General features: G+C 63.7%; 58 protein-coding genes and 1 other RNA gene (2 of these 59 running past the window's edge). 19 read left to right on the plus strand and 40 right to left on the minus strand.

Annotation, left to right across the window (positions count from 1 at the left end; genetic code table 11):
* On the minus strand, window positions 1-365 hold the 5' portion of the coding sequence (locus DEM27_RS33590) for a hypothetical protein (protein ID WP_128755496.1). Its footprint begins 187 nt before the window's first position; the window shows 365 of its 552 coding nt (coding positions 1-365); it begins with the start codon at window positions 363-365; its stop codon lies beyond the left edge, outside the window.
* A gap of 201 nt (window positions 366-566) precedes the next feature.
* Window positions 567-752 carry a hypothetical protein gene (locus DEM27_RS12625; protein WP_128755497.1) on the minus strand — a complete coding sequence of 62 codons (186 nt, stop codon included), beginning with the start codon at window positions 750-752 and terminating at the stop codon, window positions 567-569.
* Window positions 753-1238: 486 nt separating this feature from the next.
* Between DEM27_RS12625 and budC the strand changes: the two genes are divergently transcribed.
* Window positions 1239-2000, plus strand: a complete 762-nt coding sequence (gene budC / locus DEM27_RS12630; RefSeq protein ID WP_109458579.1) for a meso-2,3-butanediol dehydrogenase — start codon at window positions 1239-1241, stop codon at window positions 1998-2000.
* A gap of 107 nt (window positions 2001-2107) precedes the next feature.
* On the opposite strand, the gene DEM27_RS12635 is transcribed toward budC, so the two are convergent.
* The gene (locus DEM27_RS12635; protein ID WP_109458580.1) at window positions 2108-2329 is read right to left on the minus strand and encodes a hypothetical protein; all 222 of its coding nucleotides are present in this window, start codon (window positions 2327-2329) and stop codon (window positions 2108-2110) included.
* A gap of 300 nt (window positions 2330-2629) precedes the next feature.
* Between DEM27_RS12635 and DEM27_RS12640 the strand changes: the two genes are divergently transcribed.
* The 3 genes from DEM27_RS12640 to DEM27_RS12650 all read left to right on the plus strand — a co-directional run bounded on the left by DEM27_RS12640 (window position 2630) and on the right by DEM27_RS12650 (window position 5594).
* The gene (locus DEM27_RS12640; RefSeq protein ID WP_109458581.1) at window positions 2630-3352 is read left to right on the plus strand and encodes a YoaK family protein; all 723 of its coding nucleotides are present in this window, start codon (window positions 2630-2632) and stop codon (window positions 3350-3352) included.
* 185 nt (window positions 3353-3537) lie between these two features.
* Entirely contained in the window at window positions 3538-4710 is a 1173-nt protein-coding gene (locus tag DEM27_RS12645; RefSeq protein WP_109458582.1) for a TMEM43 family protein, read from the plus strand.
* Window positions 4711-4808: 98 nt separating this feature from the next.
* Window positions 4809-5594: a YdcF family protein gene (locus DEM27_RS12650; protein ID WP_109458583.1), complete on the plus strand. Its 786-nt coding sequence runs from the start codon at window positions 4809-4811 to the stop codon at window positions 5592-5594.
* 3 nt (window positions 5595-5597) lie between these two features.
* On the opposite strand, the gene DEM27_RS12655 is transcribed toward DEM27_RS12650, so the two are convergent.
* The gene (locus DEM27_RS12655) at window positions 5598-6068 is read right to left on the minus strand and encodes a hypothetical protein (protein WP_109458584.1); all 471 of its coding nucleotides are present in this window, start codon (window positions 6066-6068) and stop codon (window positions 5598-5600) included.
* 157 nt (window positions 6069-6225) lie between these two features.
* Here DEM27_RS12655 and DEM27_RS12660 point away from each other — a divergent pair, with 157 nt between their 5' ends.
* Window positions 6226-6858 carry a trimeric intracellular cation channel family protein gene (locus DEM27_RS12660; protein ID WP_109458585.1) on the plus strand — a complete coding sequence of 211 codons (633 nt, stop codon included), beginning with the start codon at window positions 6226-6228 and terminating at the stop codon, window positions 6856-6858.
* A gap of 16 nt (window positions 6859-6874) precedes the next feature.
* Here the strand turns inward: DEM27_RS12660 and irrA are convergent, their stop codons facing one another.
* Window positions 6875-7294, minus strand: coding sequence for an iron response transcriptional regulator IrrA (gene irrA, locus DEM27_RS12665; protein ID WP_109458586.1), 420 nt, complete (start codon window positions 7292-7294; stop codon window positions 6875-6877).
* A 331-nt stretch (window positions 7295-7625) separates the two neighbouring features.
* Here irrA and fabA point away from each other — a divergent pair, with 331 nt between their 5' ends.
* Genes fabA through fabI form a run of 3 tightly spaced genes read left to right on the plus strand, consistent with a single transcriptional unit; the run spans window position 7626 to window position 10232 of the window.
* On the plus strand, window positions 7626-8141 hold the full coding sequence (gene fabA, locus DEM27_RS12670) for a 3-hydroxyacyl-[acyl-carrier-protein] dehydratase FabA (RefSeq protein WP_109458587.1): 516 nt from the start codon (window positions 7626-7628) through the stop codon (window positions 8139-8141).
* Window positions 8142-8198: 57 nt separating this feature from the next.
* Entirely contained in the window at window positions 8199-9419 is a 1221-nt protein-coding gene (gene fabB, locus DEM27_RS12675) for a beta-ketoacyl-ACP synthase I (protein WP_109458588.1), read from the plus strand.
* A 6-nt stretch (window positions 9420-9425) separates the two neighbouring features.
* Window positions 9426-10232, plus strand: a complete 807-nt coding sequence (gene fabI / locus DEM27_RS12680) for an enoyl-ACP reductase FabI (protein WP_109458589.1) — start codon at window positions 9426-9428, stop codon at window positions 10230-10232.
* A 58-nt stretch (window positions 10233-10290) separates the two neighbouring features.
* On the opposite strand, the gene DEM27_RS12685 is transcribed toward fabI, so the two are convergent.
* The 12 genes from DEM27_RS12685 to recR all read right to left on the minus strand — a co-directional run bounded on the left by DEM27_RS12685 (window position 10291) and on the right by recR (window position 24391).
* A complete protein-coding gene (locus tag DEM27_RS12685; protein WP_109458590.1) occupies window positions 10291-11307 on the minus strand; it encodes a class I SAM-dependent methyltransferase in 1017 nt (338 codons plus the stop codon).
* 75 nt (window positions 11308-11382) lie between these two features.
* Window positions 11383-13536: a polyribonucleotide nucleotidyltransferase gene (pnp, locus tag DEM27_RS12690; RefSeq protein ID WP_109458591.1), complete on the minus strand. Its 2154-nt coding sequence runs from the start codon at window positions 13534-13536 to the stop codon at window positions 11383-11385.
* Between the two features lie 397 nt (window positions 13537-13933).
* Complete coding sequence (gene rpsO / locus DEM27_RS12695) at window positions 13934-14203, minus strand: 30S ribosomal protein S15 (protein ID WP_109458592.1); 270 nt, start codon at window positions 14201-14203, stop codon at window positions 13934-13936.
* 171 nt (window positions 14204-14374) lie between these two features.
* Window positions 14375-15307 (minus strand): tRNA pseudouridine(55) synthase TruB, encoded by a 933-nt coding sequence (gene truB, locus DEM27_RS12700; RefSeq protein ID WP_109458593.1) that lies wholly within the window; start codon window positions 15305-15307, stop codon window positions 14375-14377.
* A 10-nt stretch (window positions 15308-15317) separates the two neighbouring features.
* Window positions 15318-15725 (minus strand): 30S ribosome-binding factor RbfA, encoded by a 408-nt coding sequence (gene rbfA / locus DEM27_RS12705; protein ID WP_109458594.1) that lies wholly within the window; start codon window positions 15723-15725, stop codon window positions 15318-15320.
* Window positions 15726-15878: 153 nt separating this feature from the next.
* Window positions 15879-16262: an IrmA family protein gene (locus DEM27_RS12710; protein WP_109458595.1), complete on the minus strand. Its 384-nt coding sequence runs from the start codon at window positions 16260-16262 to the stop codon at window positions 15879-15881.
* Between the two features lie 213 nt (window positions 16263-16475).
* Window positions 16476-19223, minus strand: a complete 2748-nt coding sequence (gene infB / locus DEM27_RS12720; protein WP_109458597.1) for a translation initiation factor IF-2 — start codon at window positions 19221-19223, stop codon at window positions 16476-16478.
* Window positions 19224-19324: 101 nt separating this feature from the next.
* Window positions 19325-20014, minus strand: coding sequence for an RNA-binding protein (locus DEM27_RS12725; RefSeq protein ID WP_109458598.1), 690 nt, complete (start codon window positions 20012-20014; stop codon window positions 19325-19327).
* Window positions 20014-21636: a transcription termination factor NusA gene (nusA, locus tag DEM27_RS12730; RefSeq protein WP_109458599.1), complete on the minus strand. Its 1623-nt coding sequence runs from the start codon at window positions 21634-21636 to the stop codon at window positions 20014-20016. Before nusA ends, DEM27_RS12725 begins: the two co-directional genes overlap by 1 nt.
* A 46-nt stretch (window positions 21637-21682) precedes the next feature.
* Entirely contained in the window at window positions 21683-22288 is a 606-nt protein-coding gene (gene rimP / locus DEM27_RS12735; RefSeq protein WP_109458674.1) for a ribosome maturation factor RimP, read from the minus strand.
* 246 nt (window positions 22289-22534) lie between these two features.
* On the minus strand, window positions 22535-23773 hold the full coding sequence (locus tag DEM27_RS12740) for a lytic murein transglycosylase (protein ID WP_109458600.1): 1239 nt from the start codon (window positions 23771-23773) through the stop codon (window positions 22535-22537).
* A gap of 12 nt (window positions 23774-23785) precedes the next feature.
* The gene (gene recR, locus DEM27_RS12745) at window positions 23786-24391 is read right to left on the minus strand and encodes a recombination mediator RecR (protein WP_109458601.1); all 606 of its coding nucleotides are present in this window, start codon (window positions 24389-24391) and stop codon (window positions 23786-23788) included.
* Between the two features lie 58 nt (window positions 24392-24449).
* On the opposite strand from recR, the gene DEM27_RS12750 reads away from it, so the two are divergent.
* Window positions 24450-25061 (plus strand): MOSC domain-containing protein, encoded by a 612-nt coding sequence (locus tag DEM27_RS12750; RefSeq protein WP_109458602.1) that lies wholly within the window; start codon window positions 24450-24452, stop codon window positions 25059-25061.
* Here the strand turns inward: DEM27_RS12750 and DEM27_RS12755 are convergent, their stop codons facing one another.
* The 4 genes from DEM27_RS12755 to ffs form a co-directional block, all read right to left on the minus strand.
* Window positions 25062-25673, minus strand: coding sequence for a LysE family translocator (locus tag DEM27_RS12755; protein ID WP_109458603.1), 612 nt, complete (start codon window positions 25671-25673; stop codon window positions 25062-25064).
* A 57-nt stretch (window positions 25674-25730) separates the two neighbouring features.
* The gene (locus tag DEM27_RS12760) at window positions 25731-26054 is read right to left on the minus strand and encodes a YbaB/EbfC family nucleoid-associated protein (protein WP_109458604.1); all 324 of its coding nucleotides are present in this window, start codon (window positions 26052-26054) and stop codon (window positions 25731-25733) included.
* Window positions 26055-26075: 21 nt separating this feature from the next.
* A complete protein-coding gene (locus DEM27_RS12765) occupies window positions 26076-27953 on the minus strand; it encodes a DNA polymerase III subunit gamma/tau (RefSeq protein WP_109458605.1) in 1878 nt (625 codons plus the stop codon).
* 79 nt (window positions 27954-28032) lie between these two features.
* An RNA gene (ffs, locus tag DEM27_RS12770) (signal recognition particle sRNA small type) lies at window positions 28033-28129 on the minus strand.
* Window positions 28130-28219: 90 nt separating this feature from the next.
* Here ffs and DEM27_RS12775 point away from each other — a divergent pair.
* The 4 genes from DEM27_RS12775 to DEM27_RS12790 all read left to right on the plus strand — a co-directional run bounded on the left by DEM27_RS12775 (window position 28220) and on the right by DEM27_RS12790 (window position 30723).
* The gene (locus DEM27_RS12775; RefSeq protein ID WP_109458606.1) at window positions 28220-28624 is read left to right on the plus strand and encodes an HIT domain-containing protein; all 405 of its coding nucleotides are present in this window, start codon (window positions 28220-28222) and stop codon (window positions 28622-28624) included.
* Between the two features lie 2 nt (window positions 28625-28626).
* Complete coding sequence (nudC, locus tag DEM27_RS12780) at window positions 28627-29586, plus strand: NAD(+) diphosphatase (RefSeq protein ID WP_109458607.1); 960 nt, start codon at window positions 28627-28629, stop codon at window positions 29584-29586.
* A 4-nt stretch (window positions 29587-29590) separates the two neighbouring features.
* Window positions 29591-30286 (plus strand): helix-turn-helix transcriptional regulator, encoded by a 696-nt coding sequence (locus tag DEM27_RS12785; protein WP_109458608.1) that lies wholly within the window; start codon window positions 29591-29593, stop codon window positions 30284-30286.
* A 68-nt stretch (window positions 30287-30354) separates the two neighbouring features.
* A complete protein-coding gene (locus tag DEM27_RS12790; RefSeq protein WP_109458609.1) occupies window positions 30355-30723 on the plus strand; it encodes a VOC family protein in 369 nt (122 codons plus the stop codon).
* 77 nt (window positions 30724-30800) lie between these two features.
* Here the strand turns inward: DEM27_RS12790 and DEM27_RS12795 are convergent, their stop codons facing one another.
* Genes DEM27_RS12795 through DEM27_RS12805 form a run of 3 tightly spaced genes read right to left on the minus strand, consistent with a single transcriptional unit; the run spans window position 30801 to window position 32833 of the window.
* The gene (locus tag DEM27_RS12795; protein WP_245445809.1) at window positions 30801-31175 is read right to left on the minus strand and encodes a nuclear transport factor 2 family protein; all 375 of its coding nucleotides are present in this window, start codon (window positions 31173-31175) and stop codon (window positions 30801-30803) included.
* Window positions 31176-31211: 36 nt separating this feature from the next.
* Window positions 31212-32066 (minus strand): prephenate dehydratase, encoded by an 855-nt coding sequence (locus tag DEM27_RS12800; protein ID WP_109458611.1) that lies wholly within the window; start codon window positions 32064-32066, stop codon window positions 31212-31214.
* An 11-nt stretch (window positions 32067-32077) separates the two neighbouring features.
* On the minus strand, window positions 32078-32833 hold the full coding sequence (locus tag DEM27_RS12805) for a 3-deoxy-manno-octulosonate cytidylyltransferase (RefSeq protein WP_109458612.1): 756 nt from the start codon (window positions 32831-32833) through the stop codon (window positions 32078-32080).
* 156 nt (window positions 32834-32989) lie between these two features.
* On the opposite strand from DEM27_RS12805, the gene DEM27_RS12810 reads away from it, so the two are divergent.
* Entirely contained in the window at window positions 32990-33571 is a 582-nt protein-coding gene (locus DEM27_RS12810; protein ID WP_109458613.1) for a c-type cytochrome, read from the plus strand.
* Window positions 33572-33637: 66 nt separating this feature from the next.
* Here DEM27_RS12810 and DEM27_RS12815 read toward each other — a convergent pair whose 3' ends face one another.
* On the minus strand, window positions 33638-34585 hold the full coding sequence (locus DEM27_RS12815) for an AEC family transporter (protein WP_109458675.1): 948 nt from the start codon (window positions 34583-34585) through the stop codon (window positions 33638-33640).
* Window positions 34586-35027: 442 nt separating this feature from the next.
* On the opposite strand from DEM27_RS12815, the gene DEM27_RS12820 reads away from it, so the two are divergent.
* Window positions 35028-36020 (plus strand): adenosine kinase, encoded by a 993-nt coding sequence (locus DEM27_RS12820; RefSeq protein WP_109458614.1) that lies wholly within the window; start codon window positions 35028-35030, stop codon window positions 36018-36020.
* Here the strand turns inward: DEM27_RS12820 and DEM27_RS12825 are convergent.
* Window positions 36013-36555 carry an SH3 domain-containing protein gene (locus tag DEM27_RS12825; protein ID WP_109458615.1) on the minus strand — a complete coding sequence of 181 codons (543 nt, stop codon included), beginning with the start codon at window positions 36553-36555 and terminating at the stop codon, window positions 36013-36015. The two genes, DEM27_RS12820 and DEM27_RS12825, sit on opposite strands and share 8 nt — an antisense overlap.
* A 199-nt stretch (window positions 36556-36754) precedes the next feature.
* Here DEM27_RS12825 and DEM27_RS12830 point away from each other — a divergent pair, with 199 nt between their 5' ends.
* Window positions 36755-37756 carry a 2-hydroxyacid dehydrogenase gene (locus DEM27_RS12830; protein WP_109458616.1) on the plus strand — a complete coding sequence of 334 codons (1002 nt, stop codon included), beginning with the start codon at window positions 36755-36757 and terminating at the stop codon, window positions 37754-37756.
* A gap of 98 nt (window positions 37757-37854) precedes the next feature.
* On the opposite strand, the gene DEM27_RS12835 is transcribed toward DEM27_RS12830, so the two are convergent.
* The 3 genes from DEM27_RS12835 to DEM27_RS12845 all read right to left on the minus strand — a co-directional run bounded on the left by DEM27_RS12835 (window position 37855) and on the right by DEM27_RS12845 (window position 41435).
* On the minus strand, window positions 37855-38622 hold the full coding sequence (locus tag DEM27_RS12835; RefSeq protein WP_109458617.1) for a molybdopterin-synthase adenylyltransferase MoeB: 768 nt from the start codon (window positions 38620-38622) through the stop codon (window positions 37855-37857).
* Between the two features lie 45 nt (window positions 38623-38667).
* Window positions 38668-39792, minus strand: a complete 1125-nt coding sequence (recF, locus tag DEM27_RS12840) for a DNA replication/repair protein RecF (RefSeq protein ID WP_109458618.1) — start codon at window positions 39790-39792, stop codon at window positions 38668-38670.
* A gap of 74 nt (window positions 39793-39866) precedes the next feature.
* Window positions 39867-41435 carry a phytoene desaturase family protein gene (locus DEM27_RS12845; protein ID WP_109458619.1) on the minus strand — a complete coding sequence of 523 codons (1569 nt, stop codon included), beginning with the start codon at window positions 41433-41435 and terminating at the stop codon, window positions 39867-39869.
* Window positions 41436-41801: 366 nt separating this feature from the next.
* On the opposite strand from DEM27_RS12845, the gene DEM27_RS12850 reads away from it, so the two are divergent.
* From DEM27_RS12850 to DEM27_RS12860, 3 genes are all read left to right on the plus strand, one after another.
* Complete coding sequence (locus DEM27_RS12850; protein ID WP_109458676.1) at window positions 41802-42590, plus strand: cyclase family protein; 789 nt, start codon at window positions 41802-41804, stop codon at window positions 42588-42590.
* Between the two features lie 239 nt (window positions 42591-42829).
* Window positions 42830-44416: a phytoene desaturase family protein gene (locus tag DEM27_RS12855; protein ID WP_109458620.1), complete on the plus strand. Its 1587-nt coding sequence runs from the start codon at window positions 42830-42832 to the stop codon at window positions 44414-44416.
* Window positions 44417-44440: 24 nt separating this feature from the next.
* Entirely contained in the window at window positions 44441-44947 is a 507-nt protein-coding gene (locus tag DEM27_RS12860) for a MarR family winged helix-turn-helix transcriptional regulator (RefSeq protein WP_109458621.1), read from the plus strand.
* A gap of 8 nt (window positions 44948-44955) precedes the next feature.
* Here the strand turns inward: DEM27_RS12860 and DEM27_RS12865 are convergent, their stop codons facing one another.
* From DEM27_RS12865 to DEM27_RS12915, 11 genes are all read right to left on the minus strand, one after another.
* Window positions 44956-45768, minus strand: coding sequence for an endonuclease/exonuclease/phosphatase family protein (locus tag DEM27_RS12865; RefSeq protein ID WP_109458622.1), 813 nt, complete (start codon window positions 45766-45768; stop codon window positions 44956-44958).
* Window positions 45769-45784: 16 nt separating this feature from the next.
* Entirely contained in the window at window positions 45785-47245 is a 1461-nt protein-coding gene (locus tag DEM27_RS12870) for a phospholipase D-like domain-containing protein (RefSeq protein ID WP_109458623.1), read from the minus strand.
* Between the two features lie 180 nt (window positions 47246-47425).
* Window positions 47426-49429 carry a 3-hydroxyacyl-CoA dehydrogenase NAD-binding domain-containing protein gene (locus tag DEM27_RS12875; protein WP_420028815.1) on the minus strand — a complete coding sequence of 668 codons (2004 nt, stop codon included), beginning with the start codon at window positions 49427-49429 and terminating at the stop codon, window positions 47426-47428.
* A 13-nt stretch (window positions 49430-49442) separates the two neighbouring features.
* Window positions 49443-49838, minus strand: a complete 396-nt coding sequence (locus DEM27_RS12880; protein WP_109458624.1) for a RidA family protein — start codon at window positions 49836-49838, stop codon at window positions 49443-49445.
* On the minus strand, window positions 49816-50244 hold the full coding sequence (locus tag DEM27_RS12885) for an acyl-CoA thioesterase (protein ID WP_109458625.1): 429 nt from the start codon (window positions 50242-50244) through the stop codon (window positions 49816-49818). Before DEM27_RS12885 ends, DEM27_RS12880 begins: the two co-directional genes overlap by 23 nt.
* A 13-nt stretch (window positions 50245-50257) precedes the next feature.
* Window positions 50258-51442, minus strand: a complete 1185-nt coding sequence (locus tag DEM27_RS12890) for an acyl-CoA dehydrogenase (protein WP_109458626.1) — start codon at window positions 51440-51442, stop codon at window positions 50258-50260.
* 16 nt (window positions 51443-51458) lie between these two features.
* Complete coding sequence (locus DEM27_RS12895) at window positions 51459-52634, minus strand: acyl-CoA dehydrogenase family protein (protein ID WP_109458627.1); 1176 nt, start codon at window positions 52632-52634, stop codon at window positions 51459-51461.
* Window positions 52635-52638: 4 nt separating this feature from the next.
* Window positions 52639-53481: an enoyl-CoA hydratase family protein gene (locus tag DEM27_RS12900; protein WP_109458628.1), complete on the minus strand. Its 843-nt coding sequence runs from the start codon at window positions 53479-53481 to the stop codon at window positions 52639-52641.
* Between the two features lie 170 nt (window positions 53482-53651).
* Complete coding sequence (locus DEM27_RS12905; RefSeq protein ID WP_109458629.1) at window positions 53652-54098, minus strand: cupin domain-containing protein; 447 nt, start codon at window positions 54096-54098, stop codon at window positions 53652-53654.
* Between the two features lie 99 nt (window positions 54099-54197).
* Window positions 54198-54989 (minus strand): SDR family NAD(P)-dependent oxidoreductase, encoded by a 792-nt coding sequence (locus tag DEM27_RS12910; protein WP_109458630.1) that lies wholly within the window; start codon window positions 54987-54989, stop codon window positions 54198-54200.
* Between the two features lie 9 nt (window positions 54990-54998).
* Window positions 54999-55387, minus strand: the final stretch of a protein-coding gene (locus DEM27_RS12915; RefSeq protein WP_109458631.1) for a bifunctional salicylyl-CoA 5-hydroxylase/oxidoreductase. It continues 1933 nt past the right edge of the window; only the last 389 of its 2322 coding nucleotides appear in the window; its start codon lies beyond the right edge, outside the window; it ends in the stop codon at window positions 54999-55001.

The following is a 55387-nucleotide window of genomic DNA, read 5'->3' on the forward strand; positions in this document are numbered from 1 at the left end:
TCGAATGCGACGAGGGAGCTTTGGCTGTTCAGCGTCGCCTCGAACCAGAGAACGACGCTGCAATCGGAGCCGCGGGTATGGGCGAGTTGTACAAGGGTAGCGGCAATCGCCTCCCCTTCGTCAGGCAGCCTGGTGTCTGCAACGACCGAGCCGCCCCAATTCGGCAACATCGTCTCAACGGCGCGGCTGGTCGCAGTTTCCGCTGCCGTATCCAATGTGTATGCGTAATTGGAGGCACGCTCGCGCAGAACGGCATGCAGCGGCTCCAGCATCCTCGACCGCTCCACCAAGACGGCGGCTGAGGCCTTGTCGCGCAGTTTCCGCTGCAGCGGGGTCAGATGCGTCATGTCTCGGCGATCGGACATCAAGCATCTCCGATTGGGAATGGGGCCATCCTAATGCATGCCGCGCAAAACTGCGCCACGGTTTGCGAGAACCACATGCCGAAGACCGTGACGGCAGAAAAGGACGGCACGTGAGGCCGAGGATGGATGCGTAATTTTGTCGTCTGTTAAGTCGGGCGGGAACCCGCGTCTTTTCAGGCGCAGGTCCTCTGCATGCTGCCGTTAGTTGCAGATGCGAACCCGCTCGTAATAGACATCGCCATACTCATCATACCGGCGAACCTTCTTCCACCAGCACTGTTCTTCCTGGTAATAGTTCTTCTTCCTGTAGTTCTTGCGGCGATGGCCGTAATAATGATCGACAGGAACGACATAATCATCCACCGCGAGGGAACGATGGGTACCCACGGCTAGATTTATCGGGGATGCATCCACCATAGGCGTGAATCCGGTGATAAAAAATACTGACATTGTTGCAGCGACGATGAATCTTCTCATTTTCCTTCTCCCAAATAGACATTATCAAGTGAAAAATTCACGTATTGCACTCTATACGTTTCTTTTCGCTCGTATATTTCATCTTCCAACATTTAAGCTACTGCGAAATTACACTGGCGCAAATTCTAGTCCTAGGCAATTGGAAATGTGATTCCGGATAATAGATTTTCAGCGTCCACCAGGATTCCCGTCACGGGAAGAACCAAGTTTGGCCTTGCATATGCTGGAACTGGAAAACCTGCCGCGGTTACGGGCATGTTGCGCAGGTCGAACCGGCCGCCGCGTCCCCCGCAAACTTTTGACTGCATGGGGCAATTCCAGCAAGGTGCGCAACGGCTTTGCCGGATTTTTCTGGCGGCGGCCAGGGAGAGGGTTGCCATTTCAAGGGAGGATTTTATGAAACGTTTCGAAGGCAAGGTGGTGATCGTCACCGGCGCCGGTGCCGGCATGGGCGAGGCGACCGCGCGGCGATTTTCGGCGGAGGGTGCCGCCGTCGTGCTGGTCGATGTCGAGGAAGGACGTCTGCAGGTGATCGCCAGGGAACTGGACCCCGCCCGTACGCTGGTGCGCACGGCCGATGTTTCGGTGTCGCAGTCGATCGAAGCCGTGGTGGCGGCGGCCGTGGAAACATTCGGACGGCTCGACGTCATGGTCAACAATGCCGGCGTACACGATGCCGGCCAGCCGGACGAGATCACCGACGAACGGTGGCGCCGGGTGATGAGCGTCGATGCCGACGGCGTGTTTTACGGTTGCCGTGCCGCCATTCCGCATCTGGAAAAGACGAAGGGCTGCATCGTCAACAATGCCTCCGTTTCCGGCACCGGCGGCGACTGGGGCATGAGCGCCTACAACGCCGCCAAGGGCGCCGTCGTGAACCTGACGCGGGCCCTGGCGCTCGATCTCGGCAAGCGCGGCATTCGCGTCAATTCCGTCTGCCCCAGCCTGACGCGCACGGCGATGACGGAGGAAATGCTGGAGAACAAGGCGCTGGTGGCAAAATTTCGCGAACGCATTCCGCTCGGCCGCGTCTGCGAGCCGGAAGAGGTGGCCGCGGTCATCGCTTTCCTGGCGAGCGACGACGCGAGTTTCGTCACCGGCACGAACATCGCCGTCGATGGCGGCGTTTCGGCATCGAACGGCCAGCCATCGGGCTGATTTGACACCGGCCGGCAACGGTCACCCTTGAAACGGCGCGACAGTCAACCGCCGGCCCGGAAGGTGCTTCTCTCACCCGCCGGGCCGGCGGTCTCCTGCAGGGAATTCTACTCGATTGCAGCAGGCGTCTCGGTTTCCGTGCCGGCTGCCCGCCCCGTCTTCAAAACGGTCCCGTCCTTCAAATCCGACTTTTCCGTCACGATGCTGGCAGTGGTCATCGTCCGGTCGATATCGGCCGAGGCTGTCGTCCTGGTGTGGCCGATGCAGTCGGCAAGCGCACCGGTCGCCGAAAGTCCAAGGACGGCGGCGACTACAAGCAATGTCTTCATCGTCTGTCTCCTTTTCGCTGTCGTTGCACCGCAAGGGTAATACCGGGGCGGCGTATCCCCTAATCACGATTTGGCGATGGGTCCGGCACGCCGGACCGGGCCTATGCATAAGACCGGCTTCCGGCGGCAGCGTCTCGTCGCAGACACCCCCCTTTCCCCGGAGCGAAAAAATGCTCCATCTTTTTGTTTTCGCGCCGTCCCGGATACAAAACCGCTTCGCACTTCTGCCGGAGTTGCTCTAAGCTGCGAAGAGGGGCTGGCCGTATCTTCTCCTCCGAAACCGACGGCAGCATGGATGGAATGACACGGCAGAGACGCAGGCGGATCATCGCGGCACGGCGCACCGGGACCGGGCTTGCCCTGGTGGCAGCCATTTCTTTCGTCGCCGGCATGACCGACGCGGTCGGCGTCATCATGTCGGGCGACTTCGTGTCCTTCATGACCGGCAATACGACCCGCGCCGCGATTGCGCTCGGCAACGGCAACCTGCACCATGCACTGGTGCTTTTCCTGGCGATCGCCACCTTCGTCGCCGGCAATGCGCTCGGCGTCGTCGTGGCGTATTCGGCGCCGCGGCCGATCTTTGCCGTGCTCGCCGGGGTCAGCATGGTGCTGGCGGTCGCCTCGACGGTGCGGGCGCCGGATCTGGCGCTTCTGCAGTTCCTGCTGATCGTGCTCGGCATGGGCATGGTCAATGCCACCGTCGAACAGGTCGGCGGCCTGCCGATCGGCCTGACCTATGTGACCGGGGCGCTGTCGCGGTTCGGGCGCGGCATCGGCCGGTTCCTGATGGGCGACAGGCGCCTCGACTGGACGATCCAGATCATCCCCTGGCTCGGCATGATCGCCGGCGCCATCGCCGGCGCGCTGCTCGGCGGCTGGCTGCAATCGGATGCCCTGTGGATCGTGGCCGTCGTGACGATGGCCGCCGCCCTTGTCTCGCGGCTGATCCCGCGCCGCCTGCAAACGCGCTTCGGGCACCAGGCCGCGCAACGGCCACAGCCGGTGCAGCAACGGCGCTGATGCGTCTCGCGCAAGTCCACGTGGCGGTTATCAAGCGCGGCTCACCGGCCGCAAAGGCCGGCTACATCCCAAAAATGCTCTGCCGGCCGGGAAGGATGGTCATTCCCCTTTAAGAAGAATCTGCTACCAGAAAGAAGAGGGCGAGCCCGCTCGGTTGCGAGCTTCGCAGTTTCGAGGGGCGGACCATGAGCTTTACGGAAACCACCACCACATCCTGGCTGTCGCGCATGAAAGGCGCCGTCGGCCGGATCTTCTTCGGCATCATCCTGGTGATCGCCACCACCGTCCTGCTGTTCTGGAACGAGGGCCGGGCGATCAAGACCTACCGCGCCCTGGTCGAGGGCGCCGGCCTGGTCGTTTCGGTCGACAGCGCCAGCGTCGACAGCGCCAATGACGGCAAGCTCGTGCACATTTCCGGCCTTGTGAAGCCGCTCGCCACCCCGCAGGACGATACCTACGGCATCGCCGCGGAAAACGCCCTGCGCGTCGTCCGCGAGGTCGAGATGTATCAGTGGGTGGAAAAGAGCGAATCGAAGACAGAAAAAAACGTCGGTGGCAGCGAACAGACGACCACGACCTATACCTACTCGAAGCAATGGCGGACCGACACGGTCGATTCCAGCGATTTCAAGCAGCCGGGCGGCCATGAAAATCCGTCGCGGCCGATCGACGGCGAAACCTTCACCGTCGAAAAGGCCGCTGTCGGCGCCTTCACCCTCGACGGCAGCGATGTGGCCGCTTTGGGCTCCTCCAAGCGTATTCCGCTGGGTCAAGAACAGGCGAACACCTTCCAGACCTCGCTCGGCATGAACGTCCGCCCGCAGAACGGCGAACTCTATGCCGGCAGCAACCCGAGTTCGCCGGCGATCGGCGACCTGCGCATCCGCTACGAGCGGGTCGATCTTTCCGAGGCAAGCTTCGTCGGCGGCCAGCACGGCGATAGGCTGAGCGGTTTCACCGTCAGCAATGGCCGCGAGATCTTCCTGAGTGCCGCCGGCAGGCAGAGTGCCGCGGAGATGTTTGAAACCGCGCAGACGGAAAACAACATCATCACCTGGATCGTGCGCGTCGCCGGCCTGCTCGGCATGTTCATCGGCTTTGCCTGCTTCCTCTCGATCTTCGGTGTCATCGGCGATGTCATCCCCTTCGTCGGCTCGATCGTCAGCTTCGGAACGACGCTGCTGGCAGCGGTCGCCACGCTGATCCTCGGACCGATCGTCATCGCCATCGGCTGGATCGCCTACCGGCCGATCCTGGCGATCTCCATCATCGTCGGCGGCCTCGTCATCGCCTTCCTGTTCATCCGCCTGCGCCGCAAGCAGCCGCAAACGGCGCCGCTCGGCCGCCCGGCGACCTGAGCGCGGATACCGTAAGCAGGGCGGCAAGCATGGCGCCCTGCGGCAGGATAGGGTAACGAGACCTGTTTCGTTGCCTACCTGTCCAAGGGAAACCTGCTTTGTTTCTATTGTCGAAATTGTTCTGGCTGTTCGCGCAGCCCTTGTCGCTTGCGTTTTTGCTGATCGCGTTCAGCCTGCTGGCCGGCCTGTTCGGCTGGCGCAAGCTGCGCGGCCTGTCGGCTTTCCTGGCGGCGCTCATCCTGTTCGTCACCCTGTTCACCAGCAGCGGCACCGTCCTGCTGCAGGAACTCGAAGCGCGGTTTCCACGGCCGCAGGAGCCGGCGGCGGCAAGCTGTATGATCGTGCTCGGCGGCGGCTTCGAGACCGAGGTGACGACGGGACGGGGCGGATACGAACTCAACCAGGCGGGCGACCGTTTTACGGAAATGCTGCGGCTGGCGCTGGTCCATCCGCAGGCGCGCATCCTCGTCTCCGGCGGCGACGGTTCGCTCAGCGGCCGCTACGAGGGCGACGCCGCGGTTTCGGAGCGCTTCCTCCAGGCCTTCGGCGTCAATCCGGCCCGGCTCGTCAAGGAAGACGCCTCCCGCACCACCTTCGAGAACGTGACCAATACCAAGGCCTTGCTGGAGCAAAACGGCCTCTCCGATTGCCTGCTGATCACCTCGGCCTTCCACATGCCGCGCGCCATCGGCCTGTTCCGCAAGGCCGGCATACCGGTGATCCCGTGGCCTGCGGACTACCGTACCAGCGGCGACGTCAAGCTCGGCTTCGACTTCACGCAGCCGTCGCTCAACGCCCAGCAGACGACGACGGCGACGCGGGAATGGATCGGCCTTCTCGCCTATTACCTGACGGGCCGCACCGATACGCTCTATCCCGGCTGACGCTTATTTTTTCGAGATCGTCACCATCTTGGCGCCGCGCACGCGCACTGTCATCAGGCACGGTTCCGAATCGGTGCGTTCGCAGAAGCGCGGGTGCATCTTCATGACGAAGACCATGTTGCCGAAACGCTTGATGAAATCGTAGCTGTAGATCTGCGCGGTGGCGATCATGAAATAACCGCCCTCCTTGACCTGCAGGTAGAAATTATAGGGGCAACCGTCGTCGTTGCAATCCGGGCCTTTCTTGCCGTCACAGATCAGTTCGCCCTCGTTGACGACGGCGTCGGTGATGCCGTCATTGTTGATGTCGATGCGGCTGATGTAGCCGTCACCGAATTCCGCCGTCTGGCACTGTTTCTGGAAATGCGATTTTTCGTAGGTCTCGGGATCGCCGATCAGCTCCTGCTGCGAAAAAGCCGGCAGCGGCGCCAGAAGGAGAGCGATCTGTGCGAGAATGGCGATGACGTATTTCATGAATGGCTCCCTCCGAGGCGGGCAGCGCGGCAACGGCCGGCGATGCTATCGGCGAGGCACTAGCAGCTTCGGCTTGCGCCGCCCTTGACATTGCCGCCGCGACAAGGTGCCCTGATGCCGATCGGCGTAAAGCAGCGCTGAGGCCGGGGGAGCATCGATGTCGCCGTTGGAAATTCTCGATTATGCCGGCGTCGCGGTATTTGCGGCGACGGGCGCGCTTGCCGCCTCGCGCAAGCAGCTCGATATCATCGGTTTCCTGTTCCTGGCGGCCGTCACCGGGCTCGGCGGCGGCACCGTGCGTGATGTCGTCCTCGGGCGCTCGGTCTTCTGGGTGATGAACCCCACCTATATCCTGGTCTGCGTCGGGGTCGGCATCCTCGTCTATTTCACCGCCCACGTCATCGAATCACGCTACCGCCTGCTGATCTGGCTCGATGCCATCGGGCTTGGCGCCTATTGCGTGCTCGGCGCCGCCAAGGGCCTGGCGGCGACGGGATCGCCGACCGTGGCGATCATCATGGGCATGCTGACGGCCAGCTTCGGCGGCATCCTGCGCGATGTGCTGGCCAGCGAGCCATCCGTGCTGCTGCGGCCGGAAATCTACCTGACGGCGGCGCTTGCCGGCGCTGCGGTGTTCACCGCCATGCATGCGTTCGGCCCGCCGTTGTTCGTTTCGGCGGGGGTCGGAACCGTCGCCGGTTTTGGCGTGCGCGGCGGGGCGCTGCTGTATGGCTGGACACTGCCGCGCTACAAGCCGCGTCCGGGCCGGCACCCGGACGACGTGCTCTGAAAATCGAACGCGGCGATCAGCGGCTCTTCGGCCGCAGGCGGATCACCACGTCGACATGCGAGATTTCCATGCCTTCCGGCGGCTCCGGCAGGTTGGAAATCGAGATGTTGCTCACCGGGATGTCGAGAACCTCGTTTTCTCCCTCGATGAAGAAGTGGTGGTGATCGGAGACGTTGGTGTCGAAATAGGTCTTGGCGCTCTCCACAGCGAGCACGCGGATCAGGCCGGCCTCGGTGAACTGGTGCAGCGTGTTGTAGACGGTCGCCAGCGACACCGGCACATTGGCGGTCACGGCTTCCTCATGCAACTCCTCGACCGTCAGATGCCGGTCGCCCTTGGCGAAAAGCAGGTCGGCAAGGGCGATGCGCTGACGCGTCGGACGCAGTCCGTAGCGCCGAAGCCTCGCTTCCACAGTCATGATGCCTTCAGCCGTCATGGGGGCCAAAACGCTCTTTCCTCTTCAAATTTCGTCCACGGACATTCTGCCATATAACTTTTACTTGAGCGGCTTTCAATAGTTCGGAACGCGCCGCAAACGAACGCGAACCGGAACAAGCCCCATAAAGCTGCCTGCAAAGGCCGGGATTTGCCATTTGCCTCTGGTCCCTGGCCTGCGCTTCCTGTATGCGAACCTTCATCAACGATCGCAAGGATCACACCTTACAGGCGGTTGCGGGAACAAGGTTGTTCGTGTTGCACTTCAATTCGGACCGATCTTGCTCTAAAGCTGCAGAACCGTCGGCGGCATTCTGAGGAAACCAGGGTTCATGGCAACCAAACAATCGAGCTACACTTACGAAGAAATTCTCACCTGCTCCCACGGCAAGATGTTCGGCCCGGGCAATGCGCAGCTGCCGCTGCCGCCGATGCTGATGTTTCATCGCATCACCGAGATTTCCGAAACAGGCGGCCCGAACGACAAGGGTTTCATCCGCGCCGAGTTCGACATCACGCCGGACCTGTGGTTCTTCCCCTGCCATTTCGAAGGCGATCCGGTCATGCCGGGTTGCCTCGGCCTCGATGCCATGTGGCAGCTGACCGGCTTCTATCTCGGCTGGCTCGGCGAGCCCGGCAAGGGACGCGCGCTGTCCACCGGCGAGGTGAAGTTCACCGGCATGGTGACGCCGAAGACGAAGCTGGTCGAATACGGCATCGACTTCAAGCGCGTCATGCGCGGCCGGCTGGTTCTCGGCATTGCCGACGGCTGGATGAAAGCCGATGGCGAAACTATCTACAAGGCGAGCGATCTGCGCGTCGGTCTTTTCCAGGAAAAGGCCGCCTGAAATTTTCGGAGCACGGTCGGCTTTTCCTGCAGCACATAGAAAAAAGAGGTCCTGAATATGAGACGGGTGGTTGTTACGGGTCTGGGCATCGTTTCCTCGATCGGAAGCGATGCTGCCGAGGTTGCCGCTTCCCTGCGCGATGCCAGGTCCGGCATCTCCTTCTCGCCCGATTTTGCCGAGCACGGTTTCAAGTGCCAGGTCTGGGGCAAGCCGTCGCTGGATCCGACCGACCTGGTCGACCGCCGCGCCATGCGCTTCCTGTCGCAGGGCGGCGCCTGGAACCATGTGGCGATGAAGCAGGCGATCGCCGATTCCGGCCTCGAAGAGAAAGACATCACCAACGAGCGCACCGGCATCATCATGGGCTCGGGCGGTCCTTCGACCAACACCATCGTCGAGGCGGCCGAAATCACGCTGAAGAACACCAGTCCGAAGCGCATCGGCCCGTTCGCGGTGCCGAAGGCGATGTCGTCGACGGCGTCGGCGACGCTCGCCACCTGGTTCAAGATCCACGGCGTCAACTACTCGATCTCGTCTGCCTGCTCGACCTCGGCGCACTGCATCGGCAACGCCGCCGAAATGATCCAGTGGGGCAAGCAGGACGTGATGTTCGCCGGCGGCCACGAGGATCTGCACTGGACGATGTCGAACCTGTTCGACGCCATGGGCGCCATGTCCTCGAAGTACAACGACACGCCGGCAAGCGCCTCGCGTGCCTATGATGCAAACCGCGACGGTTTCGTCATCGCCGGCGGCGCCGGCGTGCTGATCCTCGAAGAGCTGGAACATGCCAAGGCCCGCGGCGCCAAGATCTATGCCGAAATCACCGGCTACGGCGCCACCTCCGATGGCTACGATATGGTGGCACCTTCGGGCGAAGGCGCCATCCGCTGCATGCGCCAAGCACTGTCGACGGTAAAGACCGAAGTCGATTACATCAACACCCACGGCACCTCGACGCCGGTCGGCGATTCGAAAGAAATCGGCGCCATCCGCGAGGTCTTCGGCGACAAGATCCCGCACATCCAGTCGACCAAGTCGCTCACCGGCCATTCGCTGGGTGCGGCAGGTGTTCAGGAATCGATCTACTCGATCCTGATGATGCAGGAAGGTTTTATCGGCGAAAGCGCCCACATCACCGAGCTCGACCCGGAATTCGAGGGTGTGCCGATCGTGCGCAAGCGCATCGACAACGCCAAGATCGATACGGTTCTTTCGAACTCCTTCGGTTTCGGCGGCACCAACGCCACGCTCGTTTTCCAGCGCTACAACGGATAAGATTTCATGACGGGAATCATGCAGGGCAAGCGCGGTCTCATCATGGGGGTCGCCAACAACCATTCGATCGCTTGGGGCATTTCCAAGGCGCTGGCGGCACAGGGCGCCGAACTCGCCTTCACCTACCAGGGCGAGGCGCTCGGCAAGCGCGTCAAGCCGCTGGCGGCGGAACTGAACTCGGATTTCCTGCTGCCCTGCGACGTCGAGGACATCGCTTCCGTCGATGCGGTCATCGCCGCGATCAAGGAACGCTGGGGCGGCCTGGACTTCGTCGTCCACGCCATCGGTTTTTCCGACAAGAATGAATTGAAGGGGCTCTACGCCAACACCACGCGGGAAAACTTCACCCGCACCATGGTGATCTCCTGCTTCTCCTTCACGGAAATCGCCAAGCGCGCCGCCGAACTCATGGGTCCGGGCGGCACGATGCTGACGCTCACCTATGGCGGTTCCGTGCGGCTGATGCCGAACTACAACGTCATGGGTGTTGCCAAGGCGGCGCTCGAGGCTTCGGTGCGGTATCTCGCCGGCGACTACGGCCCGCGGGGCATCCGCGTCAATGCCATCTCGGCCGGCCCGATCCGCACGCTGGCCGGCGCCGGCATTTCCGATGCCCGCGCCATGCTCTCCTGGCAGCAGAAGAATTCGCCCTTGCGCCGCACCGTGACGATCGAGGATGTCGGCGCCTCGTCGCTGTACCTGCTCTCCGATCTCTCCAGCGGCGTCACCGGCGAGATCCACTATGTCGACGCCGGTTACAACATCACCTCGATGCCGACGCTGGAGCACCTGCGCCGCGCCGACAGCGATTGAAACCTGCGGGTGACAGACATAAAAATGGCCGCTTCCGCGGCCATTTTCGTATCCGATCCTATTTGCGCGCCCACAACACCTTGTAGCGGGCGTTGCGGCAAACCTCGCCGCTTTCCTTGAACCCTTCCGCCAGCACCGGCTCGTAGGGCAGGCCGCGATTGGCGACCAGCAGCAGGCGGCCGCCATTCTTCAAGACGCCGGCGGCGCGGCGGATGAAAGCCTGACCAAGCGAAGGCTCGGCGGCGTGCCCCTCATGGAAGGGCGGGTTCATGATGACGAAGTCGTATTTGTCGCGGATGTCTTCGGCCGCCAGATCGTGCCAGAAGAAACGCGCCGGCGTATCCGGGCAGTTGGCTGCCAGGTTGGCCTTGGCGCTCTCCAGCGCCTCGTAATCGGCCTCGTAGAGGTCGATGCGGTTGGTCCGCGGCGACCGTTTTGCCAATTCCACCGAAAGATAACCCCAGCCGGCGCCGAAGTCGGCGGCGTTGCCGTCAAAGTCGGTCGGCAGGCGTGCCGCCAGCAGCTCCGAACCGGCGTCGATGCGGTCGTGGGAGAACATGCCGGCAGCCGTGTCGAAACGGCCCTCGACGCGCACCGGCTGCCTTGCAAACCTGGCGACGGCAGCCGACACATCGGCGGGCCGGAAAAACGAAAGGGCGACGCCATGATATTTTGGCGTCGATTCAGCATTCAGCCCGAACCCTTCGAGACGCTTGCGCAACGACTGGATTCCGTCTTCCTTGGCTCCGGCGATGACGATGGTGCCGCCTTCGCGCACCTGGGTCAACGCCGTGGCGATCCGATCCTCGTTCTCGCCCTTGTGTTTGCCGCAGAGCACGAGGGCGTGGTCGTAGGCGCCCTCCTCCAGCACCGGCGCCACATCGGGATAGGCGGCCTGCAGCGGACGGAACAGCGCCCTCTGGCCCTGCACCGGAACAAGCGTCGCCTCAAATCCCTTCGGCAGGGCAAAACCCGCTTCGGCGCCGAGGAACAGGACACGTTCGCCGGCGGCAGGGTTTTGCACCACGCCGCTGGCAAAGGGATGGAACAGGGTCTTGACGGCATCGCGGGCCATGAAACACCTCATGAGTGAAATAAGAAAAAGGCGCGGAAATCATCCCGCGCCTCGAACTCGCAACAGCGTGGCCGATTATTCGGCGGCTTCGCCGTCGTCCTTCTTCTTCTTGTCTTCGCCGGCAACTTCCTTGCCGGTTGCCTGGTCGACAGCCTTCATGGAGAGGCGAACCTTGCCGCGCTCGTCGAAACCCATCAGCTTGACCCAGACCTTGTCGCCTTCCTTGACGACGTCCTGGGTCTTGGCAACGCGCTCGGAAGCGAGCTGCGAGATGTGCACGAGGCCGTCACGGGCGCCGAAGAAGTTGACGAAGGCGCCGAAGTCGGCGGTCTTGACGACCGTGCCTTCATAGACCTGGCCGACTTCCGGTTCTGCAACGATCGAGTGGATCCACTTGCGGGCCGCTTCGATCTCCTTGCCGGAGGACGAGGCGATCTTGACGGTGCCGTCGTCCTCGATGTTGATCTTGGCGCCGGTCTTTTCGACGATTTCGCGGATGACCTTGCCGCCCGAACCGATGACTTCACGGATCTTGTCGACCGGGATGTTCATCACTTCGATGCGCGGAGCGAATTCGCCGAGCTGGCCGCGGCTTTCGGTGATGGCGTTGGCCATTTCACTCAGGATGTGCTTGCGGCCGCCCTGCGCCTGGTTGAGCGCGACCTTCATGATCTCCTCGGTGATACCGGCGATCTTGATGTCCATCTGCAGCGAGGTGATGCCGTCGGCGGTGCCGGCGACCTTGAAGTCCATGTCGCCGAGATGATCTTCGTCACCGAGGATGTCGGAGAGGACGGCGAAACGGTCGCCTTCGAGGATCAGGCCCATGGCGATACCGGCAACCGGCTTGGCGATCGGAACGCCGGCGTCCATCAGGGCGAGCGAGGTGCCGCAGACCGTGGCCATCGACGACGAGCCGTTCGACTCGGTGATCTCGGAAACGACGCGCAGCGTGTAGGGGAACTGCTCGGCAGACGGCAGCATCGGGCGGATGGCGCGCCATGCGAGCTTGCCATGGCCGATTTCGCGGCGGCCCGGCGAACCCATGCGGCCGGTTTCACCGACGGAATAAGGCGGGAAGTTGTAGTGCAGAAGGAAGCGTTCCTTGTACATGCCGGTCAGGCTGTCGACATACTGCTCGTCTTCGCCGGTGCCGAGCGTGGCGACGACGATCGCCTGGGTCTCGCCGCGGGTGAACAGGGCAGAGCCGTGGGTGCGCGGCAGCAGGCCGACTTCCGAGACGATCGGACGAACGGTTTCCAGGTCGCGGCCGTCGATGCGGCTCTTGGTGTCGAGAATGTTCCAGCGAACGATCTTGGCCTGCAGGTGCTTGAAGATGGCGCCGACTTCTTCGGGCGTGTACTTCAGCTCGACGGCGCCTTCCGGCAGGAAGTGGGCCTTGACCTTGGCCTTGACGGCGTCGACGGCGGCGTAACGAACGGCCTTCTGGGTGATCTTGTAGGCTTCGCGCAGCTCGGCCTCGAAATGCTTGAGCATTTCGCCTTCGAGTTCGGAATAGTCTTCCGGCTGGAAGTCGCGCGGCTCCTTGGCGGCGACTTCGGCAAGCTGGATGATCGCGTCGATCACCGGCTGGAAGCCCTTGTGGCCGAACATGACGGCGCCGAGCATGATCTCTTCGTTGAGTTCCTTGGCTTCGGATTCAACCATCAGCACGGCGTCCTGGGTGCCGGCGACGACGAGGTCGAGCGAGGACTCGTCCATCTCGTCGAGATGCGGGTTGAGAACGTATTCGCCGTTGATGTAGCCGACGCGGGCGCCGCCGACCGGACCCATGAACGGAACGCCGGAGAGCGTCAGGGCTGCGGAGGTGGCAACCATGGACAGGATGTCCGGGTTGTTTTCAAGGTCGTGCTGGACGACGGTGACGACGACCTGGGTGTCGTTCTTGTAGCCTTCCGGGAAAAGCGGGCGGATCGGGCGGTCGATCAGGCGGGAAACGAGGGTTTCGTTTTCGCTCGGGCGGCCTTCGCGCTTGAAGTAGCCACCCGGGATCTTGCCGGCGGCATAGGTCTTTTCCTGGTAGTTGACGGTCAGCGGGAAGAAGTCCTGGCCCGGCTTCGGCGCCTTTGCCGAAACGACGGTGGCGAGAACGACGGTTTCGCCGTAAGTCGCGAGAACGGCGCCGTCGGCCTGGCGGGCGATCTTGCCGGTTTCGAGCTTGAGCGGGCGGCCGGCCCACTCGATTTCAACGGTATGGGTATCGAACATATCTTGTCCTTACATGATGCGGAAAGCGGGCCGCGCTGGTGTGCGACGGACCGGCTCAGGCCGCATAAATATGACGTATCACGGGCAAGACAACGGGAGGCTTCATTGGCCGGGGCGGCGCGCATCCTCTTTGCACGCGGCAGGCAAGGCCGTTCGTCCGGTGCGCCCCTTGCGGGGTTTTCTCCTGCACCGCCGCCGAAAACTTCGGCAAAAGCATCCGGCAATCCTGCCCCATGACAGGTCATCGGTTGGTTCTGGCAGATCCGGCCCATCCGGGCCTGCCGGTCTTACAGCATCCGACTGCGGCAACACAGAGGCGCCATCGGATGAAGTACAAGGGCCAAGGCCCTTAAAGAACTGGCGGGCGCCCCGTCACGAGGCGGCCCGCCAGGCAATCTTAGCGGCGGATACCCAGGCTGGAAATCAGCTTGGAGTAACGGCCTTCGTTCTTCTTCTTGAGGTAGTCAAGAAGCGAGCGGCGGCTGGAAACCATCGTCAGGAGACCACGACGGGAGTGGTTGTCCTTCTTGTGGCCCTTGAAGTGCTCGGTCAGGTTGTTGATGCGCTCGGTAAGGATCGCGACCTGAACTTCCGGAGAACCGGTGTCGCCTTCAACGGTTGCGTATTCCTTGATGAGTTGCGCCTTGCGCTCAGCAGTGATCGACATCGGACAATCCTTTCTAAGAGGAGGAAACAAGTCGCCAAAAGCCGGGATGTCGTCCAGCTTTGGCCGCGAAAAGCAACGGAACCCCGTGTGCTGGCGCTGCCTATAAACCATTCAGGGCGCAAAGGGAAGAGGCACGCTCTTCCCGATCCTTGCGGTCCGTTGCGGTAACCGTCAGGCGAAGACGCGCTTTGGACGGAACTCGCCTTCGCCGATCTCGCCGATGGCGATCAGCTTGCCGCGCGCCGTGGCATAAGCCTCGGATTCGGCCACCGGCGCATCCCGGCCACGCAGCAGGATGGGATTGCCCATTTTCAGGCGATGTGCCTGGTCGTCGGAGATGACGATATGCGGCAGGGCCGACAAGGCTTCGCCGGTATCGATGAGAAAGGCGTCGAGCGCGGCGATCCGCTCGTCGCGGTCCTCGATCGCTTCCAGCGCCGTCAGCGTGGCCAGCGGCACCATCACCTCTTCGGCGAACGGGGCGACGAAGGTGCGGCGAAGTTGTGAGATATGGCCATAGCAGCCGAGATCGCGACCGAAATCGCGCGCCAGGGCCCGCACATAGGTGCCCTTGCCGCACTCCACCTCGAAATGCGCCGTATCGGCATCCGGGCAGGCCAGCAGCGTCAGGCGGAAGACCTCGACCTCGCGTGAGGGGATCTCCACCACCTCGCCTTCGCGGGCGAGATCGTAGGCGCGGTTGCCGTCGATCTTGATCGCCGAAAACTGCGGCGGGATCTGGCTGATCGTGCCGGTATAGTTCGGCAGCAGGGCGCGGATCGCCTCCTCAGTCGGGCGCCGGTCGGAAGACTGGGTGACATCGCCTTCGAGATCGTCGGTCGAGCGTTCCTCACCCCAGCTGACGGTGAATTCGTAGATCTTGCGGCCATCCATGACGTAGGGCACGGTCTTGGTCGCATCGCCAAGCGCAATCGGCAGCATGCCCGACGCCAAGGGGTCGAGCGTGCCGGCATGGCCGGCCTTCTGGGCGTTGAACAGCCATTTGATCTTGGAAACGGCTTCGGTCGAGCCGAAATCCACCGGCTTGTCGAGGATCAGCCAGCCGGAAATCGGCCGGCCCTTAGGCTTGCGGGGTTTTGACATGCTTTTTCTTCTACTTCTCGTCTTCGGCGTCAGCATCGAGGTCGCGCTGGACTTCCGGCGAGCGGAGAAGCGCATCGATCTTGCTGTAGTTGTCGAAGGAGGTGTCGTCACGGAAACGCACTTCCGGCATATATTTCATTTGCCGGAGTTGGTTGCCCAGCCGGCCGCGGATGAACTTGGCATTGCGGTTGAGCGCGGCGATGACGCCCGTATGGTCGGCGACGCCGAGCGGCGTCACATAGGCGGTGGCGATCTTGAGATCGGGCGACATGCGGACTTCCGAGATGGAAATCACCGTCTTCTCGATCAGGTCGTCGCGCACTTCGCCCCGTTGCAGCACCTGCGTGATCGCGGCGCGCACCTGTTCGCCAACACGCAACATGCGCTGCGAAGGCGCCGAGGAGGTTGCTCTTGTCATGGTTTTTCCGTTTGCAGCGCTCAAGGGAACGCACATAAAGGCGGTGCAATGACTCTTTCCGTGGGAAAAATCAAGCCAAAGCGACCATGCAGCGCGTGAAATGCCCGGGGGGAACGGCTTTTAGGCCGTGGCGGGCAAGATCCGCGCCCCGCTTCATTCGCCAATCGTCAGGCGCAGCGGCTGATAGGACTGGATCTCGACCGCTTTTTCCCTCAGCAGATCCACCTGCCTTCCGTCCGCATTGGCCGTCGCCCTCACCACGGCAAAGCCGGTGACATTGCAATCGGTCTCGATCTTCACCGCCTGCTGGGAATCCATTCCCGACGTGCCGAGCGATTCCAGCGTGATCGTCTCGTCCTGAAGCTCCGTGTTGCCGGAGGCGGTGTTCTGCGGATCGTATTGCGGACGCAGGGTGATCTGGACATTCTCGTAAGCATTCGCCTGCTCGATCACGGCGAAATCATAGGCGCAATAGCCCTGGCCGCCGAACCAGCTGTAAGTGTTGACGAGGACGAGGGAAAAGAACTGGGCGAACATGGCGATCTCCGGTGCCTGTCTCCGCATGACGTGTCAGCGGCGGATTCCAATTGGAGAATTTTCGCACTTCGTCGAAACGCGAAAACGCTCCGTTTCTTTGTCTCTATCGCAATTCCGGACGCAGAACCGCTCCGCACTTTTGCTGGAATTGCTCAAAAAAAACCGCCGGCGCAAGGCCGGCGGTTTGTAACATAGGTCGGAGACACCGGAAGTTTAGAGCGTCCGCGTGATATGTTCGACGCGGAAGCACTCGATGGTGTCGCCGGCGCGGATGTCTTCGTAGTTTTCGAAGGCCATGCCGCATTCCTGGCCGACCGGCACTTCCGAGACTTCGTCCTTGAAGCGCTTGAGGGTCTTGAGCTTGCCTTCGTGGATGACGACGTTGTCGCGCACGAGGCGAACGCCGGCACCACGCTCCACCTTGCCTTCGACGACGCGGCAACCCGCGACCTTGCCGACCTTGGTGATGTTGAACACCTCCAGGATCTCGGCATTGCCGAGGAAGGTTTCGCGACGCTCCGGCGAGAGCAGGCCGGACATCGCCGCCTTCACGTCATCCACCAGATCGTAGATGATGTTGTAGTAACGGATCTCGATGCCTTCGCGCTCGGCCAGCGAACGGGCCTGGCTGTTGGCACGGACGTTGAAGCCGATGATGGCGGCGCTGGATGCTTCGGCCAGCGAAATATCCGATTCCGTCACGCCGCCGACCGCCGAATGGACGATACGGGCACGCACTTCGTCGGTGCCGAGCTTTTCGAGCGCGCCGGCGATGGCTTCGATCGAGCCCTGCACGTCGCCCTTGATCACCAGCGGGAATTCCTTCACGCCGGAGGTCTGCAGCTGGCTCATCATCTGCTCGAGCGAACCGCGCGAACCGGACTGGCGGGCAGCCGCCTTGTCGCGGGCCAGACGCTGGCGATATTCGGAGATTTCACGCGCACGGCTTTCGTTCTCGACGACGGCGAACTTGTCGCCGGCTGCCGGGGTTCCCGAAAGACCGAGGACTTCGACCGGCATGGCCGGACCGGCCTCCTTGACGTGTTCGCCCTTGTCGGTGACCAGCGCGCGCACACGGCCCCACTGATCGCCGGCAACGACGATCTGGCCCGGACGCAGCGTGCCCTTCTGGACGAGCACCGTCGCCACCGCACCGCGGCCGCGGTCGAGCTCGGCTTCGATGACCGTGCCTTCCGCCGTGCGGTTCGGGTTGGCGCGCAGGTCGAGGATTTCGGCCTGCAGCAGGATGGCTTCGAGCAGCTTGTCGAGGTTGGTGCCGTTCTTGGCCGAAACCTCGACGTCGAGCACTTCACCGCCCATGGATTCGACAAAGACTTCGTGCTGCAGCAGCTGCGTGCGGACACGCTGGACGTCTGCCGTCGGCTTGTCGACCTTGTTGATCGCCACGATGATCGGCACGCCGGCCGCCTTGGCGTGGTTGATCGATTCGATCGTCTGCGGCATGACGCTGTCGTCGGCCGCAACCACGAGGATGGCGATGTCGGTGGCCTGGGCGCCACGGGCACGCATGGCGGTGAACGCCGCGTGGCCGGGGGTGTCGATGAAGGTGATCTTCTGGCCGTTCTGCTCCACCTGGTAGGCGCCGATATGCTGCGTGATGCCGCCGGCTTCGCCCGCCACGACGTTGGCATGGCGGATGGCGTCGAGCAGCGAGGTCTTGCCGTGGTCGACGTGACCCATGATGGTGACGACCGGAGGACGCGGCACCATTTCGCCTTCGTCGTCGGCAACGTTGAAGATACCCTCTTCGACGTCGGATTCCGAAACGCGCTTGACGGTGTGGCCGAATTCGCCGGCGATCAGTTCAGCCAGGTCGGCGTCGATGACGTCGCCCGGCTTCATCATCTGGCCTTCCTTCATCAGGTACTTGATGACGTCGACGGCCCGCTCGGCCATACGCTGCGACAGTTCCTGAATGGTAATGGTTTCCGGCAGGATGACTTCGCGCATGACCTTTTCGCGGGTTTCCTGCATCTGGCTGCGGCGGAATTTCTCCTGGCGGCGGCGCATGGCCGAAAGCGAACGCGTGCGCGTCCCGCCTTCGTCGTCGACGCTGGCGGCGGTCACCGTCAGCTTGCCGCGGCGGCGCTCGTCCTCGGTCTTGACGCGGGTCGGCTTGGCCGGCTCGGGACGAACGACCTTGCCGCGGACCGGAGTACCGCCGCCACGGTTGGCGCCGCGGTTTTCTTCCTCTTCGGAATCCGGCTTGCGACGGTTGAGACCGGGCGCGGCAGGCGTTGCTGCCGGCGCGGAGGCCGGACGCGGCGCACCGCCCTGCGGCCGGCCGTCGGCACGGCGGGCAGTCGGCGTCACCGACGGCGCGGCCTTGGCCTGTATCTCGGCGGTAGCCGGAGCAGCCGGCGTGGCATTTTCCTGTGCGGACGCGGACGCAGCGGCAGCAGCCGCCTCTTCGGCGGCGCGGCGGACAGCTTCCTCGCGTTCGGCGACGGCGCGGGCTTCTTCCTCGGCGCGACGCTTGGCGTCCTCGAGATCGCGGGCCTGGGCTTCCTGCAGCGCGCGGCGGCGGGCTTCCATTTCGCCGGCGGACAGGCCGTGCAGCACGGCGCCGCCACGCGGACGATCACGGTCGCGATCCCTGTTGTCGCGGTCACGATCCTGGCGCTGCTGGTAACCCTGCTGCGGACGCTGCTGGTTCGGCTGGTGAATGCGCGTCGGCTGGGCCGACGGGGTGGCCGGGCGTGCCTGCACGGGCTGTGCTTCGGCAGGCTTGGCGGCAACCACCGGCGGTGCGCTCGGCGTTATCGGTTTTTCGTCTTCAGGGCGCATCGGGCGCCGCTTACGGGTTTCGACCACGACCGCTTTCGTGCGACCGCGGCCCATATCCTGACGCACCGTTCCCTGGCTGACGCCGGAGGGCTTCAGGGTGAGGGTCTTCTTGCCCGGTACGCTGATTGTCTTGTCGTCGTTGTTGTCGGTCATTCCGTTCCGTTCCTTCGGACAGGAGCGGATGGCGACCCATCAACTCCCGTCGTTCAATTCCTGTATCTCGATCCCGCGCCCGGCTCTTGCCGGTGACCGCGTCATTGCCTTTGCCGGCCAGCGCCGCCAGATGCCCGGGACTGACCGCCATTGCGGTACTGTTCGAGCAGGTTTGCGCGCTTCACTACACCCTCACCCGCCTGCCCTGCAAGCGCCGCGGCATGGATAAAAGCATTCTGGCCCATCAGGTCCTCCAATTCCGCATCGTTGAAGAAGCGAAACGAAGGTATTTCCTCCTCGGTCTCCATTCCGAGGTGCCAGGCCTTGCGGGCCTGGTCGATCTTTCTCACGCCGTCGTCAGCGGCGTCGAGCGAATGGAAGACGGCAAGCGCCTCCCCGGATCGCACGGCGGCATCGACCTTCATCGAGCCGATCACCAGTTGCCCCGCCTTGCGGGCGAGGTTCATCATTCCGGTCAGCTGCTTGACGAGCAGCCTGTCGACCATGGCGCCGAGATCGCCCGACGCCTTGACATCCGCCTTCAGGGCGCGGGCGAAAAGCTTCTTCGCCACCGCCTTGTCGACCAGGGCGCGCTCGGCCTTCACCCAGCAGCCCCGCCCGGGAAGCTCACGCTTCAGGTCGGGCACCACCGCGCCATCCGGCGCGGCGACGAAACGGATCAGTGTTTCCGGCGTGCCGCTTTCGCGAGTGACGATGCACGTGCGACCGTTCATCTCTCCACCTGCAACGCCATCATCTCCCGGCAACTCGTCCGATTGGGCCGCGTTCATCACGCGTCCTGCTCAGCGGCGTCACCGTCCTCAGCTTCTCCGGCTTCCTCGGCGGCCTGTTCGGCAGCCAGGTCCTCTTCGGTGATCCAGCCGGCGGCAAGGCGCGCCTGAACGATCATGTTCTCAGCCTCGACGCGCGATACGTCGAACTTCGAGAACAGGCCCTCGAACTTCTTCGTCTCGCCATCCTTGCGCTCCGACCAGCCGACGAGGTCGTCGGCCGCGCAGCCGGCAAAGTCTTCGACCGTCTTGATGCCGTCCTCGCCGAGCGCGACCATCATCTGCGCCGTCATGCCGTCGATGGTGCGCAGTTCGTCGGCAACGCCGAGCGCCTTGCGCTTCTCGTCCATCTCGGCTTCGAGGCGGTCGAGGAATTCACGGGCACGCGTCTGGATCTCGACGGCCGTGTCTTCGTCGAAACCGTCGATCGAGGAGATTTCGTCGAGATCGACGTAAGCCAGTTCCTCGACGGCGGCAAAACCTTCCGAAGCCAGCACCTGGCCGACCATCTCGTCGACGTCGAGCGCGTCCATGAACAGGTTGGTGCGCTCGTTGAATTCCTTCTGGCGGCGCTCGGACTCTTCCTGCTCCGTCATGATGTCGATATCCCAGCCGGTCAGCTGCGATGCGAGACGAACGTTCTGGCCGCGGCGGCCGATGGCAAGCGACAGCTGCTCGTCCGGCACCACGACTTCGATGCGCTCGGCATCCTCGTCGAGAACGACCTTGGAGACTTCCGCCGGCTGCAGGGCGTTGACGACGAAGTTCGCCGGCTCGTTGGACCACGGAATGATGTCGATCTTTTCGCCTTGCAGTTCGCCGACGACGGCCTGGACGCGGCTGCCGCGCATACCGACGCAGGCGCCGACCGGATCGATCGACGAGTCGTTGGAGATCACGGCGATCTTGGCACGCGAACCCGGATCGCGGGCAACCGACTTGATCTGGATGATGCCGTCGTAGATCTCGGGCACTTCCATGGTGAACAGCTTCACCATGAACTGCGGATGGGTACGCGACAGGAAGATCTGCGGGCCGCGCTGCTCGCGGCGGACGTCGTAGACGAAGGCGCGGACGCGATCGCCGTAGCGCATGTTTTCGCGCGGGATCATCTCGTCGCGGCGGATGATGCCTTCGCCACGGCCGAGATCGACGATGACGTTGCCGTATTCGACGCGCTTGACCGTGCCGTTGATGATTTCGCCGATGCGATCCTTGAATTCGTCGAACTGGCGGTCACGCTCGGCTTCGCGCACCTTCTGGACGATGACCTGCTTGGCGGACTGGGCAGCGATGCGGCCGAAATCCATCGGCGGCAGCGGATCGGCGATGAAGTCGCCGAGCTTGGCGTCCGGGTTGCGGTCGCGGGCAAGCTCCAGCGGGATCTGCGTCGAATAATCGTCGGCCTTTTCGACCACTTCCAGAAGACGCTGCAGGCGGATTTCGCCGGTCTTCGAGTTGATGTCGGCGCGGATGTTCGATTCGGTACCGTAGCGGGAGCGGGCCGCCTTCTGGATGGCATCGGCCATTGCAGCGAGAACGATCTCCCGGTCGATCACCTTTTCGCGCGCCACAGCATCCGCGATCTGCAGAAGTTCTAGCCGGTTCGCACTGACTGCCATTTGGGTCTCCATGGTCTGAATTGAGTGTGCCCTCGCAAAGGGCTGTTTACTCGAAGGACTCGTCTTCTTCTTTTTCGTTCTGGTTCGCCGCCTGCGCCTTGGCCAGCTTGTCGGCCCGGAGCGCATCGCGAATGAGATCGTCGGTCAGGATAAGCTTGGCTTCTGCCAGCGCACTGAACGGAATGACGACCCGCGGCTCCTCGCCGTAAGCAACCTGATCACGCTCGAGCGTAAAACCGTCGGCATCGACATGAGCGATCTTGCCGCGGAACCGCTTGCGATTGTCGACCAGGATCGACGTCTCGCACTTGACGATGTGCCCGAGCCAGCGGGAGAAATCCGACTTGCGCACCATCGGCCGGTCGATCCCAGGGGACGACATTTCAAGATGATACGCCTTATCGACCGGATCTTCCACATCCAAAACCGGTGAAATCGCCATGGACAGCGCTTCGCAGTCTTCGACGGTCATGGTGCCGTCGTTCTTTTCCGCCATGATCTGCAGCGTCAGGCCGTTCTGGTTGAGCAGGCGCACGCGCACCAGCTTGTACCCCATCGAGACGATCACCGGCTCGATGATTTCGGCGATGCGCAGGTCGACGCCGGTCTCGACGATCAGCCGCGGCTCCTGGTTTTCTTGCAGTTCGGTCATTTCCGACAATCGACGCCCTCCTGGCGTTCGGCCTCCGCCATCATCGGGATGGGACGGAACGCCGCTTGACATCTTCGCTCCACCGCAGGGTTGCCCGTCGATTTCGGGCCTCGACATGCGGGACGGAACGATCGTTTCATGATCGCGGTAATAAAAAAGAGCGGGTCCTCGCGGTCCCACTCTTCATCTGTCGATCAAGAATTTGAGACGCATATAGTCCGAAATGGTTCAAATTGCAAGAACTGCTTACCGAAGCGCCGATTTCAACGATTCATCGGGATAGCAACTCGGCTGCAAGCCGTTCTTCTGCTGCCAGTCGCCGAGCGACCGGCGGGTCTTGTATCCGGGCAGGCCGTCAACCTTGCCGACGTCGTAGCCCTTGGCCACCAGCGCCTTCTGCATGGCAAGCACGTCGGAGCGCAACATCTTGCCGACGCTGCCCCATTCGGCCTTGAACGGGCCGGAGCCGAAGGCGATACGATCGGCAAGATTGCCGATGAACAGGGCATAGAGGTCGGAATTGTTGTATTCCTTGATGACGTAGAAATTCGGCGAGACGATGAATTCCGGCCCGTGCCGGCCGGCCGGCAACAACATCATGCTTTCGGCCTTCGCTTCACCTGACGGGAACGCCTTGCCGGTGATACGCCTGATGCCGAGCGCGCTCCAGTCGCCGAGCGGTTTTGCGAGATCGGGACCTTCCTGGGCGCAGCTGACGCCGGCCGGGATCGTCACTTCGAACCCCCAGTCGCGGTTCGCCTTCCAGCCCTTTTTGGCAAGATAGTTGGCGATCGAGGCAAGGCTGTCCGGCACCGAGGTCCAGATGTTGCGATGGCCGTCGCCATCGAAATCGACGGCATATTTCAGGTAGCTGGTCGGCAGGAACTGCGGCTGGCCCATGGCACCGGCCCACGACCCCTTCATCTCGCCGGCCTTGACGTCGCCGCCGTCGATGATGTGCAGCGCGGCGATCAGCTCGCGGCGGAACAGATCCTTGCGCGTGGACATGAAGGCCTTGGTGGCCAGAACGTCGATAGCCGAGTAAGGAATGGCGGCGCGGCCAAAACCGCTTTCACGGCCCCAGATCGCCAGCACGACGGAACCTGGCACGCCGTAGGTGCGCTCGATCTTCTTCAGCGTCGCGGCATGCGTCGCCGCCAGCGTCTTGCCCGAGGCGGCCAGCCCCTGCAGGCGTTTCTCGGAAAAGTAACTGGCCGGCGAGGAAAACTCGGCCTGGCTCTGCTTCTGCTCACCCTTGGGCTTTTCGCCCGGCGGCACGAGATCGGGCAGATCCCAGTTGAGTGTCACGCCGTCAAAGGCGGCCCTGATCGTCTGTTTCGAGACGCCGGATTTTTCCGCTTCAGGGGCGAGATCCCTGGCGATCCAGGCGCGGAACTGCTTTTCGATGGCGGCCTTGTCGGCCGCCATGGCCGGCAAGGGCAGGAAGACGGAAAGAACAAGCAGAACAACCAACGATATCCGCATGCGTTTCCTCCCCTAGATGGCCGTGCGGGCGCGCAGCGCCGCCGTCAGCGTTCCCTCGTCGAGATAATCCAGTTCGCCGCCGACCGGGACACCGTGCGCCAGGCGGGTGATCTTGACTTCCAGCCCGGCGAGCTGGTCGGTGATGTAATGGGCCGTCGTCTGGCCCTCGACGGTGGCGTTGACGGCGATGATGATTTCGCGCACGCCGCCTTCATGGACGCGGTCGATCAGGCCACGGATGTTGAGGTCATCGGGGCCGACGCCATCGAGCGGCGACAGCGTGCCGCCAAGCACGTGATAGGCGGCATTCATCGCGCCGGCGCGCTCCAGCGCCCAGAGATCGGCGACATCCTCGACGACGATGATCACCGACTGGTCGCGGCGAATATCGGTGCAGACGGTGCAGGGATCGATGGTATCGACATTGCCGCAGGTCGAGCAGACCTTCACCTTGTCGTAGGCATCGCCCATGGCATGCGCCAGCGGACCGAGAAGCTGGTCCTTCTTCTTCACCAGATGCAGCGCCGCCCGGCGGGCGGAGCGCGGCCCCAGTCCCGGCACCTTGGCCAGCAACTGGATAAGTTTTTCGATTTCGGGACCTGTGACTCGCTTTGCCATCCGGCGCTTTTATCCCATGTTTTCCCGTGAAGGAATCACCCTGACGAGAGTTTGACCGATGAAAATCCTTGCCGTCTCGACCGGCACCGCACAACGGCTCGCCGGCAAGAACTACAAGACCGGCATCGAGAAGCACCCCGTCAACGGCCCGGTGCTGATTGATGCCGAGGGCCTGGTTGGCGACGCGATCTGCAACCGCAAGCATCACGGCGGTCCCGAGCAGGCGGTTTATGTCGAGGGGTCGCTGACGCTCGACTGGTGGGCCGCCGAACTTGGCCGGCCCATTCCGCCCGGCACGTTTGGCGAAAACCTCGTCATCGAGGCCATCGACAACCGGCTCGTCGCGGTCGGCGACCGGTTCGCTTTCGGCGACATCGTACTGGAGGCCACCTCGGCGCGTATCCCCTGCGCCACGTTCGCGGCGCATATGGACGACCCCGTTTTCGTGAAACGATATTTCAGGGCCGGGCGACCGGGCATCTATTGCCGTGTTCTGTCGGGTGGTGTCGTCCAGGCGGGCATGCCCGTCATCTATACGCCTTATGGCGGCGAAAAGGTGACGATGCCGGAACTGATGGAAACCTACGGCCGCATTCCCGCAGCCGATCATACCCGTTATCTCTCGGCGCCGATCAGCGCCAAGATCCGCAAGCTTCTGACGGCAGGCTGATCAGCGTGCGGCGATCGCCACCGCCGCCCCTGCCATGGCGCCGGCGCTGGCGCGGTTGGCAAACCGCACCGCACGCGGGCTCTTGAGGAACTGCCGCGCCTTGGCGGCGGTCGCCACCCAGACGAAATCGACGACGACCAGCACCACCAGCATGGTCGCCACCAGTTCCACCCAGCCGACGAGCGTGACGCCGGCAAGATCGATGATCGACGGCAGCAGTGCCACGTAAAACATCATGATCTTCGGATTTCCGAGCGTCACCGTCAGGCCGGCGAAGAACAGTTTTGCGGCCGACGTCCGCTCCGGCAGGGCATCCTCGCTCATCGTCGCCGGCGCGAACCACATCTTCCAGGCGAGGTAGAGCAGATAGGCGACACCCAGCCACTTGATCGCCACGAAGACGACGTGGAAGGTTTCGGCAATCGTCGCCAGGCCGGCAACGGCAAAGGACAGCCAGACGGCTTCGCCGATCCACATCGCAGCGAGGAAGGGCAGCACGTCGCGGTAGCCCTTGGAGAGCACGCGGGCGACGAGCGCCGCAATGCTCGGCCCCGGCGAGCCGGCCGCCACCAGCAGCGCCCCGGCAAAAACAAGCAATGATGTCAGCGTCATGATGGCCTCCCCGGCGTTGGCGGGAAGACTAGCATGGTTCTGGCGCAGCCAGAAAGATCAGAACGGCAGCTTGAAACCGGGCGGGATCGGCAGGCCGGCGGTCAGCGCCTTGGTCTTTTCGGCGGTCATTGCCTCGGCCTTGCCCTTGGCATCCTTGTGGGCGGCGACGATCAGGTCTTCGAGGATCTCGGCTTCGTCTTCCTTGAACAGCGACGGGTCGATCTTGAGACCGAGCATTTCGCCCTTGCCGTTGAGTTTTACCGTCACGAGGCCGCCGCCGGACTTGCCTTCGACTTCCAGGGAGGCGATTTCCGCCTGCATCTGCTCCATCTTGGCCTGCATTTCCTTGACCTTGCCCATCATGCCCATGATGTCGCGCATCGGTTTTCTCCTTTGAATTTTTTAGAATTCGATATCGTCGCCGGGAAGGATGTCGCCCTCGGCCGATTCGGCAGCGGCCGGCAGCGCCTGGTTTTCTTCCTCTTCCGCCTCGGGTGCACGGATGCGCACGTCGATGATCTTTGCGCCGGGGAAACGCGACAGGATGGCGGCAACGTCGGGGTCCTGCCGGGCGTCCTGCAGGCGGGTCGCCTTGTCGTTTTCTTCCGCCTCGGCCAGCGTCGGCCCGCCTTCCTCGCGGCTGAGGATCACCATCCAGCGGATGCCGGTCCATTCTTCCAACCGCTTCTGCAACTCGCCGACCATCGATTTCGGCGCGTCCGGCTTGAGGTTGATCTCGATACGGCCGGGCTCCAGGCCGACGAGGCCGACGAAAGCGCGCAACAGCGCCCTGAGCTTCGGATCACGGTTCTTGGTGCAAAGCTCGGCGATATCCGCGAGCGAGGCGATCTTGACCTTGGGTTCGGGCTGCGCAGCGGGCGCCATCTCCACCCGGCCGACCGGCACAGCGTCCGGCCTGGTTTCCGGCGCGGGCACGGAACGAAGCATGGTCACGGGTGCCGTTGCCGGACGGGCCGGCGCGGCTTCCGCTGCCCTTGCCAGAACCGACGACTGATAGGCTACCGGCGTGCCGCCGCCATTGCCACCCGAAGGCGCAAGTGACCGGGGGGCGGGTGCCTCGCCAGATGCGAATTCGGCGAGCCGCCGCGCCGCATCTTCCGGCGACGGAAGGTGGGCCGCATGCGCAAGCCGGATCAGCACCATTTCGGCAGCCCCCGCCGGCCGCGACGCGGTCTCGACCTCGGGAATGCCCTTCAGCAACATCTGCCAGATACGCGACAGCGTCGTCACCGCGATGTTTTCGGCAAATTCCCGGCCTCGCGTACGCTCGATCTCGCTCAGCGACGGATCGTTGACCGCTTCGGGCACGTATTTGAGGCGGGTGACCAGATGGGTGAAGTCGGCCAAATCGGTCAAGACGACGCTCGGATTGGCGCCGGCTTCGTATTGGGCGGAAAATTCCTGCAGGGCAGCCGCGACGTCACCTTTGACGACAGACTGGAAGAGATCGACGATGCGGGCGCGGTCGGCCAGACCGAGCATGGCGCGCACGGCGTCGGCCTCGACCGCGCCGCCGCCATGGGCGATCGCCTGGTCGAGCAGCGACAGGCCGTCGCGCGCCGAGCCTTCGGCGGCTCGTGCGATCATCGCCAGCGCTTCGGGATCGACCGAAATCTCTTCCTTGGCAGCGATGACGGAGAACAGCCCGACGAGATCGGCAGCGCTGATTCGACGCAGGTCGAAGCGCTGGCAGCGCGACAGCACCGTGATCGGCACCTTGCGGATTTCCGTGGTGGCGAAGATGAATTTGACATGCTCGGGCGGCTCTTCGAGCGTCTTCAGCAGGCCGTTGAAGGCCGCCGTCGACAGCATGTGCACTTCGTCGATGATATAGACCTTGTACCGCGCCGACACCGGCCGGTAGCGCACCTGCTCGATGATTTCCCGGATATCGTCGATGCCGGTATGGGAGGCGGCGTCCATCTCGATGACGTCGACATGCCGGCCTTCCATGATCGCCTGGCAATGGTCGCCGGGCAGGCGCAGGTCGATGGTCGGCTTGTCGATTTCGGCGGTCTTGTAGTTCAGGGCGCGGGCGAGGATACGGGCGGTGGTGGTCTTGCCGACGCCGCGCACGCCGGTCAGCATATAGGCCTGGGCGATGCGGCCGGTCTCGAACGCATTGGTCAGCGTGCGGACCATCGGCTCCTGGCCGACCATGAGATCGGAAAAATCCTTGGGGCGATATTTGCGCGCCAGAACGCGGTATCCGGCGCCGCCCTGGCCCGCCTGCGCTGTTGTCGGTTCGGTATCGCTCATCGCCCTGCCAGCGTTGTTGGATGACCCGGACCGCCGGGCATGAGCCCGGCCATGTGAAAACGCAGGCCAGACGGAAGAGGTGGGAGGCTGGAACGATGACCCGTGCCGGGATCGTTAGGGCTGCTTCCTTCCGGACCTGACCCGGTTGGCGAGCGGCGCGTCCACCACCAACCTCCCGCCGCACATATCGGCAATATCCTCAGCAATTGCAAGCCAGCGCTTCAAAAAACTGCTAGAGAGAGGGAAATGCGGAGAGGAGGCTGGGCTTGCAAGGCTTTGAACTGGACGGAAGATTGGCCCGCGACAGCGATTTGCTGATCAAGCTCGGGCTGACGCAACTGCGGCTGCAGGACGACCGCCGCTGGCCCTGGCTGGTGCTGGTGCCGCAGCGCAACGGGCTGTCGGAAATCTTCGACCTCACGCCGCTCGACCAGGCGCTCCTGACCTTCGAGACCAATCTGGTGGCCACCGCATTGAAGAAAGTGACGGGTGCGACCAAGATCAATATAGGTGCTCTCGGCAACATCGTGCGCCAATTGCACGTGCATGTGGTCGCCCGCTCGGAAGGCGACGCCAACTGGCCGGGACCCGTCTGGGGGCACGGCACGGCGGAAGCCTACGACCCGCAGGAAAAACAGATTTTCATCCGCAGGATACTGGAAGCTCTCTGACAATGAAGACCTCTATTTTCGACACCGATGCACCGCATCCGGAGGCCAGCCGCCTCACCGCCTTTTCCGAAAACGACCTTGCCCGCGATTCGGAGCACCGCGACGACGATTGCGTCGAGAAGGCGCTGGCCGTGGATGGCGCCCATATCTTCGCCTTCACCGGCAACCGGCTGATCCTCAAGCATGACGGCCAGGTGCTCGACCCGCTGTTTGCGCCCTACGAACTCGCCGAACTGCAGCCGGATTTCGACAATGCCGTGCTGCTCGGCCACCGCGCATCGGGCGAACCCCGGCTTGCCGTGCCCGTCGGCATCGCCGAGGACGAACTTGCCAGCCACTACAAGCCGACGGACGGTCGCACGCTTTTCCGTGACCAGCTGGTCGGCGATGCGCTGCTCGGCGAATTCGCGCAAGGCTCGGCGCTTCTGACCTGGAACCGCGACAACCGCTTCTGCGGTCGCTGCGGCGGCGCCATGGAACAGAAGATCGGCGGCTACAAGCGCGTCTGCAGCGCCTGCGCCCACATGATCTTCCCGCGCACCGATCCCGTCGTCATCATGCTGGCGATCGATGTCGAGCGCGATCTCTGCCTGCTCGGCCGCAGCCCGCATTTCGCGCCCGGCATGTATTCCTGCCTTGCCGGTTTCGTCGAACCCGGCGAAACGATCGAAAACGCCGTGCGCCGCGAAACGCTGGAGGAATCCGCCATCCATGTCGGCCGCGTGTGTTACCATGCCTCGCAGCCCTGGCCGATGCCGCATTCGCTGATGATCGGCTGTTACGGCGAGGCAACCTCCTTCGAGGTGCTGCGCGACGAGGCGGAACTGGAAGACTGCCGCTGGTTCAGCCGCGAAGAAACGGCCGAAATGCTGGAGCGCGCCCAGGGGACGGGCCATAGCTCGCCGCCGAAAGGCGCCATCGCTCACCGGCTGATGCGCGACTGGGTGGAGTGGAAACGCTGATCCGGTGACGGTCGCCCGTTCCGAACGGTTGCTGGTCCTGCTGCAGGCGCTGCGCCGCCATCGCCGGCCGGTCAGCGGCGCGACGCTGGCGGCGGAGACCGGCGTCAGCCTGCGCACGCTCTACCGCGACATCGCCAGCCTGCAGGCGCAGGGTGCCCATATCGAAGGCGAGGCCGGGCTGGGTTACGTGCTCAAGCCCGGCTTCATGCTGCCGCCGATGATGTTTTCGCCGGATGAAATCGAGGCGCTGGTGCTTGGCTCGCGCTGGGTGGCGAAGGTGGCGGACAGCAAGCTCGCCACGGCGGCAAGCGATGCGCTGGCAAAGATCGCCGCCGTGCTGCCGGCCGATCTTCGCGACGAGACCGATACGTCGACGCTGCTGGTCGGACCGCGGCGGCAGCATCCCGTCGAGATCGACCTGGCGATGCTGCGGGCCGCCATTCGCCGGCAGGATGTCCTGCACCTTGTCTATGCCGACGAAGCCGGTGCACAATCGCAGCGTTTCATCTGGCCCTTCGCGCTCGGCTTCTTCGAGGAGGTGCGCGTGCTCATCACCTGGTGCGAGCTGCGCCAGGATTTCCGCCACTTCCGCACCGACCGCATGATCGCCATCGAAAGCGCCGGGCGTCGCTATGTGAAACGGCGCGCAACCCTGCTCAGGCAGTGGCGGGATGTCCACGGCATGACCCACGACATGTGAGGCTGCTGCCATTATCTGACAGCAGGCGCGTCTAGGGTCGCTGCATCCAAAACAAAGGAGCACGACCCATGACACTGCCCAATCTCATCATTCTCTACGTCAAGGACACCAAGGCGAGCACCGCCTTCTACCGCAGGCTTTTCGGTCGGGAGCCGGCTGTCGAAGCGCCCAATTTCACGGCCTTCCCGCTCGACGGCGGTTTTACCCTCGGGCTTTGGGCGGAAGCAAACGTCAAGCCGGATGCGAGGGGAAGCGGTGCGCGCAGCGAAATCGCCTTCACGCTCGACGGCAAGGGTGCCGTCGCCGCAAAGTACGAACAGTGGAAGGCTGACGGCTACGATATCGAACAGCCGCTGACGACCATGGATTTCGGCCCGACCTTCGTCATCAACGATATTGATGGCCACCGCATTCGCGTCTGTGAGCCGGATAAATAATCTGTTTCATGGAGCCATTTTCGGCATGGAACCCGGCCTGTCGTCCAACGACGCCAGGCTGGCTTGCGCGCCAGGCATCACGTGTTTCGCGGCGTTCCCTGGTGAAAGGCCATGCGCCATTGCCCATCGGACCATGTCCAGATCGAGCTGCGCAAGGTCTGCCGTTCGCCTTCCCCGTCGGCGCCCTGCCGGCGGGTTAGATAGGTTAGAAGGACTGCACCGGGTGCTATCACCGTCAGCGCGTAATCGGAGGCGACGGGCGCCGCCGCTTCCGAAATTTCACTTTCTTCCGCCAGAAGCCTGATCGTCTGCTCACGGCGATAGACCCGTCCGGAACTGCCGAACTCGAAGAAATCCGGTGCCAGAAGTTGCTCGACCGCTTCCGGCGACCGCCGGACATCCGGTCGATGCAGCGCTTCTTCAAGCCGGCGGATGTCTTCGAGTTGTGGCATTTCGCTCATCATCTCCGCCCTGACGGTGAAAAACGCTTAAAGCTCACCCCGCATCGGATGGCCCTTGTAGACCCCGAGGATGCGAACCTTCTCCGAGAAGAACCGCAGTTCCTCCAGCGCCCGGCGCACGTTCGCATCGTTGGGATGTCCCTGGATGTCGGCATAAAACTGCGTCGCCACGAACTTGCCGCCAAGCTGGTAGCTTTCGAGCTTGGTCATGTTGATGCCGTTGGTGGCAAAACCGCCGAGCGCCTTGTAGAGCGCTGCCGGAATGTTGCGGACGTTGAAGACGAAGGTGGTGACGATCATCTCTTCCGGCGTCGTGCGCGAGATCCAGTTCTCGTCGCGCGACAGGATGACGAAGCGGGTGACATTGTTTTCCGTGTCCTCGACGTTTTCGGCGATGATGTCGAGGCCGTAGAGGTCGGCGGCCAGCCGCGGCGCCAGGGCGGCCATCGTCCGGTCGCCGCGTTCGGAGATCAGCTTGGCGGCACCGGCGGTATCGCCGGCGACCACGGCCTTCCAGCCGTTGTGGCGGATGATCTTGCGGCACTGGCCGAGCGCATGAATATGGCTATGGACGGTGCGGACCTCGTCCTTGCCGACGCCCGGCAGAACCATCAGCTGGAACCGGATCGGCATGAAATATTCGCCGACGATGTGCAGCCGCGATTCCGGCAGCAGGTAGTGAATATCGGCGACACGACCGGCGATGGTGTTTTCGATCGGGATCATCGCCAGATCCGCCTCGCCGCTTTCGAGCGCCACGAACGCATCCTCGAAAGTGGGGCACGGCAGCGGCTCCATGGAGGGAAACATGTCGCGGCAGGCCATGTCGGAATTGGCGCCGAAGTCGCCCTGGAAGGCGATGCGGTTTGTCTTGGCTATCATGGGAATATCCGTCAGAGAGTGCGCGCGGACACAATATGCCGCGCCTTTTCGAGGTCGGCGGGAGTATCGACGCCGAGCGGCACCGAGTCAACGATTTCGACGTCGATGCGCATGCCCGCCTCCAGCGCCCGCAACTGCTCGAGCGATTCGCGCTTTTCGAGCGCCGAAGGCCCGAGCGAGACGAATCTTTCCAGCGCCCGGCGCCGATAGGCATAAAGGCCGATATGGTGATAGAGCGGTCCCTTGCCGTAAGGCGCGGTGGCACGGGTAAAATACAACGCCTTGAGCCGGCTGTCGGAGAGCGGCGAACCGACCACCTTGACGATGTTCGGGTTGAGCTTGTCGTCCTCGTCCCTGATCTCGACCGTCAGCGTGGCGATATCGACCTCCGGCGTTGCGAGTGGCCGGAGTGCGGCGCGGATGGTCTCCGCCTCGATCGTCGGCAGGTCTCCCTGAACATTGATGACGGTTTCGGCGCGGCCTTGCGGATCGGCGGCCTGCAGGGCCTCGAAAATGCGGTCGGAACCGGACTGGTGATCGACACGGGTCATCACCGCCTCGAAACCGGCTGACGTCACCGCATCGAAGATATCGGCATGGTCGACGGCGACGATGATTCGCCCGACGGCCGCTTCCGCAGCCCGGCGCGCCACCTGGACGATCATCGGCGCGCCGCCGATATCGGCCAGCGGCTTGCCCGGAAGGCGCGTCGAGGCCATCCGGGCCGGGATCAGAACCAAAGTTCGCTCAAAAATTTCTTTATTCATGGCCCGGCCTTCTAATCCCCGGAAAAAGGTGGCAAAAAGTCTCAGTCCGGTGATGACAATCACTGTTGCAACTGCGGATCAAAAGACATAGGTTCCGCGCGATTTCAAGATGGGACCGGTTTGCGGTCTGCCGGGGTGCAAGGGGAGCATTTGTAGATGAATTCATACGTGAATATGGGCGTTGGCGCGTTGCTTGGCACCGTCTTTGTCCTGATGTCCGTGTCCATCGCCTCGGAAGGAATTTTCCATTCGCCGGAACCCGAGAAGGAAGGTTTTGCGATCGTCGCCGAAGAAGGCGCGAGCGAAGGCACCGGTGGCGAAGCTGCCGCTGCCATGACCCCGATCGCGGCCCTTCTGGCGAAGGCCGATGCGAAGGCCGGCGAGGCTGTGTTCAAGAAGTGTCAAAGCTGTCACACCGACACCAAGGACGGACCCAACAAGACGGGTCCCAATCTTTGGGGTGTCATCGCGCGTCCGGTCGCTTCGCATGAAGGTTTTGCCTATTCGGCAGGCATGAAGGACTTTTCCAAAGGCGGTTCGGTGGTCTGGGACTTCGATCACATGAACCACTTCCTGCTGGCACCGAAAAAATTCGTCCCGGGCACAGCCATGGGTTTTGCCGGCCTGAAGAAGGACGACGAACGCGCCAACCTGATCCTTTATCTGCACACCATGTCCGACAGCCCGGTTCCGCTGCCCGATCCGGCGGCTGCCGATACGCTGGCGGTCACGCAGTAAGCTTCGGTTTCACCGTTATTTTCGAGAACCCGGCCGCGACAGCGAGCCGGGTTTTTGTTGCCTGCCTCACTGCCCGAGCAGCAGGCTCCAGAAAGACACGGAGATGACGCCCAGCGCCGTGGTCATGGTGATGGTCGAGGCGGCGAGGCTATGGCCGACGCCGAAACGGTTGGCGATCAGCCAGGCGTTGACGCCCGTCGGCACCGAGGAGGTCAGCACCATGGCCGCCGTCCATTCAGGGCTGAGGCCGAGGAGGCGGCTTGCTGCCCAGACGCTCGCCGGCAGGAGCAGCAGTTTCAGCACCGACATGGTGCCGGCAATGCCGACATTGCCCGATATGCCGTATTTGCGCAGCGCCATCCCCAGCGAGATCAGCGCCGCCGGTCCGGCCATTCCGGCGATCTGATCGACCACCACCTTGGCGACACCGGGCATCGGCAGGCTCGACACGTGGAAGACGACACCCAGGAGCAGGCCGATGACCAGCGGATTGCGCACGAGATTGATCCCGACCTGGCGCAGCAGCAGGGCGAGGTCGCGCTTTTCGCCGCCCTTTTCCTTGCGCTCGGCATTTTCCATCAGCACCGTGCCGACGATCATCATCACCGGCAGGTGCACGGCAAGCAGGATCGACAGGGCAACCACCCCGTCATCGCCCACCGAACGGCCGACCAGCGGCAGGCCGATGAAGACATTGTTGGCGAAGGCGGAGGAGACGCCGGCCAGCACGCCGATACGCGAATCACGCTTGAACACCATCGTCGCCAGGAAATGCCCCGCCGCCCAGGTGACCGCCACGCCGGAAAAATAGGCGATCCACAGGCGAAACGGTGAAGCGCCATGGAAATTCGCCTCGGCAATGGTGCGGAACAGCAGGACCGGCACGGCGATCTTGAAGACGAAATCGCCGAGTGCGTCGCCGATGCCATCCTTGAGCAGGCCGGTGCGGACGATCAGCCAGCCGATCAGGATCAGGATGAAGACGGGGAGAACATTGAGCAGGATGGGAGACATGCGCGGAGGGCTTTCGCAGGCGAAGGTCGCTCGGCTGTAAAGGAAGTCGGCGCGCCGTACAAATGCTTTGGGCATCGAACCGTTGCCAGGAAGCGGACAAACAAAAAGCAGGGGAGTTACCGCCCTGCTTTCCATTGCCGGTCCTGCCGGCTCTCGAGCCACTTGCTGCTGCCAGTTCATCCGTGGTCAACAGAAGCAACGTCGAAATGCGGGTCATTCATGACCCGAACGCCAACCGGAGACCCGAAGGTTTCCGTCCATGTCGGCGACACTTGCGGTGCACCATAAGGGGGAATCGTGACGCAAGTATGACGCGCATGAGTTTTTCGGCCGTGCCTGCCGATACTCTTTTTTCTTCCAAACTTCAAAGAATCCGCTATGACCAGACCCCGGCTACCACCCACAGCCCGACACGGGCGGTCAACTCCGGGATCTTCTCTTCATGGCGAAATTCGACGTTCTCACCATTGGCAATGCCATCGTGGATATCATCGCGCGTTGCGACGACGCCTTCCTCACCGAGAACGCCATCACCAAGGGCGCCATGAACCTGATCGATGCCGAACGGGCGGAACTGCTCTATTCGCGCATGGGACCGGCGCTCGAAGCCTCCGGCGGCAGCGCCGGCAACACGGCGGCAGGTGTTGCCAATTTCGGCGGCCGCACCGCCTATTTCGGCAAGGTGGCCGAAGACCAGTTGGGCGACATCTTCATCCACGACATCCGCGCCCAGGGCGTCTATTTCGAAACCAGGCCGGAAGGCACCTCCCCGCCGACCGCCCGCTCGATGATCTTCGTGACGCCGGACGGCGAGCGCTCGATGAACACCTATCTCGGCGCCTGCGTCGAGCTCGGCCCGGAGCATGTCGAGGCCGAGGTCGTCGCTGAAGCCAAGGTCACCTATTTCGAGGGCTATCTCTGGGATCCGCCGCGCGCCAAGGAAGCCATCCTTGAGTGCGCCCGCATCGCCCATGAGAACGGCCGGGAAATGTCGATGACGCTCTCCGACAGTTTTTGCGTCGGCCGCTACCGCGCCGAATTCCTCGACCTGATGCGCAGCGGCACGGTGGACATCGTCTTCGCCAACCGCGACGAGGCGCTGTCGCTCTACGAGACCGACGATTTCGACCTGGCGCTGACGAAGATCGCCGCCGACTGCAAGCTGGCCGCAGTGACGATGAGCGAGGACGGCGCGATGATCGTGCGCGGATCGGAACGCATCCACGTGCCGGCGACGACCATCCACCAGCTGGTCGACACGACGGGCGCCGGCGACCTGTTCGCCGCCGGTTTCCTCTACGGCTATACCCAGGGCCGTTCGCTGGAAGATTGCGGCAAGCTCGGCTGCCTGGCAGCCGGCATCGTCATCCAGCAGATCGGCCCGCGGCCGATGAGCTCGCTTTCGGACGCCGCAAAGGCCGCCGGTCTTATTTGAAGGCTTCGCCCGGATAGGCGCCCCAGACTTCCGTCTGCGCCACCCAGCCATCCGTGCCGTCGGCATCGGCATGGCACCATTCGCCGTTGCATTCGCCGACCTTCAGCACCACGCCGGGCTCGACCTTGGCGATGACGGTGCCCGAAGGCTGCGGATCGCGGCGCATGTTGACGAAGATCGCTTCGCCCTTGCCGCGCATCCACGGGGCGGCGATCGCCGTACGCTCGCCGGACAGAAGCGAATGGTTGACCCAGCCTTCCGTGCCGTCGGCGTCGCGGATGCGGCGCCAGTTGTCATATTCCTGGATGATCTCCACCGGCAGGCCCGACTTCAGGTACATCCACGAGACGGCATAGGCCGTGCCGGGACCGACCCGGAGATTGACTTTTTTCGACTTCAGGCTCACGAAACGCGGCAGCGGCAGGCCGCTGGCGCCCTTGGCGGCGCTCTGCGCTTCGGCGCTCGAAAAGCTGGCCGCCAGAACGGCCAGGCCGATGGTGAGGGCAATGCTGGATCTGACGAGAACACGACGCATGGTACTTATCCGTTGTTCCGGTTTATCGAAGGCTTATGATTTGATTTCCTTACCTTTCCCGGCTCCGCCCACAAAACCGGCGGCCGTGGCTGCGAGTTTTGTTTGTCTTCGCGGACGGGAATGATAGAAAATGCCCTGAACGGGAGAATTATCGCCCAGCTTGGTTAAAGACCTCTGAACAAGGCACCGAACGGCCACCATGACAGCGAAGAAAAAACCCAAGGTCTACATCACCCGCAAGCTGCCGGACGCGGTGGAAACGCGCATGCGCGAGCTCTTCGACGCCGAGCTGAACATCGACGACACGCCGCGCACGCAGCCGGAGCTGGTGGCGGCGGTGAAGGGCTGCGACGTGCTGGTGCCGACCGTTACCGACCGGATCGACGCCGCATTGATCGAGCAGGCCGGCCCGGACCTGAAGCTGATCGCCAGCTTTTCCAACGGCACCGACCATATCGACGTCGAGGCGGCGGCGCGCAAGGGCATCACCGTCACCAACACGCCGAACGTGCTGACCGAAGACACTGCCGACATGACGATGGCGCTGATCCTCGCCGTGCCGCGCCGGCTGGCCGAAGGTGCGAGGGTGCTGACCGACAAGCCCGGCGAATGGGCCGGCTGGTCGCCGACCTGGATGCTTGGGCGGCGGATCTGGGGCAAGCGTATCGGCATCATCGGCATGGGCCGCATCGGCACCGCCGTCGCCCGCCGCGCAAAGGCCTTCGGCCTGTCGATCCATTACCATAACCGCAAACGTGTCAGCCCGGCGACCGAAGACGAGCTGGAAGCGACCTATTGGGACAGCCTCGACCAGATGCTCGCCCGCGTCGACATCGTTTCCATCAACTGCCCGTCGACGCCGGCGACCTTCCACCTGCTGTCGGCCCGCCGCCTGGCGCTGCTGCAGCCGACCGCCTACCTGGTCAACACCGCCCGCGGCGACGTGATCGACGAAGCGGCGCTGATCAAATGCCTGCGCGAAGGCAAGCTCGCCGGCGCCGGCCTCGACGTCTTCGAAAACGAGCCGGTGGTCAATCCGAAGCTGGTGAAGCTGGCGAACGAAGGCAAGGTGGTGCTTTTGCCGCATATGAGCTCGGCGACGATGGAAGGCCGCGTCGAGATGGGCGACAAGGTGATCATCAACATCCGCACCTTCTTCGACGGCCACCGCCCGCCGAACCGGGTGCTGCCGGGGCGGTGACGGGCGCTTTCGCGTGCCCGATTGTCGGACAAGGACTATGGAATGAGAGGGCGCCCCTTGCCCCTTTTCCCCTCGGGGAGAAGGTGTAGAGGCAGCCGTCATGCCGGCTGCCTCACCCGCCGACGCCTGTATTTGACCGTATCGAACCGCGCCGTCAGCGAATCATACATCAGCAGCCGGCCGACCAGGGGTTCGCCGGCACCGGTGACCAGCTTGATCGCCTCCATGGCCATCAACGTGCCGATGACACCCGTCAGCGCGCCGATGACGCCGGCTTCGGCGCAGGACGGCACGAGGCCTGCCGGCGGTTTTTCCGGAAACAGGTCGCGGTAGGAGGGATAGAGGGCGCCTTCGGCATCGGCCTCATAGGGTTTCAACACAGTCAGCGAACCATGGAAACGGCCGACGGCGCCGCTGACCAGCGGGATTTTTGCTGCTTCCGCCGCATCCGCCGCCGCATACCGCGTGTCGAAATTGTCCGAACCGTCGATGAGCAGATGGAAGCCGGCAAGCTGCCGGCCTGCCGTTTCCGGCGTAAACCGCTCCTCGAAACGGATGACGGTGACATGCGGATTGAGCCGGGCGATGGCGTCGGCGGCACTCTGCGACTTCAGTTCGCCGATGGTGCCGGTGTCGTGGATGACCTGTCGCTGCAGGTTGGAGAGCGAGACGCGGTCGTCGTCGGCGATGCCCAGCGTGCCGATACCGGCGGCGGCGAGATATTGCAGGATCGGCGCGCCCAGCCCGCCGGCGCCGACAACCAGGACGCGGGCGCGCTTCAGCCTCTGCTGGCCGGCACCGCCGACTTCCGGCAGCAGGATGTGGCGGTGATAGCGGGCGATTTCTTCAGAGCTGAGCGTATCCATGGCCGAGCTATAACACCCTTCCCGCGCCCGCGAAACGGCCTGGCCTCAGCCCTCCAAGGTGCCGCCGGAAACGGTGAAGAACTGCGCACGGTCGCTAAGAGCACCAAACATCGCCCGGTCGGTGCCGGTCATGAAGGCCTGGCCGCCAAGCCCGTCGACGAGGTCGAACAAGGCGGCACGACGGCCTTCGTCGAGATGGGCGGCGATTTCGTCGAGCAGCAGCACCGGCGCATGGCCGGTCATATTGGCGACCAGGCGGGCATGGGCGAGGATAAGGCCGACCAGCAGGGCCTTCTGCTCGCCTGTCGAGCACCGTTCCGCCTCGATATCCTTGGCCTTGTGGCGCACCAGCAGATCGGCACGGTGCGGGCCGTCCAGCGTTCGGCCGGCGGCGGCATCGCGGTGGCGGCCGTCGCGCAGCAGGGCGGCGTAATCATCTTCCAGATCGATGGCCGGGCGGTCGAACTGGTTGTCGAAGAAGCCGGAGAGTTCCAGCACGGCCGAGGGGAAAGGCATTTCCTCATGGCGCTCGTCGATGAGCCGGCTCAGCAGGCCCAGCATTTCCTGCCGCGCCAGCGCCATGGCGACGCCGAGGCTCGCCATCTGGTTTTCGATGCCGGTGAGCCAGGCAGGATCGAAGCGGCCTTCCGACAGCAGGCGGTTGCGGCTGCGCATCGCCCGCTCGAAATCGCCGGCGCGGCGGCCGTGCGCCGGGTCGAGCGACAGGACCAGGCGGTCGAGGAATCGCCGGCGGTCGGAGGAGGTGCCGGTGAACAGCCCGTCCATCGCCGGCGTCAGCCAGAGGACGCGCAGGTGATCGGTCAGTTCGTCGATCGTCTTCGCCGCCGTGCCGTTGAGCCGGAGTTTGCGCGAGGTCGATTCGTCGCTGCTCTCGATGCCGGTGCCGATCGCCACCTCGCCTTCCATCCCGTCGACATCGGCAAAGATGGCGAAGCCGCCTGCCGCGCCGACACGGGTGATGTCGGCATAAGCGGCGCGGCGCAGGCCGCGGCCAGGCGACAGGAAGGAGACTGCTTCGAGCAGGTTGGTCTTGCCGGCGCCGTTATCGCCGGTCAGCACTACATGGCGAGCGTCGAACGTCAGTGCCACTTCCGCATAATTGCGGAAATCCGTGAGCTTCATGCGGCCCAGGCTGACCTTGTGCACCATATTTTCATCCCGGACCGGCCGAACGTTTCGGGGCAGAGCTATGCCGAACGGGCCGCAATGGCAAGGTCAGGCGATCATTTCGCCAGCATGTTGGCCAGCATGAAGCCGGAACCCGCGCCGGTGCCGGCACCCGGCCAGGTGGCGGCGCCGCAGAGATAGAGCGATTTCACCGGCGTCTTGTAACGCGAATAGCCGGCGACCGGGCGGAACAGGAAATTCTGGTCGAGATGATGGCTGCCGGAAAGATTGTCGCCGCCAATGAGATTGGGATTTTCGCGCTCCAGGTCAAGCGGCGAAAACACCGAGCGGCCGAGGATTTTTGCGCCTAGGCCCGGCGCATAGGTTTCCAGCAGGGCGAGGACACGGTCGGCATAGGCTTCCTTGGCGCCGTCCCAATCGGTCGCGCCGATCTCGCCCCTGGCATCGCCGCGGATTTCCGCCGGCAGCACGCGCACCTGCACCCAGAGCACATGCTTGCCATCGGGCGCCCGCGACGGATCGAGCGCTGTCGGCTGGCCGACCACCAATGCCGGTTCGGCCGGCAGCAGGCCGTTCATGGCTTCCGCATAGACCCGCGACATCATTTCGAGATCGGGCGCGACATGCACATACGCAAAATTCTTCAAAGCCTCGCCCGCCTTCCAGTCCGGCAGGCCATCGAGCGCCAGATGGATCATCATCGTGCCCGGCCCGGCCCGGAAGGCCTCCACCTTCCTGTCGAAGGTTTCGCGCTCGGCGACCTTGGGCAGGAGCTTGCCGAAGACAAGCTTTGGATGGGCGTTGGCGATGACCGCCTTGCGCGCCGAGAGAAGCCGGCCATCGGCCAGCCTTACGCCGCTTGCCGAACCGCCGGAAAGCTCGATCTGTTCCACCGGCGTGCCGAGGATGATCTCTCCGCCCTTGGCGGTGAACAGGCTGGTCATCGAGGTGATGATCGTATCCGCCCCACCCTGGCCGATCACCATGCCGAAGGCCTGGTTGGCCATGGATTCGAGATAGGGGAACAAGGCACCGCCGGCGACATCGGGGGCGAAATCGAGATGCAGGCCCCAGGCGGCCATCATCGTCTTGACCTTGGCGTGCTCGAATCGGCTGTCGAGGAAATCGCGCGGCGAAGCGAGCAGCAGCCGGGCCGTGTCGTAAAGCCACCCCGTGCCCTTTTCGCGCCACGCCTTCCACGCCACTTTGGCCGCCTTGAACGACGGCATCGGTGCGCCGAGCAGTCCAAAAATATGCGGCGCATCGCCACCAAAATCCTGCAGCATCTGCCGCCAGGCCGCCGCATCCTTCTGCGACAGCGCTGCGATGCCGGCGGCGGTCTTTTCCAGGTCGGTGCTGACGCCGAGATAGCTGCCATCGCGGAAAACGCTGGCGAAACAGTCCGCCGCCGGCACGAAGCCGAGACCGTTGGCGAGGAGCGCCTCCTTGTTGGCATTGAAGAAGGCGGAGCCGGCAAACATCGACAGGTTCATGGCGCAGAGATCGTGCCGGAAGCCCGGCAGCGTCACCTCACGCGTCTTCACCGCCCCGCCGGCCACCGGCTTGCCCTCGACCACGGCAACCGACCAGCCCTTCGATTGAAGTTCGACGGCGGCGGCCAGGCCGTTATGGCCGGCACCGATCACCACGGCATCGTATGTCATCGTCATTCTCCTGCTGGGCCCCTGCTGCAGGGTTCGTTCGATACCCCGACTTTATTCGCATATGCATACATTTTTGAAAAATCGCTGCAAGCCATGGAATGCCGAAAGCGCCGGCGCATGGAGGGAAGATTGCCGGGCATTGCGCGGCAAAAGCCGATCATACGGCGTTTTCCTTGCATTTTCCGGGCCTTGTCCGCTGTCGCGACGGGGTGGAAAAACGCGCACCGCGTCGCCGGCCTGTTACTTGCAATCTCATATTTTGTGTCATAGGCTCGCTTGCCTGGAACGCTGCCGCGGGGTTTCGAGGAGGCCGGCAAGACCGTCGGCTCCCCCGTGGCGAACGCCTTCTATTTTGGGGAACAGACAATGACATCATCCGATATTCTTTCCGGTTTCGCCTCCGCGCTTCTGTCCGGCGCCGTCAAGGTCGTCGATCTCAGCGCGCCGCTCGGTCCCGATACGCCCGTGCTTTACCTGCCGCCGCAGTTCGGCAAGAACACGCCGAAGGTGAAGGTCCACACCATTTCCGAATACAACCAGGACGGTCCCTTCTGGGCCTGGAACTGGCTGGAGCTCGGCGAGCACACCGGCACGCATTTCGACGCGCCCTGTCACTGGATCACCGGCAAGGACAATCCGGAAAACACCACCGACACCATTCCGCCGAAAAACTTCGTGGCGCCGGTCAATGTCATCGACCGCTCCAAGCAGGTGGCCGCCGACGCGGATTATCTGCTGACGGTCGAGAGTATCAAGGAATGGGAAGCCGAAAACGGCGAGATCGAAGCCGGCAGCTGGGTGCTGTTGCGCAGCGACTGGTACAAGCGCAACGGCTCGACCGACACCTTCCTGAACGCCGACGAGAACGGCCCGCATTCCCCCGGCCCGACCGCCGAAGCCATCCAGTACCTGCTGGACAAGGGCATCATCGGCTGGGGTTCGGAGACGGTCGGCACCGATGCCGGTTCCGCCGGCGGCATGAACCCGCCCTTCCCGGCCCACAACCTGATGCACAAGGCCAACCGCTACGGCCTCGCCAGCCTGTGCAACCTCGACCAGCTGCCGGCCAAGGGCGCCGTGCTGATCGCCGCGCCGCTGAAATTCGTCAAGGGCACCGGCTCGCCGGTCCGCGCTCTGGCGATCGTCGCCAACTGATGGACTAAAAACCTCCTCGTCTCGCAGACAGAGGGGTTGCATCTGAAATGAGAGGGGCCGCTTGCCCCTTCTCCCCAGCGGGGGAAGGTCGCGGCAGTGGGATGAGGGGGTGCCACAAGGGAGAGCCCTAACGTGTCTCACCCCCCTCATCCGCCCTTCGGGCCGCCTTCTCCCCGGCGAGGAGAAGGCTAGGCCCCGTTCTCTCCCTGCCTAAAAAATTACGCTGAAAGAAGCCTGCCATGAGCACCCATGACTACATCATCGTCGGCAGCGGCATCAACGCGCTGGTAGCGGCGGCCGTGCTCGGCAAGAAGGGCAAGAAGGTACTCCTCCTGGAGCGCAACGACCGTATCGGCGGCTGCCTGCGCACCGAGGAGATCACCGCGCCGGGCTTCATCCACGACGTGATGGCGACGACGATGGTGCTGTTCCTCACCTCGCCCGCCTATGGGGCGCTCGGCAAGGATCTGGAGGCTCGCGGGCTGGAATTCGCCCATGCCGACCTGCCCACCGGCGTCCTGCGGCCGGATGGATCGCACATGATCTTCTCCAAGGACCGGCAGCGCAACATCGCCACCTTCGAGGCGCTGGCCGCCGGCGACGGCGCCGCATTCTCCCGCGAGATGGACAAGCTCGGCGCCGATGCGCCCTTCCTCTTCTCGCTGCTCGGCGGCGCCCTGTGGTCCGGCAACATCGCCAAGACGATGGCGAAGGAAGCGTGGAGGCGGGGCTTGCGCAATCTCGCCGGCTGGTTCGGCGAGGCGCTGATGCCGGCGCGTGCGCATCTCGAAAGCACCTACCGGTCCGAAGATATCCAGGCGCTGTGGGCGCCATGGGTGCTGCATTGCGGCCTCGGTCCGGAAAGCGCCTATTCTGCCGAGATGGTCAAGGTCATCGGTTTTGCCATCGAACTGGCCGGATGCCCGGTCGCCAGGGGCGGTGCCAAAACGCTGCTTTCCGCCTTCGAAAAACTGATCACCGACAATGGCGGCACCATCCGCACCGGCACCGATGTCGAGGCCCTGATCCAGGGTGCCGGCGGCCGTGCCACCGGGGTCCGGCTTGCCGGCGGAGAAACGCTGTCAGCCACAGGCGGGGTCATCGCCTCGGTGACGCCGACCCAACTCTACGGCCGCTTGCTGAAGGACTGGCCGGCGCCGCCCGCGGAGGTCAACGACGGCGTCAAATCCTTCCGCTACGGCAAGGGCAACATGCAGATCCATTATGCGCTGAATAGCCCGCCGCGCTGGAAGCACAATGCCGAGCTCGGCCAGGTGGCGCTGCTGCACCTGACCCCCGGCCTCGACGGCGTGTCGCGCGCTGCCAACGAGGCCGAACGCGGCATGCTGCCCGCCGTGCCGACGATCTGCGTCGGCCAGCCCGCCTCCTTCGATCCGAGCCGGGCACCCGAAGGCAAATCGATCCTCTGGCTGCAGCTTCCCGAAACGCCGCGCTTCATCAAGGGCGATGCCGCCGGCCAGCTCGACATTCCGGCGGACGGCCGCTGGAACGAGGCGCTGCGGGAAAGCTACGCCGACCGCATCGAGGCGATCCTCGAAACCCATATCGACGGGTTCCGGGAAACGGTCATTGCCCGAAAGAGCTATTCGCCGGCGGATCTGGAAACGATGAACATGAACCTTGTCGGCGGCGATCCCTATGGCGGCTTCTGCGGACTGGACCAGTTTTTCCTGTGGCGGCCATTCAAGTCTTCTGTTAACCACCGCACCCACGTGCCGGGGCTGTATCATATTGGCGCATCGACGCATCCGGGACCCGGCCTTGGCGGGGGCTCCGGTTTCCTTCTGGCTTCATCGCTGAAATAACGTCACGGAACACGGAAAGGTGTCATGGAGGATCGATTCGCAGGCATGGCGCTGAAGCGCAAGCGGGAGATGACCGAGGCGCGCCCGACCATGGGCGAGATCGGCCTCAACCATTTCGCGCCCTACCTGATGAACCGCATCATTTCCCGCTGGAACGCCAACCTGGCGGAAGAGCTGAAGCAGATGGAGATGACCACCGCCAAGATGCGGGCGCTCGCCATCCTCAGCATCACGCCGTCGGTGACGATCAACGAGCTTTCCGTCTTCGCCGTCACCGAACAGTCGACCATGAGCCGGACGCTGGATTCGCTGGAGGAGCAGGGTTACATCCGCCGCCAGCCGCGCCCCGAGGACATGCGCATCCGCGACGTGACGATCACCGAGGAGGGGCGCACCATCTTCGAGAAGGTGTGGCCGACGATGTATGATTCGCTGTTGAAGATGTTCGACGGCGTCGAGGAGGAAGAATACCGCGCCTTCATCTCGGTGCTGCACCGTATCCTGCATAACATCCGCAAGCACGAGATCTGAGGCCGGCTTCAGGCGGCCGTCACCGCCTGCTGCAGATCGACCACCGCCTTGACCGGCAGGTGGTCGGAGGCCATACGCGCCAGCGGCGTGTCATGCGTCTGGAAGCTGGAAATCAGCCCCTGGCGATTGGCGATGATGCGGTCGAGCGCCAGCAGCGGCAGACCGGAAGGGAAGCTCGGCACCGCCGGCGGCATATGCCCGAAGGCGGGATGCAGTGTGTTGAGCGAGGAGCGATCACCGAGACGCCATTCGTTGAGATCGCCGAGCAGCAGCGTCGGCGTTTCGTCGCGGCTCTTCATCAGTTCGATGATCGTATGCAGCTGCTGTGCCCGGGAACGCCTGAGAAGGCCGAGATGGGCGGCGATGATGCGCAGGCTGCCGCCCTGCTTCAAATCGATCTCGACGACGACGGCACCGCGCGGCTCCAGCCCCGGCAGCGTGACCGGGTGGAGGTCGCGCACCACGCCCTGGCGGACGAGCACGACATTGCCGTGCCAGCCATGCGCCTTGGGAAAACCGGCCGCACCGACCGAGACGAGGCCGGTTTCCCGCTCCAGATGGGCGAGATCGAGCAATCCGGCCCGTTCGCCGAACCGCTGGTCGGCCTCCTGCAGGGCGATGACGTCGGCACCGATCTCCTGGATGACGCGCGCGGTACGCTCCGGATCGAAGCGGCGGTCGACGCCGATACATTTGTGGACGTTGTAGGAGGCGACGAGCGTGCCGGACGGGGATGTTATCTGCTTGCCATCAGGACGGTTCTTCCTGTTTCGAAGCGCCTCCAGAACGGTGGAGGAAAGAGTTCCGTTCTTTCTTTGCATCTCTTCGCCGTTTGCCTCAAAGATAGGGCGAGCCCAACCACAGGATGCGGTCGACCAGGCGCCAAAGGAAGGGCCGCGCCCGCAGGCTTTCCAGCGTTACCGCCTTTGCCGTGCCGATGGCGGCCCCGATCCGGGTATCGATTTCCCTTGCAAAATTGGTGTCGAGCACCTCGATGTCAACCTCGAAATTGAGCCTGAGCGAGCGGGGGTCGATGTTGGACGAGCCGATATAGGACCACTGTCCGTCGACGGCGAGCAGCTTGGAATGGTCGAAGGCACCCTCCGCCCGCCAGATCCGGCAATAATGCTTCAGCACCTGGTCGAACTGCCCGGTCATGGCGTGATCGACGAGCATCAGGTTGTTGCGGGCGGGCACGACGATATCCACCTCGACGCCGCGGCGGGCGGCGGTGACCAGCGCGGTGATCAGTTCGCGGTCCGGCAGGAAATAGGGCGACATGATGCGGATCGTCCGGCGCGCCACGGAAAAGGCGCCCATCAACACCTTGTGGTTGGTTTCCAGGCTTTTGTCCGGCCCGGTGGCGATCGCCCGCATCAACATCGGCGAGCCGGCCTCCGAACCCGGTTCGGCGATCGTCCAGCAGGGATCGTCGAGCAGTTCGCCGCTGGCAAAGCGCCAGTCCTCGGCGGCGATGGCGAAAAGATCGGCGACGACCGGTCCGGTGAGGCGGAAATGCGTGTCGCGCGCCGCTTCGTCGCCGGCGAACTCCTGCGAAAACCCCTCGCGGATGTTCATGCCGCCGGTAAAGGCAACCGCGCCGTCGATGATGACGATCTTGCGGTGGGTGCGCAGGTTGGCATAGGGCAGGCGAAGACCCATGATGACATTGCCGTTGAACACCTCGATGGTGACGCCGCGCTTTTTCAGATGGCCGAGGATGCTCGGAACCGAATAGCGCGCCCCCACCGCATCGACCAGAACCCGCACGATGACGCCGCGGCGCACGGCGGCGACCAGTGCTGCGGCAATGCGCAGGCCGATGCGGTCGCGGTCGAAGATATAGGTTTCGAGGATGATGCTGCGTTCCGCCGAGGCGATGGCCGCCTCGATGGCGTCATAAGCCTGCAGACCGCCGTCGAGCAGCAAAACGGTGTTGCCCGTCGTCAGCTGGTGGCGGGTTACCCGGTCGGCCAGCGTTTTCAGCGCGGCAAAACGGTGGCCGAACTTTTGGGCGACCTCTTCATGCACGGCATCGTAGCTGACATAGGGATCGGGGAGATCGGTCCAGGACGGCAGATGATGGGCGGCGAGCGAGGCACGGCGCATGCGGTTGATGCCGGCAACCGCATAGATCGCCGCGCCGACGAGCGGCGACAGCACGATGACGCCGACCCAGCCGATCGCCGAGCGGACATCCTCCTTCGTCATGGCCGCATGCACCGCGGCAATCGTTCCGGTCAGCAGCGACAGGGCGCCGAGAATATGCGGCCAATAATTGACGAGAAGATCAGGCATGCGCTCAGATATAACCTTTGCCGGCCGCTCTTCAATCGGATCGAAAAGACGCGTCCGCTGCCATACGGTAAATCATCGCCGCCCCGGCCGGCAAGAGGGCCAGCCGCAGGGGTTTTGAAGGCATTCTCGTCCGAAAATGCCTTATCTTTTTGTTTTCAAGGCAGCTGCCGCCGTGAAAGATCAGGCTGCCCCGGCCTTGGCTGCCGCAGCAAACATCGGCCCGCCACGATAGGCGGGGAAACCGTAGCCGTTGATCATCACCAGGTCGATATCGCTGGCGCGGGCGGCGATACCTTCGGCAAGAAGCGCCTGACCCTCGTCGGCCATTGCCTTCAGAAGCCGGCTAACGATTTCGTCGGCATCGATGGCGCGCGGCGTCAGGCCCTTGGCGGCACGCGACGCCTCGATCAGTTCCGTCACCGCCGGATCGATGGTGCGCTTGCCGTCGACATATCGATACCAGCCGCGGCCGCTCTTCTGGCCGAACCGACCGGCTTCGCAAAGACGGTCGGGGATATCGACATAACGGGCGGCCGGATCGCGGGTCGCGGCCTGGCGCTTGCGGCGGGCCCAGGCGATCTCCAGTCCGGCGAGGTCGAAGACGGCGAAGGGACCCATGGCCATGCCGTAGGCTTCCATGGCGGCATCAATATCCTGCGGCAACGCGCCGTCTTCCAGCAAAAATTCCGCCTCGCGGCGATAGGCGGAGAAGATGCGGTTGCCGATGAACCCTTCGCAGACGCCGGTGACGATCGGCAGCTTGTTGAGCTTGCGGGCGACGGCAAGGCCGGTCGCCAGCACATCCGGGAGTGTTTTGGCGCCGCGCACCACTTCCAGTAGCTTCATCACATTGGCCGGCGAGAAAAAGTGCAGGCCGAGCACGCGCTCGGGATGCTGGGTCGCGGCGGCGATCACATCCGGATCGAGATAGCTGGTGTTGGTGGCAAGGATAGCATCGGGACGGACGATGCCGTCGAGCCGCTGGAACAGCAGCGTCTTGACGTCGAGATCGTCGAACACCGCCTCGATCACCAGATCCGCCTTGGCGAGATTGCCGATATTGCCGCTGACGATCAGCCGCGACAGCCGCTCCGCCTTGCCCTTGGCATCGATGCGACCGGATTTCAGGTTGCGGTCGAGAAGCGCGGTGATGCGCTCCTTGCCCTTTTCCGCCGCTTCGCTGGTCTGTTCGATGCCGATTACCGTATAACCGGCATCCAGCGCGGCGACGGCGATGCCGGAGCCCATCAGGCCGGTACCGACCACGCCGATGGTGGAAACGGGCCGCGGCTCGACGCCCTCCAGCCCTTCGACCTTGGCCGCGGCACGCTCGGCGAAGAAGACATGCCGGAGGGCGGCAGCCTCTTGCGAATCGCGCAACCGCAGGAACGTGGCGCGTTCATCCGCGATGCCATCGGCAAAGGCGGCATTTTGCGTCGCCAGCACCAGCCGCACGGCTTCGAGCGGTGATGTCTGGCCTTTTGCCCTGGCGCGGGCCTTGGCAGCGGCGGCCTCGTTCTCTTCCGCGGTCGATGTGGGAACGGCGAGCTCAGCAGTGCGGCGAAGCGATTTGCCGGCAAGGTCCGCCGCCGCTGCAACAGCCGCGTCGAGCAGATTTTCCGTTGCAACGGCATCGACGATGCCGAGCGACAGGGCTTCCGCCGCCGGCACCATGCGGCCGGAGGCGATGATGTCGATGGCGGCAGGAATGCCGGTCAGGCGCGGCAGGCGCTGCGTGCCGCCAGCGCCGGGAACGATGCCGAGCTTGACTTCCGGCAGGCCGAGTTTCGCACCGGAAGCGGCAATGCGGTGGTGGCAGCCCAGCGCCACTTCCAGCCCGCCGCCGAGGGCAGCCCCGTTCAGCGCCGCCACGACCGGCTTCGAAAACCCTTCGAGACGGTCGATCACCGCCGGCAGCATCGGTTCGACCGGCGGCTTGCCGAATTCCTTGATATCGGCGCCGCCGATGAAGGTCTTGCCGGCGCCGGTGACGACGACGGCGCGGATCTCCGCATCGCCTTCCGCCGCCGCAAGGGCCGCCATCAGCCCGCCGCGCACGTCGGCGGAAAGGGCATTGACCGGCGCATTGTCGATCGTCACCACCAGCACGCCGGCGGTCTGCATACCGCGGACGGTGCCGGAGAATTCATGGGCGGCAGTGGCGGCGGACTCTGTGTCGGTCATAACCCGTTCCTTTTTATTCCGGCACGACGGCCGTTGCCTGGATCTCGATCTTGGCGCGGTCTTCCACCAAAGCGACGACCTGCATCGCCGCCATGGCCGGGAAATTCCGGCCGATCGTTTCGCGGTACACCTGCCCGAGATTCTTCAGGTTGCCAAGATATTCCGTTTTGTCGGTGAAATACCAGGTCATCGAGGTGATGTGTTCCGGGCCGGCACCGCCGGCGGCCAGAACCGCCACGACGTTTTTCAACGTCTGGCGCACCTGGTCGATGAAATCGTCGGATTCGAACTGGCATTGTTCGTTCCAGCCGATCTGGCCGCCGACGAAGATCACCTTGCCTTGGGCGGCGACCCCGTTTGAATAACCGATGGGTTTCGCCCAACCTTCAGGTTGCAGGATTGTGTGCATCATTGGCCTCCAGATGCTGTCTGAGCGCGGCGCGGATATCCTCCGGCCAGGCAATGGATGTGTGCGTCTCGGTCGAGGTCGCGACGACGCGGTGTTTAGCCGACCACAACAGCCGGTCGCCGACGCGGATCTCGTGATCCAGGTCGAGCGAGCTGCGGCCGATGGCGCGGACGCGCAGGGTGAAATCGAGCTGGTCGCCGTGATAGCCGGGGCTGACGAATGTGAGGTCCAGCCGCACCGTCGGCCAGCTGATCTTCCGCTCGTCGATCATCTGGCGGATCGGCAGGCCGAGGTCGGCGAAAAAATCCTCCATCACCCCCACCAGAATGTTCAGGTAGGAGGGGAAATAGGCGATGCCCGAAGGATCGCAATCTCCGAAGCGCAGGGGTCTCGTCGTCGCAAACATCGGCCTTACGCCCTCAGTTGAACGCGGCGATGCCGGTGATGGCGCGGCCGAGGATCAGCGCATGGATGTCGTGCGTGCCTTCATAGGTGTTGACGACTTCGAGGTTGACCAGGTGGCGGGCAATGCCGAATTCGTCGGAAATGCCGTTGCCGCCCAGCATGTCGCGGGCCGCGCGGGCGATGTCCAGAGCCTTGCCGCAGGAATTGCGCTTGAGGATCGAGGTCAGCTCCACCGGCGGATGACCGTCTTCCTTCATGCGGCCGAGGCGCAGGCAGCCCTGCAGGCCGAGCGAGATTTCCGTCACCATGTCGGCGAGCTTCTTCTGGATCAGCTGGTTGGCGGCGAGCGGCCGGCCGAACTGCTGGCGGTCGAGCACATATTGCCGCGCCGTGGCGTAGCAGGCTTCCGCCGCCCCCAGCGCGCCCCAGGCGATGCCGAAGCGGGCGGAGTTGAGGCAGGTGAACGGACCCTTGAGGCCGGTGACTTCCGGGAACATGTTTTCTTCCGGCACGAAGACATTGTCCATCACCACTTCGCCGGTGATGGAGGCCTTGAGGCCGACCTTGCCATGGATGGCGGGGGCGGAAAGACCCTTCCAGCCCTTTTCCAGCACGAAGCCGCGGATCAGCCCGTCCTCGGTCTTGGCCCAGACGACGAAGACGTCGGCGATCGGCGCATTCGAGATCCAGGTCTTGGCGCCGGTCAGCGCATAACCGCCATCGACCTTCTTGGCACGGGTGACCATCGAGCCGGGGTCGGAGCCGTGGTTGGGCTCGGTAAGGCCGAAGCAGCCGATCCATTCGCCGGTGGCGAGTTTCGGCAGGTATTTCTGCTTCTGTGCCTCGGAACCGAAGGTTTCGATCGGCACCATGACCAGCGACGACTGCACGCTCATCATCGAGCGGTAGCCGCTATCGACGCGCTCGACCTCGCGGGCGATCAGGCCGTAGGAAACGTAGCCGAGGCCGGCGCCGCCATATTCCGGCGAGATCGTCGGACCGAGCAGGCCGAGTTCGCCCATCTCGCGGAAGATTGCCGGATCGGTCTGTTCCAGGCGAAAGGCATCCGGCATGCGCGGCAGGAGCTTTTCCTGCGCATAGTCATGGGCGGTCTTCAGCACCAAACGTTCGTCGTCGTTGAGCTGGTCCTCCAGCTTGAAGGGATCGGCCCAATCGAAGGTTTCGCGGTGTTTGCTCATGGTTGTTCCTTTCGTCTCAGGCCTTCAGAAGCTCGCGGGCGACGATGAGTTTCTGAACCTCGGTGGCGCCCTCGTAGATGCGGAGCGCGCGGATTTCGCGGTAGAGTTTTTCGACGATCTCGCCGCTCCTGACGCCGCGGCCGCCGAACATCTGCACGGCACGGTCGATGACCGTTTGCGCCGTTTCCGTCGCCGTCATCTTCGCCATCGCCGCTTCCTTGGTGGTCGGCAGTTTCTGTACGTCGCGGCGCCAGGCGGCGCGGTAGGTCAAAAGCGCCGCGCCATCGATGCCGGTCGCCATGTCGCCGAGTGCCGCCTGCGTCAGCTGCAGGTCGGAAAGCGTGGCGCCGAACATCGGCCGCGCCTTGGCATGGGCCAGCGCTTCATCGATGGCACGCCGGGCAAAACCGAGCGAGGCGGCGGCGACGGAGGCGCGAAAAATGTCGAGCGTGCGCATGGCGATCTTGAAACCTTCGCCGGCTGAGCCGAGGCGGCGCGAGGCCGGGATGCGGCAATTCTCGAAGCGGATCGTCGCCAGCGGATGCGGGGCGATGACATCGATGCGCTCGGCGATGGAAAAACCAGGATCGCCGGCAAAAACCACGAAGGCGGAGATGCCGCGCGTGCCCGGCGCCTCGCCGGTGCGGGCAAACACGGTGTAGACATCGGCGATGCCGCCGTTGGAAATCCAGGTCTTCTCGCCGTCGAGCACGTAAGAATCGCCCTCGGCGCGGGCGGCGCAGGCCATGGCGGCGACATCAGAACCGGCTTCCTTTTCCGACAGGGCGAAAGCCGAAAGCCATTCGCCCGACGTGACTTTCGGCAGCACGGCGCGCTTCAAATCGTCTGACCCGGCAAGTCCGATGGCCCCGGTGCCGAGACCCTGCATGGCGAAGGCGAAATCGGCAAGCCCGTCGTGCCAGGCAAGCGTTTCGCGCGCCAGGCAGACAGCCCGCGAATCGATGACGTCGGCGCCGGCATTGCCGGTCGCCGCGGCGAGCAGGCCGGCTTCGCCGAGCAGTTTTACCAGCGTGCGGCAGGCGCCGTCGGTATCGCCGTGATCGACGGCGGCCAGCGCGCCGGAGGCGGCAAAGGCATCGAGCTTTTCGACGAAGGCGCGGTGATGCGGTTCGAAGAACGGCCATTCGAGATGCTCACGGCTCGGGCCGGACAGGGAGGAGGAAGCGGCCATGATCTCAATTGCCCTCGAAAGCCGGCTTGCGCTTTTCGGCAAAGGCCTCGAAGGCGCGGCGGAAATCCTGGGTCGCCATGCAGATCGCCTGGGCCTGGGCTTCCGACTCGACCATCTCGTCGACGCCCATCGCCCATTCCTGGTTGAACATGGTCTTGGTAATGCCATGGGCGAACCACGGCCCGTCGGCCAGTGAATGCGCCAGCTTCAGCGCTTCCGCATCGAGCGCATCGGCCGCATGCAGCGCATTGTAGAAACCCCAGGCGTGGCCTTCGGCAGCGCTCATCGAGCGGCCGGTGAACAGGAGTTCGGCGGCACGACCCTGGCCGATGATGCGCGGCAGGAAACCGCAGGCACCCATGTCGGCGCCGGCCAGGCCGACGCGGGTGAAGAGGAAGGCGGTCTTGGCTTCGGGCGTCGCGACGCGCAGGTCGGAGGCCATGGCGAGGATGGCGCCGGCACCGGCGCAGATGCCGTCGACGGCGGCAATGATCGGCTGCGGGCACTTGCGCATCGCCTTGACGACATCACCGGTCATGCGGGTGAACGCGAGCAGGTCGGGCATCGCCATGCGGGTCAGCGGCTCGATGATCTCGAAAACGTCACCGCCGGAGGAGAAATTGTTGCCGGCACCCTTCAGAACGATGGCGCGGACGTCGGAAGAATAGGCGAGATCGCGGAACAGGTCGCGCAACTCGGCATAGCTGCCGAAGGTCAGCGGATTCTTGCGCTCCGGCCGGTTGAGGGTGAGCGTGGCGACGCGGCCGTCCTCGCTGACATCCCAGAGGAAATGTTTCGCCTGGTAATCGCGGAAGCTGCGCTTCATGTCTTTCATTACGTCGCTCATGTCTTTCTCCTCTGTGTGCAGGGCGCTGTGGCAATCCCCTCATCCGCCTACCGGCACCTTCTCCCCGAGGGGTGAAGGGGTTTGCCGCGCCGTTTTCCGCACAATCGACGTCAGGCAGGGCAAGTCCCCTCTCCCCACCGGGGAGAGGGTTAAGGTCAGGGGATTCCCCCTTAGTCGTTCGCTTCCGGCGGCAGGAAATTCACCTCTCGCTCGGCGGACAACCGCACGATTTCCGCAACGTCGGTCTTCTGATCCAGCGCCTTGAACAGGTCTTCCAGCTGACGGGCCGGCGAGACCCAGAACAGCGCCCGGCACGGCTTGTCGGACTTGTTGAAATAGCCGTGCGGAATACCGCGCGGCATGCGCACGAGATCGCCGGCCCTGGCGGTCGTCCACTCACCGTCAAGCTTCAGTTCCAGCTGGCCTTCCTGCACCAGGATGAACTCGTCCTGCGTCGGATGAATATGCACCGGCACGAACTGACCGGGCTCGCTGTTGGTTTCGAAGGCGAAGGTGTCGTCCGAGACCGCCTTCGGGAAATACACCTGGCCGAGGATGTTCCACTGCACATCCTTGTAGCCCGTGCCGTCTTTGGTAATGCCCTTTTCCAGTTCCATGCTTTGCTCCCAGCTTTGGTTCCCTTGGTTCATGCCCGGGCCATGTCTGCGCATGCGATCCCGGACACAAAACCGTTTCATATTTCTGCGGGAATTGCTCTAGCCCGCCATCACTTCTCCACCGGCGACGACGATCGCCTGACCGGTAATCGACGACGAACCGGGCGAAGCGAGCCACAGAACCGTATCGGCGACCTCTTCCGGCTTCACCAGCCTTCCCTGGGGATTGGATTTGACGAATTCGGACAGCGCCTCCTCCTCCGAACGGCCGGTCTTGGCGGCGATGGCGGCGACGGAACGCTGGATGATCGGCGTATCGGTGAAGCCCGGGCAGACGGCATTGACCGTGACGCCCTTGCGGGCCAGCTCCAGCGCCAGGGCGCGGGTGAGGCCGACGACCCCATGCTTGGCGGCGCAATAGGCGGAGACGTAACCGTAACCGACGAGCCCCGCCGTCGAAGCGACGTTGATGATCCGCGCGCCGTCGCCGACGGATTTCAGGTCGGGCAGCACTGCCTGCGTCACCTGGAAGACGCCGGTGAGATCGACGCCGATCACATGGCTCCACATGTCGAGGCTGGTCTTTTCGAACGGCGCGCTCGGCGCTTCGCCGGCATTGTTGACGAGGATGCCGACAGGGCCAAAAGCCTGCCGCGCCGCCTCCAGCCCCCTGGCGATGGCCGCGGCGTCAGTCACGTCGAACCCATCGGCAACGAAGACGTCGCTGCCGGCAAGCTCGGCCGCCAGCGCATCCAGCGGCTCGCGGCGCCGACCGGCGAGCGTGACGCGTGCGCCGTTTTGCACAAGCGTGCGCGCAATCGCCGCACCGATGCCGCTGCCGGCACCGGTGACCAGCGCATGCCTCCTGCCAAGCTTGCCCGTTCCGCCCATCGTTTTCGCCTACTTCACGACGGCCGGCGCATTGGCGCGGGCGAGGTTGGTTTCGTACTGGTACTTGCTCGACTGGTACTGTTTCGGCCAGGCGACCGTCGTCAAGCCGATCTTGGCCGCCTCGTGCAGCGCCCAGGCCGGATCGGCAAGATGCGGGCGGGCGACGGCGCAGAGATCGGCGCGGCCGGCGGCAATGATCGAATTGGCGTGGTCGGCCTCGGAAATTGCACCCACGGCAATCGTCGGAATGCCGACCTCGTTGCGGATCTTGTCGGAGAACGGCGTCTGGAACAGGCGGCCGTAGACCGGTTTTTCTTCCTTCGATACCTGCCCCGAGGAGCAGTCGATCAGGTCGGCGCCGGCATCCTTGAACATCTGCGCGAAGATCGCCGCATCCT

It is taken from the genome of Rhizobium album, from assembly GCF_003122325.1.
GTDB classification, from domain to species: Bacteria; Pseudomonadota; Alphaproteobacteria; order Rhizobiales; family Rhizobiaceae; genus Metarhizobium; species Metarhizobium album.

Coding starts and splice junctions, on each gene's coding strand:
- budC (WP_109458579.1), top strand. CDS start 1,239: ATGAAACGTTTCGAAGGCAAGGTGGTGATCGTCACCGGCGCCGGTGCC.
- DEM27_RS12635 (WP_109458580.1), bottom strand. CDS start 2,329: ATGAAGACATTGCTTGTAGTCGCCGCCGTCCTTGGACTTTCGGCGACC.
- DEM27_RS12640 (WP_109458581.1), top strand. CDS start 2,630: ATGACACGGCAGAGACGCAGGCGGATCATCGCGGCACGGCGCACCGGG.
- DEM27_RS12645 (WP_109458582.1), top strand. CDS start 3,538: ATGAGCTTTACGGAAACCACCACCACATCCTGGCTGTCGCGCATGAAA.
- DEM27_RS12655 (WP_109458584.1), bottom strand. CDS start 6,068: ATGAAATACGTCATCGCCATTCTCGCACAGATCGCTCTCCTTCTGGCG.
- DEM27_RS12660 (WP_109458585.1), top strand. CDS start 6,226: ATGTCGCCGTTGGAAATTCTCGATTATGCCGGCGTCGCGGTATTTGCG.
- irrA (WP_109458586.1), bottom strand. CDS start 7,294: ATGACGGCTGAAGGCATCATGACTGTGGAAGCGAGGCTTCGGCGCTAC.
- fabA (WP_109458587.1), top strand. CDS start 7,626: ATGGCAACCAAACAATCGAGCTACACTTACGAAGAAATTCTCACCTGC.
- fabB (WP_109458588.1), top strand. CDS start 8,199: ATGAGACGGGTGGTTGTTACGGGTCTGGGCATCGTTTCCTCGATCGGA.
- fabI (WP_109458589.1), top strand. CDS start 9,426: ATGACGGGAATCATGCAGGGCAAGCGCGGTCTCATCATGGGGGTCGCC.
- DEM27_RS12685 (WP_109458590.1), bottom strand. CDS start 11,307: ATGGCCCGCGATGCCGTCAAGACCCTGTTCCATCCCTTTGCCAGCGGC.
- pnp (WP_109458591.1), bottom strand. CDS start 13,536: ATGTTCGATACCCATACCGTTGAAATCGAGTGGGCCGGCCGCCCGCTC.
- rpsO (WP_109458592.1), bottom strand. CDS start 14,203: ATGTCGATCACTGCTGAGCGCAAGGCGCAACTCATCAAGGAATACGCA.
- truB (WP_109458593.1), bottom strand. CDS start 15,307: ATGTCAAAACCCCGCAAGCCTAAGGGCCGGCCGATTTCCGGCTGGCTG.
- rbfA (WP_109458594.1), bottom strand. CDS start 15,725: ATGACAAGAGCAACCTCCTCGGCGCCTTCGCAGCGCATGTTGCGTGTT.
- DEM27_RS12710 (WP_109458595.1), bottom strand. CDS start 16,262: ATGTTCGCCCAGTTCTTTTCCCTCGTCCTCGTCAACACTTACAGCTGG.
- infB (WP_109458597.1), bottom strand. CDS start 19,223: ATGACCGACAACAACGACGACAAGACAATCAGCGTACCGGGCAAGAAG.
- DEM27_RS12725 (WP_109458598.1), bottom strand. CDS start 20,014: ATGAACGCGGCCCAATCGGACGAGTTGCCGGGAGATGATGGCGTTGCA.
- nusA (WP_109458599.1), bottom strand. CDS start 21,636: ATGGCAGTCAGTGCGAACCGGCTAGAACTTCTGCAGATCGCGGATGCT.
- rimP (WP_109458674.1), bottom strand. CDS start 22,288: ATGACCGAACTGCAAGAAAACCAGGAGCCGCGGCTGATCGTCGAGACC.
- DEM27_RS12740 (WP_109458600.1), bottom strand. CDS start 23,773: ATGCGGATATCGTTGGTTGTTCTGCTTGTTCTTTCCGTCTTCCTGCCC.
- recR (WP_109458601.1), bottom strand. CDS start 24,391: ATGGCAAAGCGAGTCACAGGTCCCGAAATCGAAAAACTTATCCAGTTG.
- DEM27_RS12750 (WP_109458602.1), top strand. CDS start 24,450: ATGAAAATCCTTGCCGTCTCGACCGGCACCGCACAACGGCTCGCCGGC.
- DEM27_RS12755 (WP_109458603.1), bottom strand. CDS start 25,673: ATGACGCTGACATCATTGCTTGTTTTTGCCGGGGCGCTGCTGGTGGCG.
- DEM27_RS12760 (WP_109458604.1), bottom strand. CDS start 26,054: ATGCGCGACATCATGGGCATGATGGGCAAGGTCAAGGAAATGCAGGCC.
- DEM27_RS12765 (WP_109458605.1), bottom strand. CDS start 27,953: ATGAGCGATACCGAACCGACAACAGCGCAGGCGGGCCAGGGCGGCGCC.
- nudC (WP_109458607.1), top strand. CDS start 28,627: ATGAAGACCTCTATTTTCGACACCGATGCACCGCATCCGGAGGCCAGC.
- DEM27_RS12790 (WP_109458609.1), top strand. CDS start 30,355: ATGACACTGCCCAATCTCATCATTCTCTACGTCAAGGACACCAAGGCG.
- DEM27_RS12795 (WP_245445809.1), bottom strand. CDS start 31,175: ATGCCACAACTCGAAGACATCCGCCGGCTTGAAGAAGCGCTGCATCGA.
- DEM27_RS12800 (WP_109458611.1), bottom strand. CDS start 32,066: ATGATAGCCAAGACAAACCGCATCGCCTTCCAGGGCGACTTCGGCGCC.
- DEM27_RS12805 (WP_109458612.1), bottom strand. CDS start 32,833: ATGAATAAAGAAATTTTTGAGCGAACTTTGGTTCTGATCCCGGCCCGG.
- DEM27_RS12810 (WP_109458613.1), top strand. CDS start 32,990: ATGAATTCATACGTGAATATGGGCGTTGGCGCGTTGCTTGGCACCGTC.
- DEM27_RS12815 (WP_109458675.1), bottom strand. CDS start 34,585: ATGTCTCCCATCCTGCTCAATGTTCTCCCCGTCTTCATCCTGATCCTG.
- DEM27_RS12820 (WP_109458614.1), top strand. CDS start 35,028: ATGGCGAAATTCGACGTTCTCACCATTGGCAATGCCATCGTGGATATC.
- DEM27_RS12825 (WP_109458615.1), bottom strand. CDS start 36,555: ATGCGTCGTGTTCTCGTCAGATCCAGCATTGCCCTCACCATCGGCCTG.
- DEM27_RS12830 (WP_109458616.1), top strand. CDS start 36,755: ATGACAGCGAAGAAAAAACCCAAGGTCTACATCACCCGCAAGCTGCCG.
- DEM27_RS12835 (WP_109458617.1), bottom strand. CDS start 38,622: ATGGATACGCTCAGCTCTGAAGAAATCGCCCGCTATCACCGCCACATC.
- recF (WP_109458618.1), bottom strand. CDS start 39,792: ATGGTGCACAAGGTCAGCCTGGGCCGCATGAAGCTCACGGATTTCCGC.
- DEM27_RS12845 (WP_109458619.1), bottom strand. CDS start 41,435: ATGACATACGATGCCGTGGTGATCGGTGCCGGCCATAACGGCCTGGCC.
- DEM27_RS12850 (WP_109458676.1), top strand. CDS start 41,802: ATGACATCATCCGATATTCTTTCCGGTTTCGCCTCCGCGCTTCTGTCC.
- DEM27_RS12855 (WP_109458620.1), top strand. CDS start 42,830: ATGAGCACCCATGACTACATCATCGTCGGCAGCGGCATCAACGCGCTG.
- DEM27_RS12860 (WP_109458621.1), top strand. CDS start 44,441: ATGGAGGATCGATTCGCAGGCATGGCGCTGAAGCGCAAGCGGGAGATG.
- DEM27_RS12865 (WP_109458622.1), bottom strand. CDS start 45,768: ATGCAAAGAAAGAACGGAACTCTTTCCTCCACCGTTCTGGAGGCGCTT.
- DEM27_RS12870 (WP_109458623.1), bottom strand. CDS start 47,245: ATGCCTGATCTTCTCGTCAATTATTGGCCGCATATTCTCGGCGCCCTG.
- DEM27_RS12875 (WP_420028815.1), bottom strand. CDS start 49,429: ATGACCGACACAGAGTCCGCCGCCACTGCCGCCCATGAATTCTCCGGC.
- DEM27_RS12880 (WP_109458624.1), bottom strand. CDS start 49,838: ATGCACACAATCCTGCAACCTGAAGGTTGGGCGAAACCCATCGGTTAT.
- DEM27_RS12885 (WP_109458625.1), bottom strand. CDS start 50,244: ATGTTTGCGACGACGAGACCCCTGCGCTTCGGAGATTGCGATCCTTCG.
- DEM27_RS12890 (WP_109458626.1), bottom strand. CDS start 51,442: ATGAGCAAACACCGCGAAACCTTCGATTGGGCCGATCCCTTCAAGCTG.
- DEM27_RS12895 (WP_109458627.1), bottom strand. CDS start 52,634: ATGGCCGCTTCCTCCTCCCTGTCCGGCCCGAGCCGTGAGCATCTCGAA.
- DEM27_RS12900 (WP_109458628.1), bottom strand. CDS start 53,481: ATGAGCGACGTAATGAAAGACATGAAGCGCAGCTTCCGCGATTACCAG.
- DEM27_RS12905 (WP_109458629.1), bottom strand. CDS start 54,098: ATGGAACTGGAAAAGGGCATTACCAAAGACGGCACGGGCTACAAGGAT.
- DEM27_RS12910 (WP_109458630.1), bottom strand. CDS start 54,989: ATGGGCGGAACGGGCAAGCTTGGCAGGAGGCATGCGCTGGTCACCGGT.